Source organism: Methanoregula sp. PtaB.Bin085 (assembly GCF_002067035.1).
Classification (GTDB): domain Archaea; phylum Halobacteriota; class Methanomicrobia; order Methanomicrobiales; family Methanospirillaceae; genus Methanoregula.
Window position 1 is genome coordinate 111,537 of sequence record NZ_MVQB01000027.1, and the last position, 57,671, is coordinate 169,207.

Annotated in this window: 44 protein-coding genes and 1 tRNA gene (2 of these 45 cut by a window edge); 20 read left to right on the forward strand and 25 right to left on the reverse strand. The window is 58.5% G+C overall.

Features of this window, described 5'->3' with window-relative positions; all coding sequences use genetic code 11:
• A protein-coding gene (locus tag A4E33_RS05700) for a response regulator (protein ID WP_292346725.1) crosses the window boundary here: on the forward strand, window positions 1–81 show its end. It extends 1,707 nt beyond the left edge of the window; the window shows 81 of its 1,788 coding nt (coding positions 1,708–1,788); its start codon lies off the left edge, out of view; its stop codon occupies window positions 79–81.
• A 234-nt stretch (window positions 82–315) separates the two neighbouring features.
• Complete coding sequence (locus A4E33_RS05705) at window positions 316–861, forward strand: hypothetical protein (RefSeq protein WP_292346726.1); 546 nt, start codon at window positions 316–318, stop codon at window positions 859–861.
• Window positions 862–941: 80 nt separating this feature from the next.
• Here A4E33_RS05705 and A4E33_RS05710 read toward each other — a convergent pair whose 3' ends face one another.
• Window positions 942–2,378, reverse strand: a complete 1,437-nt coding sequence (locus A4E33_RS05710) for an aldehyde dehydrogenase family protein (RefSeq protein ID WP_292346727.1) — start codon at window positions 2,376–2,378, stop codon at window positions 942–944.
• A gap of 146 nt (window positions 2,379–2,524) precedes the next feature.
• A complete protein-coding gene (locus A4E33_RS05715) occupies window positions 2,525–3,097 on the reverse strand; it encodes a hypothetical protein (protein ID WP_292346728.1) in 573 nt (190 codons plus the stop codon).
• A gap of 245 nt (window positions 3,098–3,342) precedes the next feature.
• Here A4E33_RS05715 and ileS point away from each other — a divergent pair, with 245 nt between their 5' ends.
• The gene (gene ileS, locus A4E33_RS05720) at window positions 3,343–6,525 is read left to right on the forward strand and encodes an isoleucine--tRNA ligase (protein WP_292346729.1); all 3,183 of its coding nucleotides are present in this window, start codon (window positions 3,343–3,345) and stop codon (window positions 6,523–6,525) included.
• Between the two features lie 958 nt (window positions 6,526–7,483).
• Here ileS and A4E33_RS05725 read toward each other — a convergent pair.
• The 3 genes from A4E33_RS05725 to A4E33_RS05735 all read right to left on the reverse strand — a co-directional run bounded on the left by A4E33_RS05725 (window position 7,484) and on the right by A4E33_RS05735 (window position 9,155).
• On the reverse strand, window positions 7,484–7,969 hold the full coding sequence (locus tag A4E33_RS05725) for a hypothetical protein (protein ID WP_292346730.1): 486 nt from the start codon (window positions 7,967–7,969) through the stop codon (window positions 7,484–7,486).
• Window positions 7,970–8,087: 118 nt separating this feature from the next.
• Window positions 8,088–8,819, reverse strand: coding sequence for a tRNA(His) guanylyltransferase Thg1 family protein (locus tag A4E33_RS05730; protein ID WP_292346731.1), 732 nt, complete (start codon window positions 8,817–8,819; stop codon window positions 8,088–8,090).
• Window positions 8,820–8,885: 66 nt separating this feature from the next.
• On the reverse strand, window positions 8,886–9,155 hold the full coding sequence (locus A4E33_RS05735; protein ID WP_292346732.1) for a PRC-barrel domain-containing protein: 270 nt from the start codon (window positions 9,153–9,155) through the stop codon (window positions 8,886–8,888).
• 52 nt (window positions 9,156–9,207) lie between these two features.
• Here A4E33_RS05735 and A4E33_RS05740 point away from each other — a divergent pair, with 52 nt between their 5' ends.
• Window positions 9,208–10,341: a CBS domain-containing protein gene (locus A4E33_RS05740; RefSeq protein ID WP_292346733.1), complete on the forward strand. Its 1,134-nt coding sequence runs from the start codon at window positions 9,208–9,210 to the stop codon at window positions 10,339–10,341.
• Window positions 10,342–10,401: 60 nt separating this feature from the next.
• Here the strand turns inward: A4E33_RS05740 and A4E33_RS05745 are convergent, their stop codons facing one another.
• The 5 genes from A4E33_RS05745 to A4E33_RS05765 all read right to left on the reverse strand — a co-directional run bounded on the left by A4E33_RS05745 (window position 10,402) and on the right by A4E33_RS05765 (window position 17,730).
• Entirely contained in the window at window positions 10,402–11,484 is a 1,083-nt protein-coding gene (locus tag A4E33_RS05745) for a zinc ribbon domain-containing protein (RefSeq protein ID WP_292346734.1), read from the reverse strand.
• Window positions 11,485–11,496: 12 nt separating this feature from the next.
• Window positions 11,497–13,515, reverse strand: coding sequence for a hypothetical protein (locus tag A4E33_RS05750; protein ID WP_292346735.1), 2,019 nt, complete (start codon window positions 13,513–13,515; stop codon window positions 11,497–11,499).
• Between the two features lie 436 nt (window positions 13,516–13,951).
• Window positions 13,952–15,595, reverse strand: coding sequence for a radical SAM protein (locus A4E33_RS05755; RefSeq protein WP_292346736.1), 1,644 nt, complete (start codon window positions 15,593–15,595; stop codon window positions 13,952–13,954).
• Window positions 15,592–16,212 (reverse strand): 6-hydroxymethylpterin diphosphokinase MptE-like protein, encoded by a 621-nt coding sequence (locus A4E33_RS05760; RefSeq protein ID WP_292346737.1) that lies wholly within the window; start codon window positions 16,210–16,212, stop codon window positions 15,592–15,594. Before A4E33_RS05760 ends, A4E33_RS05755 begins: the two co-directional genes overlap by 4 nt.
• 48 nt (window positions 16,213–16,260) lie before the next feature.
• Window positions 16,261–17,730 (reverse strand): DHH family phosphoesterase, encoded by a 1,470-nt coding sequence (locus A4E33_RS05765; RefSeq protein ID WP_292346738.1) that lies wholly within the window; start codon window positions 17,728–17,730, stop codon window positions 16,261–16,263.
• A 167-nt stretch (window positions 17,731–17,897) separates the two neighbouring features.
• Between A4E33_RS05765 and A4E33_RS05770 the strand changes: the two genes are divergently transcribed.
• The 5 genes from A4E33_RS05770 to A4E33_RS05790 all read left to right on the forward strand — a co-directional run bounded on the left by A4E33_RS05770 (window position 17,898) and on the right by A4E33_RS05790 (window position 35,981).
• Window positions 17,898–17,971, forward strand: a tRNA-Lys gene (locus A4E33_RS05770).
• A gap of 209 nt (window positions 17,972–18,180) precedes the next feature.
• Window positions 18,181–21,060, forward strand: coding sequence for a PAS domain S-box protein (locus A4E33_RS05775; RefSeq protein WP_292346739.1), 2,880 nt, complete (start codon window positions 18,181–18,183; stop codon window positions 21,058–21,060).
• 181 nt (window positions 21,061–21,241) lie between these two features.
• A complete protein-coding gene (locus A4E33_RS05780) occupies window positions 21,242–30,817 on the forward strand; it encodes a PAS domain S-box protein (RefSeq protein WP_292346740.1) in 9,576 nt (3,191 codons plus the stop codon).
• A 108-nt stretch (window positions 30,818–30,925) separates the two neighbouring features.
• Window positions 30,926–31,498 carry a rubrerythrin gene (gene rbr / locus A4E33_RS05785; protein ID WP_292346741.1) on the forward strand — a complete coding sequence of 191 codons (573 nt, stop codon included), beginning with the start codon at window positions 30,926–30,928 and terminating at the stop codon, window positions 31,496–31,498.
• Between the two features lie 247 nt (window positions 31,499–31,745).
• Entirely contained in the window at window positions 31,746–35,981 is a 4,236-nt protein-coding gene (locus A4E33_RS05790) for a PAS domain S-box protein (RefSeq protein WP_292346742.1), read from the forward strand.
• Window positions 35,982–36,051: 70 nt separating this feature from the next.
• On the opposite strand, the gene A4E33_RS05795 is transcribed toward A4E33_RS05790, so the two are convergent.
• The 6 genes from A4E33_RS05795 to A4E33_RS05820 form a co-directional block, all read right to left on the reverse strand.
• The gene (locus A4E33_RS05795) at window positions 36,052–36,717 is read right to left on the reverse strand and encodes a flavodoxin family protein (protein WP_292346743.1); all 666 of its coding nucleotides are present in this window, start codon (window positions 36,715–36,717) and stop codon (window positions 36,052–36,054) included.
• A 106-nt stretch (window positions 36,718–36,823) separates the two neighbouring features.
• The gene (locus A4E33_RS05800; protein WP_292346744.1) at window positions 36,824–37,105 is read right to left on the reverse strand and encodes a hypothetical protein; all 282 of its coding nucleotides are present in this window, start codon (window positions 37,103–37,105) and stop codon (window positions 36,824–36,826) included.
• Between the two features lie 392 nt (window positions 37,106–37,497).
• Window positions 37,498–38,283, reverse strand: coding sequence for a hypothetical protein (locus tag A4E33_RS05805; RefSeq protein ID WP_292346745.1), 786 nt, complete (start codon window positions 38,281–38,283; stop codon window positions 37,498–37,500).
• Between the two features lie 100 nt (window positions 38,284–38,383).
• The gene (locus tag A4E33_RS05810) at window positions 38,384–38,734 is read right to left on the reverse strand and encodes a hypothetical protein (protein WP_292346746.1); all 351 of its coding nucleotides are present in this window, start codon (window positions 38,732–38,734) and stop codon (window positions 38,384–38,386) included.
• A 53-nt stretch (window positions 38,735–38,787) separates the two neighbouring features.
• Window positions 38,788–39,543 carry a C39 family peptidase gene (locus A4E33_RS05815; RefSeq protein ID WP_292346747.1) on the reverse strand — a complete coding sequence of 252 codons (756 nt, stop codon included), beginning with the start codon at window positions 39,541–39,543 and terminating at the stop codon, window positions 38,788–38,790.
• 79 nt (window positions 39,544–39,622) lie between these two features.
• Window positions 39,623–39,952, reverse strand: coding sequence for an AN1-type zinc finger domain-containing protein (locus A4E33_RS05820; protein ID WP_292346748.1), 330 nt, complete (start codon window positions 39,950–39,952; stop codon window positions 39,623–39,625).
• A gap of 86 nt (window positions 39,953–40,038) precedes the next feature.
• On the opposite strand from A4E33_RS05820, the gene A4E33_RS05825 reads away from it, so the two are divergent.
• From A4E33_RS05825 to A4E33_RS05835, 3 genes are all read left to right on the forward strand, one after another.
• The gene (locus A4E33_RS05825; protein WP_292346749.1) at window positions 40,039–40,419 is read left to right on the forward strand and encodes a type II toxin-antitoxin system PemK/MazF family toxin; all 381 of its coding nucleotides are present in this window, start codon (window positions 40,039–40,041) and stop codon (window positions 40,417–40,419) included.
• Window positions 40,420–40,499: 80 nt separating this feature from the next.
• Window positions 40,500–42,032 carry a beta-ribofuranosylaminobenzene 5'-phosphate synthase gene (locus A4E33_RS05830; RefSeq protein ID WP_292346750.1) on the forward strand — a complete coding sequence of 511 codons (1,533 nt, stop codon included), beginning with the start codon at window positions 40,500–40,502 and terminating at the stop codon, window positions 42,030–42,032.
• A 211-nt stretch (window positions 42,033–42,243) separates the two neighbouring features.
• Entirely contained in the window at window positions 42,244–42,864 is a 621-nt protein-coding gene (locus tag A4E33_RS05835) for a metal-dependent hydrolase (protein ID WP_292346751.1), read from the forward strand.
• Between the two features lie 249 nt (window positions 42,865–43,113).
• Here the strand turns inward: A4E33_RS05835 and A4E33_RS05840 are convergent, their stop codons facing one another.
• Window positions 43,114–43,605 (reverse strand): GNAT family N-acetyltransferase, encoded by a 492-nt coding sequence (locus A4E33_RS05840; RefSeq protein WP_292346752.1) that lies wholly within the window; start codon window positions 43,603–43,605, stop codon window positions 43,114–43,116.
• A gap of 180 nt (window positions 43,606–43,785) precedes the next feature.
• Window positions 43,786–44,676: an ABC transporter ATP-binding protein gene (locus A4E33_RS05845; RefSeq protein ID WP_292346753.1), complete on the reverse strand. Its 891-nt coding sequence runs from the start codon at window positions 44,674–44,676 to the stop codon at window positions 43,786–43,788.
• A 176-nt stretch (window positions 44,677–44,852) separates the two neighbouring features.
• Between A4E33_RS05845 and A4E33_RS05850 the strand changes: the two genes are divergently transcribed.
• Together A4E33_RS05850 and A4E33_RS05855 are read left to right on the forward strand one after the other, a co-directional pair.
• Window positions 44,853–46,658 carry an ABC transporter permease gene (locus tag A4E33_RS05850; protein ID WP_292346754.1) on the forward strand — a complete coding sequence of 602 codons (1,806 nt, stop codon included), beginning with the start codon at window positions 44,853–44,855 and terminating at the stop codon, window positions 46,656–46,658.
• Window positions 46,655–47,734, forward strand: a complete 1,080-nt coding sequence (locus A4E33_RS05855) for an ABC transporter permease (protein ID WP_292346755.1) — start codon at window positions 46,655–46,657, stop codon at window positions 47,732–47,734. Before A4E33_RS05850 ends, A4E33_RS05855 begins: the two co-directional genes overlap by 4 nt.
• 15 nt (window positions 47,735–47,749) lie before the next feature.
• Here the strand turns inward: A4E33_RS05855 and A4E33_RS05860 are convergent, their stop codons facing one another.
• Window positions 47,750–48,244, reverse strand: coding sequence for a hypothetical protein (locus A4E33_RS05860; protein WP_292346756.1), 495 nt, complete (start codon window positions 48,242–48,244; stop codon window positions 47,750–47,752).
• A 178-nt stretch (window positions 48,245–48,422) separates the two neighbouring features.
• Between A4E33_RS05860 and A4E33_RS05865 the strand changes: the two genes are divergently transcribed.
• Window positions 48,423–49,040: an RDD family protein gene (locus A4E33_RS05865; RefSeq protein WP_292346757.1), complete on the forward strand. Its 618-nt coding sequence runs from the start codon at window positions 48,423–48,425 to the stop codon at window positions 49,038–49,040.
• A 62-nt stretch (window positions 49,041–49,102) separates the two neighbouring features.
• A complete protein-coding gene (locus A4E33_RS05870) occupies window positions 49,103–50,551 on the forward strand; it encodes a glycosyltransferase family 39 protein (protein WP_292346758.1) in 1,449 nt (482 codons plus the stop codon).
• Window positions 50,552–50,682: 131 nt separating this feature from the next.
• Here the strand turns inward: A4E33_RS05870 and A4E33_RS05875 are convergent, their stop codons facing one another.
• From A4E33_RS05875 to A4E33_RS05890, 4 genes are all read right to left on the reverse strand, one after another.
• On the reverse strand, window positions 50,683–50,949 hold the full coding sequence (locus tag A4E33_RS05875) for a SemiSWEET family sugar transporter (protein ID WP_292346759.1): 267 nt from the start codon (window positions 50,947–50,949) through the stop codon (window positions 50,683–50,685).
• Window positions 50,950–51,015: 66 nt separating this feature from the next.
• The gene (locus tag A4E33_RS05880) at window positions 51,016–51,432 is read right to left on the reverse strand and encodes a DUF4440 domain-containing protein (RefSeq protein ID WP_292346760.1); all 417 of its coding nucleotides are present in this window, start codon (window positions 51,430–51,432) and stop codon (window positions 51,016–51,018) included.
• Window positions 51,433–51,492: 60 nt separating this feature from the next.
• A complete protein-coding gene (locus A4E33_RS05885; RefSeq protein ID WP_292346761.1) occupies window positions 51,493–51,909 on the reverse strand; it encodes a nuclear transport factor 2 family protein in 417 nt (138 codons plus the stop codon).
• A gap of 75 nt (window positions 51,910–51,984) precedes the next feature.
• Entirely contained in the window at window positions 51,985–52,416 is a 432-nt protein-coding gene (locus A4E33_RS05890) for a pyridoxamine 5'-phosphate oxidase family protein (protein WP_292346762.1), read from the reverse strand.
• A 560-nt stretch (window positions 52,417–52,976) separates the two neighbouring features.
• Between A4E33_RS05890 and A4E33_RS05895 the strand changes: the two genes are divergently transcribed.
• Complete coding sequence (locus A4E33_RS05895) at window positions 52,977–53,483, forward strand: hypothetical protein (protein ID WP_292346763.1); 507 nt, start codon at window positions 52,977–52,979, stop codon at window positions 53,481–53,483.
• A 57-nt stretch (window positions 53,484–53,540) separates the two neighbouring features.
• Here A4E33_RS05895 and A4E33_RS05900 read toward each other — a convergent pair whose 3' ends face one another.
• Window positions 53,541–54,137 carry an NAD(P)H-dependent oxidoreductase gene (locus A4E33_RS05900; protein WP_292346764.1) on the reverse strand — a complete coding sequence of 199 codons (597 nt, stop codon included), beginning with the start codon at window positions 54,135–54,137 and terminating at the stop codon, window positions 53,541–53,543.
• Window positions 54,134–54,952 (reverse strand): methyltransferase domain-containing protein, encoded by an 819-nt coding sequence (locus A4E33_RS05905; protein ID WP_292346765.1) that lies wholly within the window; start codon window positions 54,950–54,952, stop codon window positions 54,134–54,136. The genes A4E33_RS05900 and A4E33_RS05905 overlap by 4 nt, the downstream gene beginning before the upstream one ends.
• A gap of 212 nt (window positions 54,953–55,164) precedes the next feature.
• Between A4E33_RS05905 and A4E33_RS05910 the strand changes: the two genes are divergently transcribed.
• The 3 genes in view from A4E33_RS05910 to A4E33_RS05920 are tightly spaced (at most 1 nt apart) and all read left to right on the forward strand, a layout consistent with a single transcriptional unit that may run on beyond the window.
• Window positions 55,165–56,400 carry a COG1361 S-layer family protein gene (locus tag A4E33_RS05910; protein ID WP_292346766.1) on the forward strand — a complete coding sequence of 412 codons (1,236 nt, stop codon included), beginning with the start codon at window positions 55,165–55,167 and terminating at the stop codon, window positions 56,398–56,400.
• Window positions 56,393–57,607, forward strand: coding sequence for an FtsX-like permease family protein (locus A4E33_RS05915; protein ID WP_292346767.1), 1,215 nt, complete (start codon window positions 56,393–56,395; stop codon window positions 57,605–57,607). Before A4E33_RS05910 ends, A4E33_RS05915 begins: the two co-directional genes overlap by 8 nt.
• A 1-nt stretch (window position 57,608) precedes the next feature.
• Window positions 57,609–57,671, forward strand: the 5' portion of a protein-coding gene (locus tag A4E33_RS05920; protein ID WP_292346768.1) for an ABC transporter ATP-binding protein. 624 nt of this gene lie beyond the right edge of the window; the window shows 63 of its 687 coding nt (coding positions 1–63); the start codon lies at window positions 57,609–57,611; its stop codon lies off the right edge, out of view.

A 57,671-nucleotide genomic window follows, 5' to 3' on the forward strand; every position in this document is an offset into this window, starting at 1 on the left:
TACATCGACCACAAGAAGTCCTTCACCCACATCGAGCAGCTGATGCAGTCCTTCTGCCCGGAGAAGATCCTGGTGGAGTGAACTCCCCGGACAATTCTGTTTTTTCCATCATCCCTTGTATCCCATTTATCCATTCTTTTTCCGTTGAAATCGGGGGCATGTGACGGTCATCCGGATGGAGATCAGACCGCTGCAAAGCATCGCTGCATTGCATCTCTTTATTACGAAATAAAAAGATGATTTATTATTTTATTCATATTCCTTAAAACCAGAAATTCTCCTAAATATCCCGGAGATGTATGGTGTGATGTTCTCATGGAAATAAGGGGAAATCTGAATCGCAGGTATCTGGTATTGATATTCCTGGGCCTGCTCTTTCTTCCGGCTGTCCCGGTCACTGCTGATGATGGAATTCATATTCCTTATATCGGGTTCTGGATGGATCCGAATTCCTGTGAAATCGGACATTTAACTGACTGTAAGATAACTTTCGGAGTATACTATGGTTATTTGGGGATAGAGGGAAGGGATTGGGATATTATCATGACCTGGAATCCCCTGCAGATGAAGATGATTCAGCCCATGCACAACTGCCTGTATAAGGATTCCGGAGACGGTTACGACCTGTGCGGAGGGGCAGATTACGACGGGAGCCGAACAATGACACTTCAGGTAAACAATCCAACCCTTCCGAGAGGAACATTACTCACAACGCATATCTCTGCACAGGGTTCCGAACGTTTTGAAAAAGATGTAAGTGCCGTAGTTGTTCCTGAATTTCCCACTACGCTCATACCGGTAACGCTCATCATCGGATTCCTCGTAACGGTGATGCATGTCAGGAAAACCGGAAAACCATAACTCATTTTTATCCTGGTCCGCCACACCATCCAGATTCCCTACGGGAAAGATCGACCCCTGTCCCGGTTTGTTCGATCTTCTTACTCCATCTCCCCCGCCTTGTTGATGACCATCAGCCGCATCTCGCTCATCTCCCGGATGGCGTACCGCGGACCCTCCCGGCCGAGCCCCGAGCCTTTTGCCCCGCCGTAGGGCATCGCATCGGAGCGGAAGGTCGGGATGTCGTTGACCTGCACGCCGCCGACCTCCATGCCGGCAAACGCCTGCATGGCGCGGTTGATGTTCTGCGTGAAGATGCCGGCCTGCAGGCCGTACTCGCCGGTATCCGCAATGCGGAGCGCTTCGTCGAACGTATCGTACGGTGTAAGGGAGATGACCGGCGCGAAGACCTCCTCGCTGTTCACCCGCATCCCGGGAGTAGTATCGGTGAGAATCGTGGGGGCGAACAGCGTATCCTCGAGAATCCCGCCGAGCAGAACCCTGGCTCCCTGCTGTTTTGCCTCCTGTACCTTGCGGTAAGCCTCCTCTGCCTTCTGCCGGTCGATCATCGGACCGACATCCGTTGCCGGATCGCGGGGATCGCCGACCCGGAGTGCCTGTACCGCGTGAACGATCTTCGCAAGCGCCTCGTCGTATACCGGCCGGTGAATGAGAACGCGCTGGACTGAGATGCAGACCTGCCCGGCATTGATGAACCCGCCGGTCGCTATCCGCTGCGCCGCGTAGTCAAGGTTTGCATCGCTGTGAACGATAACGGCAGCGTTCCCGCCAAGCTCGAGACCCACCCGCTTCCGTCCCGCGATCTCCCGCAGGTGCCAGCCCACAGAGCAGCTGCCGGTGAACGAAAGGTAGGCGATACGGGGATCGCGGGCAAGCTGCTCAGCCCGGGCGCCCGTGCAGGGCACCACGCTGATCGCATCCGGGGGGAGTCCGGCTTCGAGCACTATGTCCCCGAGGACGAGTGCAGAGACAGGTGTCGCGGACGCGGGCTTGAGGATGACGGAGTTCCCCGCGGCGATCGCCGGAGCCAGCTTGTGGCAGGCAAGGTTGAGCGGGAAGTTGAACGGGACGATGCCGGCAACCGGTCCGAGCGGGAAATATCGGATGAAACCTGTCCTCCCTTCCGTGTCCGGGGACAGGTCGAGTGGTATGATCTCCCCGTTGATGCGTTTTGCCTCTTCGGCCGAAAGGCGCACGGTCGTCTCTGCACGGGCGACCTCGCTTATCGCAAACTTCCGGGTCTTGCCGCCCTCCATGACGAGGATGTTGGCAAGTTCCTCCGCCCGTGCATGGATCCCGTCCGCGATCTTCTGCAGGATTGCTGCCCGTGCATGCGACGGCAGCTGCCGTGTTTCTTCAAAACCCCTGTACGCGGCACCGGCCGCCTTTCTGAGCTCCCCGGGTCCCGCAAGGCAGACCTCTGTATACACCTCGCCCGTGTACGGGAACCGTACTTTCTGAGTCTCCTTTGTCTGTTTCTTCACACCACCGATCAGCAGGGGACAGGGTTCAGTCATGGATCTCACGCTAGCACCGGGTCTTGACGCACCTCGGCACCCTGTGCCGGGTGCCGGATGCTTTTTCCCAGTACATCTCCCGGCGGGATCCATAATAACATACTGCCCGGAGCATGGCACGAAAAAAGAGGATTGGGAGGAGTCAATCAGAGTTTTATGAGTTTGACCGGCACCTGGTACACGGTGTCCGTGGAACCGGTCTCTCCGCGGTCATCAGCGCAGAGATAGTACTTGCCCTGGTCCTTGATCTTAAACTCTTTTTGGGTCTGTTTCGTGATATCGGAGAGCCTCAGGACCGTCACGACCCCGTCGTACACCCAGGTTTTCTGGACCATGTCCCAGTGCCGCTCGACTTCGCGGATCCGGAACTCGTTGTTCTTGTCGACAAGGACCACGGTCGGATTGATGGTGCCCGAACCGGCGCTTGACACCTCGAGCCTGAACTGCTGGTCGGGATAGAGGTAGTCCACGCCCATCCGTTCCTGGATATCGATGCAGACCAGCTCGTTGCGGTGGACGTTGATGGTCGTGTCGAGCGCTGCTGAGGATGAGCGGACAGCAGCGGCTGTCGGTGCCGCCTGCTGGACGGTCGCCTGCTGGGCCTGAGTCTGCGGGGCCTGCGTTGCTGCAGCCGGCTGCTGCGGTGTCGTGCACCCGGCCGCAACAGCCAGGAGGAATACAAGCACTGCCATGAGCACAAAATACCCGTGAATCTTCATGATGTTCAATCTATAAGATTCCCATATATTGGTTACGATCGCGATCGCTGCGCCTGCCCCCTCTCCGCCCTCTTCCTGCCCGGTTCCTGCCCGGATTCCAGCAATCCAGGTCCGGCAGCATGCGACACCTGCCCGCTGACCGGCAGTGCCGGGTGGACCAGGGCCAGAGAGAGAAAAACTACTTTGTGTCATGAGGCCAACATTGCTTCACGCACACCAGCTGCGTTCAGAGAGAGAGGGGTTTTGTGAAGGAAGTTGACGCGAACTTCGATCTGAAGGCGATCGAGCGCGAGGTTCAGGCCTGGTGGCACGCCCGCGACACGTACAAAACAGTGAAACAGCATCGCAGCAGGGGAAAGCCGTTCTTTTTCGTTGACGGCCCCCCGTACACCACCGGGCATATCCACCTCGGGACCGCGTGGAACAAGATTCTCAAGGACAGCATCCTGCGGTACCACCGGATGAACGGCCGGCACGTGATCGACCGGGCGGGCTACGATATGCACGGGCTCCCGATCGAGGTGAAGGTCGAGCAGGAACTCGGGTTTGCCTCGAAAAAGGACATCGAGAAGTACGGGATGCAGGAGTTCATCGAGAAGTGCCGCACGTTCGCGACCACCAACAAGAAACTGATGGACGACCAGTTCGGGAAACTCGGCGTCTGGCTGGACTTCCCCGATGCGTACCAGACCGTGAAGCCGGAGTATATCGAGGCCGCGTGGTGGACGCTTGCGAAGGCCGAGGAGAAGGGTATGCTCGAGCGCGGGCATCGCGTGGTGAACTGGTGCCCCCGGTGCGAGACCGCGATCGCGGATGCAGAAGTTGAATACTGGGACGAGAGCGACCCCTCGATCTTCGTCAAGTTCCCCCTCACGAACCACCCCGGCGAGTTCCTCGTCATCTGGACGACCACCCCGTGGACCCTGCCGGCAAACGTTGCCGTTGCCGTTGCAAAGGATTTCGAGTACGCAAAGGTCCGGGCAAAGAAGGACGGGGCCGAGGATATCCTCTGGATCGCCGAGCCGCTCGTCAAGACCGTGCTCAAGAAGGCCCGGTACAAGGACTTCTCGGTCCTTGAGACGAAGAAAGGCGCCGACCTTGTCGGCTGGACCTATGACTCCCCGCTGAAGAAGCAGGTGCCGCTCCAGCGCGACATCGCCCACCGTGTCGTGACCGCCGATTTCGTTGCGCTCGAGAACACCGGTATGGTCCACATCGCGCCCGGCCACGGCTGGGATGATTACGTGCTCGGGACAAAGGAAGGGCTCGCAATCGTCTGCCCGGTCGATGGGGCCGGGAAATTCCGGGACGAGGCCGGGGAATTCGCCGGCCAGTACGTCCGGGACGCGAACGACAACGTCCTCGCTGCGCTCGGTTCCCACCTGCTCGCGCAGGAGAAGGTCACCCACCGCTATGGCCACTGCTGGCGCTGCAAGACCCCGATCATCTTCCGCGCCACCTCGCAGTGGTTCCTCAAGGCCTCGGAGATGCGGGACCTGATGCTCTCGGAAGTTGCCAAGGTCACGTGGTACCCCGAGTGGGCCGGCAGCGCCCGGTTCTACGACTGGATCAAGGAAGCCCGCGACTGGTGCATCTCACGCCAGCGCTACTGGGGCATCCCGATCCCGGTCTGGGTCTGCCAGAAGTGCGACACGTACAGGGTCGTCGGCACGATCCAGCAGCTCGAGGAGCTGAGCAAAAAGCCGCTCGCCGATCCCCACCGCCCGTACGTGGATGAGGTCACGATCCCGTGCGCATGCGGCGGCACCATGAAGCGGGTCGAGGATATCTTCGATGTCTGGTTCGACTCGGCCGTTGCCTCGTGGGCAACGCTCGGGTACCCGGGGAGAACCGCAGAGTTCGACGCCCTCTGGCCGGCCGACTTCATCACCGAGGGGCAGGACCAGACCCGGGGCTGGTTCTACTCGCAGCTCGGCGCAAGCACCATCGCGTTCGGGAAGGCCCCCTACAGGAGCGTATGTATGCACGGCTTCGCGCTCGATGCCGAGGGCAAGAAGATGTCCAAGAGTCTCGGGAACGTTGTCAATCCCTCGGACGTGATCGAGAAAGTCGGGGTCGACGTCCTCCGGCTGTACGTTCTCTCGTCCTCCGCACCGTGGGACGACCTGAAGTTCAACTGGGAAGGCGTCGGGACGATCAACCGTGCCGTGAACATCCTCTGGAACGTGTACCGTTTCCCGCTCCCGTACATGATCCTCGACAAGTTCGAGCCGCAGTCGAAGGACGGGGTCTGGGACGACAGTTACGTCCGGGCGAACCTTGCCCGGATGCCGGACGAGGACCGGTTCATCATCTCCCGAATCAACTCGGTCGCGATGGTCGTGGACGATGCGATGAAGGGATGCCAGCTCCACCGGGCAACCCGTGAACTGGTGAACTTCATCCTCGAGGACCTCTCGCGCTGGTACGTCCAGCTCGTCCGCCCGCGGATGTGGCTCGAGGGCGAGAGCGAGCAGAAGATCTTCGCGTACGAGACGATCTATTACGTGATGCGCCGGCTCACCGGCCTGCTCGCACCGTACTGCCCGCACCTGACCGAGGAGATCTACCGCAACCTCCGGTGCGGGAAGGACCCGGCCAGCATCCATATGCTGGACTGGAACGCCGGCGACTCAGCGCTCGTGAACGCGGAACTCGAGGGCGCAGTCGCCCTGGTCCGCTCGTTCGACGAGGCCGTGCAGAACGCCCGCCAGACCGGCAGGCGCAAGCTCCGCTGGCCGGTTGCGGAGGTCACCGTTGTCACCAATTCCGATGCCGTGAACAACGCAATAGGCCGGCTCAATGCGGTCTGCATGGACCGTGCCAATGCCCGGAAGGTCTCGGTTGTCATGGGCCGGTGGGACCGGGTTGGCTGGCATGCCGAGCCGGTAATGAAGGCGCTCGGCAAGGGCTTCCAGAAGAACTCGTTCAAGGTCAAGGGCCTGATTGAGGCTGCGGACGGGAACGCGATCAAGGCGGCAGTCGATGCCGGCAAAACATACACGCTCGGCAGTGGCAAGGAGACGTTTGAGATCACAGCCGAGCACGTCACCTTCACCGAGAAACTCCCAGCCGATATCTTCTCGGCGCCGATGACCGACGCAACAGTCTACGTGGACGTGGCACTCACGCCCGAACTCGAAGCCGAGGGCTATGCCCGCGAAGTAATCCGGCGGATCCAGGATATGAGGAAGCAACTCGATCTCGCGGTCGAGGACAACATCAATGTCGAGGCGTCCATTGGTGATAAGAAAGTGCTTGCCCTTCTCATGGACAATGCTGTGATCGCGATGATTTCCGATGAAGTCCGGGCGAAATTCTTCGGGTTCTCGAAGGATGGCTCGGCCCCCGATGCTTCGAAGTTCGCGTCCGTCAAGGAGTGGGATGTCGAGGGCGTTGCGATGACGATCGGGATTGGGAAGGCGTGAGAATTTTTTTAAAAGATCCTCACAAGACAATTCTCTTTTTTTAAAAAAATATCGCCCCCCTTGCGCCAGCCCTGCCCCCGTTGGGGGCGGGGGCGCTTGCGATAGTGTTGTATTACCTGTCCGGTTGATGAATCCAAATTATTTTCCCGGTGAGTGAAAACGTCATCGCCCCGGGGCAACCCGGCGAGGGTTCGCACCCGGGCACGTTCGGGTTCTGGTAAAAAACCGGTAATTGAGACCGCCGCGGGGCGCCCTTCGGGGCGGCGGCAGGCATCGTAAAGGGGGTATGGGGGCATCAGCCCCCATCATCGACTATGCGAACCCCCATTTTTTTCTTTCCCCACGTCCAAATACACCACCCCTCCCGTTTCCGGCCCTTGTAACGTTGCTAAATATGACCTCCCCCATTCCTGCCGGAGATCACCTCATTATTCCGGCCCGGGTTCCGCATTTTTGGGAATTATTACCTCCCGGATCCGGGGGTTGAGGGAAAATCGGTACAACCGGGCCCGTAACGGGCTCCGATGTACCAGAATTCTCATGGGGATTTTTCAGATAGTGATATTGACCCCCTCCGACGGTAGTAATGCCAGGTTCCCGGGAGGGGTGCCAGCTCCTGAGGAAGTGACAATCCCCATATCAATTGCGAACCGGGATCCGATTTCAAAATCTCGATCGCGATCGTATTCGTGATGAAAAATTTTCCGGAAAAATCAGCGATCGATTTTCATTTCAGATTCGATCAGCGATTTCCGGATCAAAATCGGATCCTGATTTTCATTTCAAAACCGGATCCTGAATTTTTTTTTCAAATCGCGATCCGATTATTATTTGTAAATTGCGATCATGATCGCGATCAAAAACGTTTCCGGAAAAATCGATCAGCGATTTTTTATAACAAATCCTGGTCTTCCGATTAAAAAAATGGATCATCCGTTTTGTGGAGGGTTGTTTGGTTCTATTTCGGGATGTTGTTTGGGAGGCAGGAACCTCCCTTATTTATGATTGATACGATGCATTTGTCATAGCCTGCCACATAAATATTTTCAATATCACGCCCTTCGTGAACAATTCTCGTAGTGGGTATATATCTTTGAATACACGCTGCAGTCTGTAATCCGGCAGGAGTCGGGTGGACAGACTCGGTGTCATTTACAAAGAGAATCTGCCTGCCCGTGGAATCAAAAATCCTGGTAAATCCCGAAGAACGGTACACCACTCCACCAAGAGGAACAATGCCGGGCTTTTCCTCTTGAGACTCAAAGGGAGTAGTATAGTCAATCTCATAGATTTCAGTAATTTCCTGCGAATCGTTAAAGAGTAATGTTGGTCGTGTGCAGTTTGGATCCGGGAGTTGTTCCGCCGTTCCTGTACATCCGGTGAAAAATAAAAAAACCAGAACAAAAACGCAGCCACCAAAATAAAAATCGAAAACGGATTTCATCAATTCTCTCGATTCCGGTGTTTTTTTTTAATATATATAAATACACAACAATTATCTTTGGGTACAGAGCTTCCCGAGCGTTTCCCTCGCGGTACATATCGTAATTAATAATGGGAGTTCACGCCCCGCCCAGCACCTTCGCGAGAAACGCCTTCCCTTCCGGAGAAGTAAACAGCGGCAAATCCGACTCCGCGACAACAGCGCTCCGCTCCGCGATCACGGTCTCCTTCGTGATCGGGTTGAACCCTTCCTTCTCCGTGAGTTTCTTGTAAACCAAAGTTCCCCGGCGCTGCCACGAGGGGGTCTCCGCGAGGTTGAACCCCCGCACGTGCATCATCTCGTGCAGGTCCTTTGACTGCAGGCCTTTCAGCTTCTCCGCGGCTTTCCGGGGGTCCATTCCCTCCTCGATGAGGGCCTGCTGGCAGTAGGCGTTGATGTGGTTGCGCCACGCCTCCGACTGCCGGTTCGCGAGGTACTCGACAGCCCAGGCCGGGGTTGCGGGGATCACCCGTGCATCGAACGAGATGAGAGTCGTGCCGCCAAGGGCGAGCGTGAAGGAGCTTGCGGCGTACGACGCGGCAACCGAATCGATCTTCTCCACCCGGCCGCTGAACGGGAGCTTCGTGAAGTACAGGCTGATCTCGTCTGAGAACGTGTAGGCAAGGTCGGGGTTGAGGCCGCTCTCGGCAACGAGCGCTGTGCAGGTGGTCACCATGCCCTTGTGGAAGAACTCGTCGAACGGCTTCTCGAGGCCGAGACAGTCGGCGAGGCGGTGGAATGCACGTCCGTCAAGCCGTACAAAAACAGGGGGAATGGTTGTGATATTTGCGAAGATCTCACGGTTTTCCATACGAATACCATGCGGGAGCACAGGAAAAAAACCGGGTGGCTCCCGCCAGTCCTTTCAGCCCGTACCTCACTCTTCCGGTATGCTGCTGCCGCCGGTAAAGGCGCCCGGGAGGTGGCGGATCAGGACGATATCGTCAATCGCGCTGATGATACGGTAGGGGATCTTGAGGCCCTTGTAGTTCTTGAGCTCGAAGAGCTGATCATTGCATTTCCCGACAATGATCGACTCGATCTTCTTCGCGTCCACGTCAATGAGAACATCCTCGACCTCGCCAATGAACATTCCCTTTTCCGTATAGATCTGAAGCCCGAACAAATCCGTAATCTGGGTTTCCATTGTTATCAGAGGAAAGTATATACTTTAGAGTTAAAAAGATAATCCCTTGTTTATGGACGGGTCTTTTCGGATAGGGAGCATTTTTGGCATCCCGATTTACATCCACTACACCTTCATCCTCGTCATCCCGCTCTTTGCGTGGATCATCGGCAGCCAGATTGCGATGACGATAGAGATGCTCCAGGAGATCTACCTCGTTACGATCGATCCTTCGCTGATCACGACCGGCTACATGCCCTACCTCATCGGCGCTGTAGCCTCGTTCGGGCTCTTCTTCGGTGTGCTCGTCCACGAGCTCGCCCACTCGGTGGTTGCCCGGAGGAAAGGGATCGCCATCAACAGTATCACCCTGATGATCTTCGGCGGGGTTGCGAGCATGGAGGAGGGCGTCCCGGACCCGAAGGTCGAGCTCCCGATGGCGCTCGTCGGCCCGGTAACGAGTTTCGTCTTCGGGCTCGTATGCGGCGGACTGGTCTACGTTGTTGCGTCCTCCGTCGCAGACCCGGGCCGGGCCGGTGTCCTGATGTTCCTCTTCGGGTACCTTGGGGTCCTCAACATCATCCTCTGCTTCTTCAACCTGATCCCGGCGTTCCCCATGGATGGCGGACGGGTGCTCCGGGCATGGCTCGCGACCCGGATGCCGCTCCACCAGGCTACCCGGATCGCTGCGGACATCGGCAAGGGATTCGCTATTATCTTCGGGATCGTTGGTCTCTTTGCCTTCTCCCCGTTCCTGATCCTGATTGCTCTCTTCATCTATATCGGGGCGAACATGGAGTCAACGGCCGTCAAGTACACCCACCTGCTCCAGGACGTTACGGTCGGCCAGATGATGTCGAGCCCGGTCACTGCGGTAGCGCCGTCGATGCCGGTCCCGCAGATGATCGACCTCATGTACACCAGCAAGCACCTCGGCTTTCCCGTGGTCGAGCGGGACCGGCTGGTTGGCATGATCACGCTCATCGACGTCAACCGGACCTCCCCCATCGACCGTGACGCCATGCAGGTGCGGGACATCATGACCCGCGATCCCATTGTCCTGCCGCCCACAGCACCGGTCATCGAGGCCCTGAAGATCATGTCGGCTCACGATATCGAGCGGATCCCGATCGTACAGGACGACCGGATTGTCGGGATCGTGACACGGATGGATATCCTGAAGGTGACCGAGCTCCGGCAGATCTGAATGCAAAAACAGCGATGTCCGATTTTCTGTTCCGGAAAAATGGTATTTCAGGCCGGATAATCAGCTGATCTTTGCCCCGCACTGGCTGCAGAACTTCAGGCCCGGCTTGAGGGACGCCCCGCACTGGGGGCAGAAGTGCCGTTCCTTCTTTCCGGCGGCTGCCCCGGCCGCCCCGGAAAATGTGTCCATGCCGGCGTGGAGCGAGGGATCGGTCAGGAACGCCTTCACGTACTCGTGGATCTCGGCGGAAGCAACGGACCGGAGCTCGACCTCGTCCGCATTGTACTCGATGGAAAGGAGGTCGTGGATACCGCTGATGATGCAGGAGAATCCGGCGGCATTGGTCTTTCCGGACGGCTGGGCTTTCCCGGCAGTCAGGGTCAGGTACATCGACGGCAGCAGGTGGCCGCGGGCAAGGAGGAGACTTTCATCGGAGAGCGAAGCCGTTTTTCCCGACAGCGTGACGAGATTCTTTGCGGCAAGCGACCCGAAGAGCGGGGCGACGCCTGTCTCATCGGCAATCCTGACACCGGTGAAGAGATCGGCGAATGCGCTGGAGAGCCACTGGAAGTTGCCCGGGGGAGTCTTCAGCATCCCCGCGATATCCTTTGCCGATATCGCAAGCCGGTCTGCGGCCTTTCCGTCGGCGAATTTCCGGAGCATTTCCTTGCGCTGGAGGTCGACTGCCGCTGCGAAGACCAGTGTCTCGGCCCGGGTCAGCTGTGCCGTAAAGGGACTGGTCCGGTAGACTGAGAAACCTATGGTCTGGCGCACGAGTTCCATCATGGCGTCATTCGGAGCGGGGAACGTGATAATCTGCATACCGCTGTCATTGGTAAGACCGGTAATCTTCCCGCCCGGCCCGAAATACGCGATATACTCGATGACCTTCGAGGAGGTTGTCAGGTAGATGCGGGTGAACGCTTCTGCCTGCGCGAGCATTGTAACTGCCTCCTTCTTGTCGGCAGCAAGGGTGCCCTTTTCATCGCAGATCCCGAGGGCTGCAAGCTGGGCCGTGGCCGCCGCAGTATCCATCTCCTTCCCGTACCTGAACGGGGAGACCGGGCTCAGTGTCGTTCCTGATACCTTTCCCAGTGCTGCCAGAAGTTCCGGTTTTATCGTAAACTGTACCTTGTCTGTCATTCCTGTCTCCACCTACTTCGATATCCCGAAGAATTTCTTGAACGGGTCCCAGAGGCTCGCGCTCTGGACCTGCCCCTGCACCGCGTTCTTCGCCGCGTTCTTCACTGCCTGACCGGTCTGGTTGTGCGTAATGGCATTCCGGAGGTCCTGGACGATATCGCCCGTATCGACCGGTTTCTTCAGCCGGTCCCTGATCGCCGAAAGGCTCATGTCCCCGAGGTCTTCGGCCGGGGACTCAAACTTCCCGAACCCGGGGATCTTCCCGCCAAACTTATCGGTGACCTTGCCGGCGAACACGTCAAGGGCCTTGTCGGTTGCCGCCTCGACAACTCCCTGCTTGAGCCCTGCGGTCAGCCCTTTGCCATCGGCATAACTCTGGCTCATGTTCTTGGTGATCGTCTTGGTTGCTGCGTAGATGTTCTTGATCCTGCCGCCGGCCCCGGGAGAGAGGGTTGATCCGACATCGATGGCGATGTCCGCAGTCTTCTCCACCGTCTCGAGGACGGTCACTGCAGTATCGAGCTTGTTTGCATAGCTGGACCACTCCTCGGCCTCGGCCTGAGAAGCCGCCATTTCCTTAAGGATCTGTTCCTTCCGCGCCTGCTGCTCCGGCGTCAGGATGCGTTTGCCGGTGTTGGGATCAATGCCGGGAGGCACCGGGGGTTTTACAGCCGTGGTGGCGGCAGCGGCCCCGGCGCCGGCGGCTGCTGTCGCACCAGCGGCAGCGGCTGCAATGGTCCTCTCGTTTCGTATGTCATCGACGGCTTCCTTGACATTCTGGATATCGTCCGGGTTGACCGGGAGGCTGTCGGGACCCTGTGCCAGCGTTCCTGCCGGTTCGTCACTACCGGGCGGGAGGCCGTCAGCACCTCCCGGGGTTGTCGTTTGCGCGGGCGGGGTCCCCGTGGTGGACGGAGTTGTCTGCCCGGCCGGCTGCCCTCCCGTCCCGGCCTGGTCCGCTCCTGACGGTGTCTGCGTTGAAGGCGTCTGCCCGGTCTGCCCGGCCGGCTGCCCCCCGGTACCGGCCTGGTCGGCCGGGTTCCCGGGAGTGGACGGGGTGGTTGGCTGCGCGGGCTGGGCTGGTGGCGCGGGTGTCTGGGTCCCGCCGCCGGAGAGGGTCTGGACCACGGTCGGGCCGTTGACGGATGTGGACAGGATCGTGGAGAAGCCGCCGGAGATTACTTCAGCATATCCGCCGGTCCGCAGGCAGTCCTGGGCGTTGAGGACATCCCGGGTGCAGTCATCGGCACGGACAGGCAGGCAGAGGAAATAACAGATGGCGGCTGCGATGATGATGAGAATCCCGTGGGTGGCAGGCACCGGGCGCTGGCCGGAGCCCGGCTGCCCGCCCGTTCCCGCCACGCTGATGACCGGGTTCCGGGTGATGATGTAGGCGCCGAACGTCCCGACGATCATGTTCGTCTGGATCAGGGAATACTGGGTGATATGGAAGATATTGTACAGGATGAAGGCGGTCAGGAACGGGAACGCCATGCCGATCCCGACAAGCAGGAGCTTGTTGACGTCTTTGCGGTACGGCTGGAACCCGAGAAGCGCCACATCGAGGTCTTCCCGGAACCAGATCATGAAGACCGGGATGGCAATCATGAGCACTGGTGTTAAGAAATCAAACCCTTCACGGATCCCCGAGTAGAGCAGCCAGAGGATCGCCGAGGCGATGCCGCCAAGGATAGAGAGCAGGTCCCACCACTTCTGCGGGCGTTTTGCCAGCGGAACCTCCTTTGACATCTTCTTGAACTCTTCGACCGTCATCAGCCGGGACTGGAACTCGACGAAGCTCTTTGGCGTTCCCGTCTGGAAGCCCGGCGCTGGCGGGGATGCGGGCACCCATGCCGAGCCGTTCCACGCAAGCCAGCCCTGGCCCGCGGGATCCGGCTGCCACCACCGGCCCTGGCTATCCGTGACCCTGAGAGCGTTCACGGCGGCAGCATATGCCTCGCCCGTGATCTGGCCGGCTGCGTACTGCGACCTGAGCCGTTCCCGTTCTTTCTCAGCCGTTGTGAAGTCCATGCGTTCTGCTATCCCCCGTTATCCAACGACCTGACCGGCCCGTACCGTGCAGGATTATGAACTATTCACGTAATGATTGTATTTGAGCCTGATCCTCATGAGCCGAAACCGGTATTCTCCTGCCGCATGCCGGCCGGGATCCCGGGCCAGTATGAAAAATAAATTCGACCCCCCCTTTGTCCCGGAACCGGAACTGAACTATCCTTCTGTCGTAAAAATGGCTGTTTTCACAGAAAAATCCGGAGGCCCTGGTGGGGGGGTCGGATTTATTTAATTTGATTCCCGGAGCAGCTGGCCTTCCGGAATAACTGAAACTGAACGATGTGAATCTTTGCGATACCCCGGATCCGGCCGGTCCGGGAAAAATACATCCAACCCCCTCCCACTGTTGTGCGATCAAGGAAAAATCCGGGAACTTCGGTAACCTGCACCGGAATTAAAATGCAAGGAGTGGATCGATTGTGGACGACCCCGCCACCTTCCGGTACGCCTCCATATCCCCAAACGGCCTCTTTGCAACAACCGCCGCCACCTTCTTCTTCCCCACGCCCGGCAGCCAGCGGAGTGCGGTTGCCGGCAGCTCGTTGATCCGGACCGGCACCGGAAGTGCGGTTACCGACCGCATCCCCCAGTCAACAACCACCGCATCGGTCACGGTTCGCACGGGAAGCCGGAGCGGGATGCCGGCAAGGATCGGGTACGACCCCATCTGCCGGCCGAACGAGAGGTCGCCGGACTCCTCGATGATTACATCCTTCAGCACGGTCCCGACAGGGAAGACACGCTGCAGCATCGGGAGGTCGATCCTGCTGCGGACGTACTCCTTGAACTGCTTAAAGCGCCGGTCGTGCTTTCCGAGCGTGTTGTCCGTGTAGGCCTGCGTTCCCGGAAACGGCATCACCTGCCGGATGTTCACGCGGCGGACGGAAAGCCCCGATTTCAGGACCCGGTCGAGGAACTGCTCGTTCAGCTCGTACGTCCGTTCTGTCTCGCCGGCAAGCCCGCAGACGAAGTTGAGACCCGGCAGGAGCTCGGGCACGTTGTCACGCCGCATCCCGCCCTCCTCGTTCACGATCTGCACCGCACGGAACACCTCGTCCGCACCTGCCTTGAGGTTGTTTGCCGTGACAACGGCCGGGTCCGCGGTCTCCATTCCGAACGCCGCTACGTCGCCGGGCGTGTGGTGCCGGATGATCGCCCGCAGCGCCTCGCGGGCTTTCTCCTCGTGGCGGGCGATGGTGGCCGGATTTGTGTTGTCAATATGAAGCGTCTTCAGGTCCGGGGCAGCGGTGCGGATAGCGGCAAAGAGCGCGTCGATCTTCTCCGGTTCCGGCGCCGGATACTCGCCGCTCCCTGCCCCGTAGGCAAGGATGTCCGGCTGCCGGCCCACGCGGAAGTGCCGGGCGCCGTGGGTATGGAGTGCGGCAACCTCATCCGCGATCGCGGGAATGCTGCGGTACCGCGGCATGCCATAGAACGGCTCCGTGCAGAACGAGCAGCCGCCGGCCGCCCCGTGGGAGCAGCCCCGGGCGGTCTCGAGCTCGCACATCACGTACGGAAAGGACGGGTGCTGGTTAATGATACTGCTTCCCGTAATGCTCCATGGGTCCGTGCGGGCATAATCCAGCAGACCCGACGGTCCGTTCCCCATAAGGTAATTGTCGAGGGAAACAGCCGGTTCTCCCTCCAGCAGGGCATCGAACCCGCTGATAACCTGCCGGATGGCCTTCTCACCCCCTTCCCCCGCGTACCCGAACCCGATCGGGCCGCCGATCAGTTTCTTCGGGCCATGGACCATGTGCCCGACCTGCTGGATTTCCGTGAGCGTGGCGGGCGTACCGCCGAGGTACTTCCCCGGCACCGTGACCCCCGCGATCATCACCAGCAGGCCCGCGTTGTTCAGGTCAGCGGTCTGCAGCGGGTCCTTCCGGAGCTGGTCGATGGTCAGGTACCGGACCGTGTATCCGTTCGCAAGGAGGGCACCGGCAACGGTCCGTATGTAGGGGGAGATGTACGGCGGCACGCCAAGGCAGGCCGGCTCGTCCACGTACCCGTCGAGGATGAACGCCGTGCCGCTCATGCCGTGATCCCGATCAGGGCCAGGAGTTTCCTCGCCCAGAAAAGTTTCCCGCGCTTCATCGGGTCCACATTCTTGTCGTCGAGATTGAATCCCGCAAGCGTGATGGAGGACGCCCCGAGTTCGTCCGCGGCGAAGGCTGCCCGGTCCCCGTCCGTGAACCCCCCGAAGTTGTAGACCCGCGGGAGGGGTGTGGCCTGCGTGGTTCCCACGACGTTTCCTTTGAACCGGGGGACCCAGTGCTTCAGGAGCGGCATGTTGTCCCCGTGGGCGTGGATGACGATGATGGTCCCTTCGTTGTTCAGCTCGATGAACCGGTCGGTTGCCCCGTCAAGGTCCGTGAAGATCGCGTCCGGGCAGATGCCGTTTTTGTCAAGCACCTCGGCAGCAGCATCGGCGGCAAAGACAACACCGGTTATCTTCCCGATCTCGTCTTTGAGGCACGGGGCGTTCCCGCAGACCGTTACCGGGTTGCCGTCGACCAGCGAGGCGAGGGAGAGGAGGTTATCGCGGTCGAGCAGGGTGGAGAGGAGGCGGCCAGCTTCCTCGTCGGCTGCCCGGTCGAACCCGAAGTACTCGACGATCTCGGAATAGTACGGTTCCCAGTCAGCGAATTTCATGCAGGTCCCTCTGTGCATGAAGATAGCTTTGGGCCGCGGAACTGCCGGTTACGGACTGCCATTCTTCTTCCCTTCGTTCTCGAGCCCGACAAGATCGCGGAACTTCCTGAGCACCGGCTCGATGACGATCTCCAGCAGCCGGGCCTTGTCCTCCACCTTCCCGAAGTAGTGGAGCGGGAGGGTGGCTGCCGCCATGTTCGGGTGGCCGCCGGCATCCCCCATCTCCCCGAACGCTTCCGAAAGGGCGTTGCCGATGTGGAGCCGGACATCGCGGTTCCGGGCCGAGATCACGATGGCGGTGTCGGTGATACCGTACACGAGCGCCGTGTTCACGCCCTCGAGCGTGATGAGGATGTCGGCTGCCTGCGGCAGGGCATCGCGGTTCATCACGTACCCCACGTTCGCAAACAGGTACCCGCTCTGGATCCGCCGCTTCGTGATGGCAGTACCGATCACGTCCAGCGTCTCCTGCGACATCGACGGGGACATGATCTTGTCCAGGAGGCCGGCATCGGTCAGCGGGAGCAGGAACCCCGCATAGCCGAGATCCTGCGGCGTAACGTTGCGACGGAACTCCCGCGTGTCCGTCCGGATCCCGTAGAGGAGGGCAGTCGCTACCCGTTTATCCACCGGCACATCGAGCTCCTGCAGGTACTGGGTCAGGATGCTCGCTGTCGAACCTGCTCCCGGGCGGATATCGGAAAAACTCCCTCCGGCCGCCGGGTGTTTTCCGTCCCGGTGGTGGTCGATGACAATGTCGATCCGTGTCTGCGGCGGGACATCGTTGTTCGAGCCGGGGCCCGGGCAGTCAACCATCGCCAGGTGGCTGCACTGTGAGAGAGCCTCGGGCGTGAGGTGTTCCATCTTGATGTCCAGCAGGTTCACGAACGTCCGGTTCTCCTGGTGGCCGATAGTCCCATCGTAAAAGATCCGGGTGGCAAGCGTTTTCGGGTTCGCGGCCCGTGCGATCTCCGCAAGCGCCACGGCCGACGCAATCGCGTCCGGGTCGGGGTTGTTATGGGTGATGATCCCCAGCGTTCCCTCCCATCCGGCAAGCAGCGAGAAGAGGCGCTGGGAGATCCGGCTCGCGTGCTGCTTCTTCACCTGCAGGACAGCCTGCCGTGCCACCACTTCCTGAGGGTAGATGACGGAATCGGCGCCGGCCGCGGTCAGTTTCTGGCCGTTTACCGGATCGACGGATCGTGCCACCACCTGCACTGATGGGAGGCGCTTTTTGATCGTAAGGACTGCCGCAAGGTTCGCGTCTCCATCGCCGGTCATGACGAACGCGATGTCGAACTGCGGGAGGCCGGCAAGCATGTCGGATGAGGTGATGTCGCGCTGGTACGCCTCGAACTTCTGGTCGCGGAGGTGGCGGACGCGGGTCTCGTCCCGGTCGGCAACGATCACGCGCTCGTGCTCCCTGGCAAGCTCGAGGATGATGTTGTACCCGTTCGTCCCGCACCCGAAAATCGCATATTTTACCGGTCCCGGTCCGATCGGGGCTTCCTGCGCCATGTACTGATGATGTTGCCTTCCGGATAATTAAGGAATTCCTCCCGGTACTGCACGGGAACTGCCCTCGCGTTTTTCGGATACGGACCCGGGAACCCGGGGGATTTTCGTAGTGTTTTTCCGCAACCTTTATTCGGCATCATCGACCACACTATAAGGCCTAACACAGCGGGTCTGTAGCTTAGTTCGGCATAGCGGCGGACTCTTAATCCGCAGGTCAAGGGTTCAAATCCCTTCAGGCCCGTTTACAGCGATTCGTTTCCTTTTCTGATGTTGCGAATTATCCTGTCGCTCCTGTTGTGCCGGCTTTTCCCCTGCCTGGTTCATGGGACTGGGACCATACCGGTGGCGGATGATCATCAGGTTCTCTGATGTCCCGTCCCGGTACTTTATAAATTCCGCATGCAAACACGGTTTTCAGGACAACACTCCCCGTAACCCGGACGGTCAGCCATGAAAGTGTCTCTGGTTTCCCTGCTGCGTTCAAATCCCTCTGCAGTACCATTCCTGGTTGCACTGACCCTCGCCATCTCCTTTGCAGCCAACTTCTGGGGGCTCCTTTACGGGATATCGATCGTGATCCCGCACCTCTTCTATGTTCCGATCATCATTGCGGCATTCTTCTATCCGCGGCGCGGTACCGTCTTCGCCCTTGTGGTATCCGCCGCCTATTTCCTGATGGTGATCCTCGTCCGGCCCGGGGCGACAGCTGATATTGTGTCGGCAGCGGCACGCTGTGTCATCTTCGTTTTCATCGCCCTCATCATCTCCTTTCTCTCCGAACGGGTCGCAGCAAGGGAACAGGCGCTGGTCCGGGCACAACAGGAATGGGAGAACACCTTCAACGGGGTTCCCGACCTGATAGCCATCATAGGAACAGACCACCGGATCCTCCGCGTCAACAAGGCCATGGCAGACAGCCTCGGGATGAACCCCGGGGAGGCTGCCGGCAGGTTGTGCTATGAGACGGTCCATGCCTCAGGAACGATTCCCGGTAACTGCCCCCACGCGCTGCTCCTCAAAGACGGAAAAGAGCATGCAGCGGAGATCCATGAAGAAAAACTCGGCGGGGACTTCCTTGTCACCGTCTCGCCCCTGCATGACGAGAACGGGAACCTTATCGGCAGTATCCATGTCGCACGGGATATCACGGAGCGCAAGCAGGTGGAGATCGAACTCCTCCTGCATTCCGAGATCCTGCAGAACATGGCAGAAGGGGTGGCGCTCATCCGCGCTTCCGACGGCAGGATCGTTTTTACCAACACGCGGTTCAGCCAGCTCTTCGGCTACCCCGAAGGGGAACTGATCGGGCAGCCGGTATCGGTGCTCAATGCTCCCGACGGGAGAACTCCGGAAGCGATTGCAGAGGAGATCGAAGAAAAACTTGACAAGTACAGTATCTGGGCCGGGGAGATCAGGAACCGGAAGAAAGACGGGGAGCTGTTCTATTGCCATGCCATCGTCTCGACATACATTCACCCGGTCTATGGAAAGGTCTGGATCACGGTGCACGAAGATATCACGGAGCAGAAGAGGATACAGGCGGCCCTTGCCGGGACCGAGCAGCGCTACCGGCAGCTGTACGAAGGGATGCGCGATGCCTTCGCCAGTGTCGATCTTGACGGCAGGATCACCAACTTCAACACGGCATTCGAGAGGCTGATCGGGTATACCCATGACGAGATTTTCAGGCTCTCCTACCAGGACCTGACACCGGAACGGTGGCAGGCTGCCGAAGCAGAGATCCTCCGGACGCAGGTGATGACAAGGGGATATTCGGATATTTACGAAAAAGAGTACCGGCGCAGGGACGGGACTATCGTTCCCGTGGAGCTCCGGACGGCCCTCATCACGGGAGACGATAAAAGCCCGCAGGGAATGTGGGCGATCATCCGGGACATCACCCCGAGAAAAGAGGCCGAGCGGGCGCTCCAGGAGAGCGAAGAGAAGTACCGCACCATTATCAACGAAATCCAGGATATCTTTTACCGGACCGATACGGAAGGCAGGATCACGATGCTTTCCCCGTCAGCGGCAAAACTTGCGGGATACGATTCGCTGGACCAGCTTATCGGGAAGCCGGTCTCCATGGTGTATGCAAATCCTGCTGACCGGGAAAAGCTGATTGCAGCCCTGCAGGAGAGCGGCGCGGTCTATGCGTTCCCGCTGGATCTCAGGGTCAGCGACGGCTCGATCCGGCACGTCACCGTGAGCAGTCATTTCTTCCGTGACGCCAAGGGAACAATCCTTGGCGTCGAAGGAGTGATCCATGACATCACGCCCCTGCGGCAGGCCGAGGACGCCCTGCGCGAGAGCGAGGAGCGGTACCGGACCATCATCGAGACGATCGAGGACGTCTATTTCCGTTTCGACGGGGAGAGCCGGCTTGTCATGGTCAGCCCTTCAGCCGGCCCGATGTTCGGGTATGATTCCGCAAAAGAGATGATCGGGCTGCATGCCGCAGATATCTGGAGCGATCCGGCTGCACGGATACAGATGATCGAAACCATGCGAAAACAGGGCGGTTTTGTCCGGGACTGGGAGGCGGAGCTGAAGAAAAAGGACGGGTCCGTTTTCTGGGCATCGATCAGCGGCCACATGCACCATGACAGGGACGGCAGGTATCTCGGGAAGGAAGGGATCATCAGGGACATTACGGAACGGAAGAAGATGGAGGATGCCCTGAAAACCGCCCTCACCAAGCTGAACATGCTCTCCTCCATCACCCGCCACGATATCCTGAACCAGATCATGGGCCTGCGCACGTTCCTTGAACTGTCCCGCGAGGATCTCAAAGGAACGAAATTCGAAGATTATCTCCAGAAGGGCGACCTGGCTGCCGGGGCTATCCAGCGGCAGATCGAGTTCACGAAATTCTACCAGGATATCGGGGTGAATGCCCCGAAATGGCAGAACGCGGCAGAGGTCATCCGCGAGGCGGCCGGCCAGCTCAGCATTCCCGCGTCCATCGGCCTGAAGATAGAGGTCGGCGACGTGGAGGTCTTTGCCGATCCCCTGATCGTGAAAGTATTCTTCAACCTCATGGAGAATTCCCTCCGGCACGGGGAGCGGGTGACGCAGATGTCCTTTACATCTCGGGCGTCGGCAGAAGGGCTTGTCATCACGTACCGGGACAACGGCACCGGGATCTCCGCAGAGGACAAGAAGATGCTCTTCCGGAAAGGGTTCGGCAAGCATACCGGCCTAGGCCTCTTCCTCTCCCGGGAGATCCTCGCGATCACCGGCATTACCATCACCGAGAACGGTGAGCCGGGAAAGGGCGTTCAGTTCGAGATGACGGTCCCGCACGGGGCGTTCCGGTCCATCCCGTGAGCCGGACCCGGAATTTCCGGGGACGCGGCCGGATCCGGTAATTTTGACAATATATTAACCCGGATATTGATAAAAACAACATTTCGCCGTTCTTTTATGAGTTCGTGTGCGCAAGGTTGATTTATTTCCAAATCAATTGCCACTCATCAGCAGGCGCAGCTGGCCTGCACCAGGGTCCGTTATGTACTCTCTCCTCTACGTTGACGATGAACAGGGACTGCTGGACCTTGGCCAGCTTTTTCTGGAAAGTGACGGGGAGTTCAGGGTCACCACAGCCATCTCCGGAAATGAGGGGCTGCGGTTTCTTGCCGGACAGGAATTCGATGCCGTGGTCTCCGATTACCAGATGCCGGAGATGAACGGCATCGAGCTGCTGAAGAAGGTCCGGAAATCGTACGGGAATATCCCGTTCATCCTTTTCACCGGCAGGGGCAGGGAAGAGGTGGTCATCGAGGCCATCAACAACGGCGTTGACTTCTACCTGCAGAAAGGGGGGGATCCCAAAGCCCAGTTCGCCGAGCTTGCCCACAAGGTACGGCAGGCCGTAACGCGGAGGCGGGCGGAGGCTGCCCTCTCGGAGTCAGAGAAGCGGCTGTCGGATATCATCAACTTCCTCCCGGATGCGACCTTTGCCATCGATACCGCCGGTGTTGTCATTGCCTGGAACCGGGCAATGGAACGCATGACGGGTGTCAGGTCGGAGGACGTGCTCGGGAAAGGAGATTACGAATACGCGCTGCCGTTCTATCACGAGCGCCGGCCCCTGCTCATCGACCTTGTCCTCAATGACAGCCCCGAAATTGCGAAGAAATACCCGTTCGTGAAACGCGAGGGGAAGACACTCATCTCCGAGATTACGATCCCGCACTTCAATGACGGGAAGGGCGCGGCACTCTGGTTCACCGCATCTCCCCTCTATGACCGGAAGGGAACCGTTGCAGGAGCTATCGAGTCGATCCGTGAGATCACCGAGAGGAAGCGGGCAGAGACCGCGCTCAACGAGAGCGAGCGGCGGTTCCGCGAACTGGCCGACCTGCTCCCACAGGGAATCTACGAGGCGGATAACGACGGACTGATAACCTATGCCAACCGGCTGGCACTGGAGATGTTCGGGTATACGGCAGAGGAAATCGAAACGGGAGTCTACGCCCTGAACGTCATTGCACCCGTGGACCGGGAACGCGCTGCTGCGGTTTTTTCCCGGTTGACCGCAACAGGAGACCACGGAGGGGCGGGTCTGGAGTATCTCGCGGTGCGAAAAGACGGCACCCTGTTTCCGGTCTCCATCTTTTCCTCGCCTGTATATCGTGATGGCAGGATTGCCGGCTTACGGGGTGTTATCGAGGATATCACCGAACGGAAAAAGGCAGAGGAGAGGCTGATCTCTGCAAACAGGGAGTATACCAGCCTGCTCGACCAGATCCAGGATATTTATTACTTCAGCAACATGGAGGGGCGGCTCGTCAGGGCAAGCCGTTCGCTGGCGACACTCCTCGGATACGATGACATCGCCGAATGTATCGGGCGCAGCATCGCGGATGACTTCTACCTGAACCCGTCCGACCGGAAACCGCTCCTTGACGAGATCCGGCGGAACGGCAGGGTGACCGGCTATGAAATCCGGTTAAGGAAAAAAGACGGGACGCCGGTATTTGTCGAGGTCAGCAGCCACCTTGCCTATGATCATGAAGGAAAGGTAACCGGTGTTGAAGGAACGTTCCATGACATCACGGCCCGGAAAAAAGCGGAGGAGGAGCTCCGGGCTGCCTACGAGCAGCTGACTGCAAACGAGGAGGAACTGAAAGAGCAGTACAACGAGCTGGCCGCGAGCGGGCAGCGGATCCGCGAGAGCGAACAGAAGTACCGGACCGTCTTTGAGACTACCGGGACCGCCATGCTGATGATTGAGGACGATACAACCATCAGCCTTGTCAACAGCGAATTCTGCCGCCTGAGCGGTTACACGCAGGAAGAGATCGAGAATAAGAAGAAATGGACGGAGTTCGTTGTTCCGGAAGATCGCGAGCGGATGCTTGCCCGGCACCGCGGGAGACGGACAGATACAGCCGTTGCCCTGAAACAGTACGAGTTCCGGTTTGTCAGCCGTTCCGGAGAAATCCGGCACATCCTCCTCTCCATCGACATCATCCCCGGCACGAAAAAGAGTGTTGCCTCCCTTCTCGATATCACGGAGAGGAAGAAGGCTGCCGATGAACTCCAGGCCGCGAACGAACAGCTCGCTGCAACGGGCGAGGAACTCCGGGCGCAGTACGAGGAACTTGCCCTGAGCGAGAAACGGGTCCGGCTCAGCGAGGCGCGTCTTAAGTACATGCTCGGGTTCTATGAGTTTGCACAGAAGAGCGAGAAGGAACTTATCGCGTATGCCATCGAGGGGGCGGGGATCGTCACCGGAAGCCCGCTCGGGTACCTGGCCTTCCTGAACGATGATGAGACCGAGCTTTCCATGTATGCATGGTCAAAGAACGCCATGGCCGAATGTTCGATGGTGACAAAACCGATCGTCTACCAGGTCGAGAAGACCGGGCTCTGGGGCGAGGCCGTGCGGCAGCGGCGCCCCGTCATCACGAACGATTATGCTGCCCCGAACCCGGCCAAGAAAGGATATCCCGAAGGGCACCCGCATATCGTCCGGCACATGAATGTCCCGGTCATCGACAACGATCACATCGTGCTCGTGGCAGGAGTCGCGAACAAGGAGAGCGGGTATACAGAGACTGATGTGAACGAACTGCTCCTTCTTGTGCAGGGGCTCTGGGAGAATCTCAAGCGGAGGCGTGCCGAGGAGATAAAACAGGAGAGCGAAGCGAAGTTCCGGAACGTCATTGAGAATGCACCGGTCGGCATGCACTTTTACTCGCTCGAAGCGGACGGGTCGCTTATGTTCCGGGGTGCCAATCCCGGTGCTGACCGGATCCTTGGTGTCGACCATACCCGGTTCATCGGAAAAACCATCGAGACGGCGTTTCCCAGTCTTGTCACAACAGAGATCCCGGCACATTACCGCAGGATTGCCGCTGAGGGCGGAACCTGGCAGACGGACCAGATCACCTACGACGGCCAGCAGATCCGCGGGGCCTTCGCGGTGACCGCTTTCCAGACCAGGCCCGGTGAAATGATTGCCACGTTCGTGGATATCACCGCCCGCAAAAAGACCGAGATGGCGCTCCGGGAAGCATACGAGCAGCTCACCGCAAGCGAGGAGGAACTCCGAGAGCAGTACGACTCCCTTGCCTCTGCGGAAGCAGAGATCAGCGCCCGCCGCAGGCAGCTCGAGGAGATCGCCTCCAACGTGCCGGGGGTTGTCTTCCAGTTCTTTGCCCGCCCGGACGGCAGCAGGGGATTGTACTATGCCGGCAGCCATGCACGGGAGATCTTCGGTCTCGAACCGGATTTGGATAACTTCTTCTCCGCCTTCACTGACGGTGTCCACCCGGATGACCGGGAGCGTTTCCTTGCCTCGATTGATGAAGCGGTCGGGCAGAGGGCTGACTGGCACTTCGAAGGGCGCTTTATCAGGGCATCGGGGGAGATCATCTGGTTTGAGGGGAGATCCACGCCGGTTTCCCGCGGGGACGAGCTCGTATTTTCCGGCGTCCTTTCGGATATCACGGGCAGAAAGAAGATGGAAGCGGCAATCCTTGAGAGCGAGGAGCGCTACCGTTCCCTTGTTGAACTCTCACCGGTTGCCGTGGTTGTCCACAGCAGGGATAAGATCCTCTTTGCCAACCCGGAGGCTCTCCGTCTTGTCGGGGCAACAACACAGGAGGAGGTTGTGGGCAGGGACATTTTACCCTTCATCCACCCTGACGACCGCGCTATGGCGAGGGAAGATTTCCGCCTGCTGTATGAAGAGGGCCGGACAGTACCGCTCAAGGAAGAGCGTCTCCTCCGGCTCAATGGGGAACCCTTCAATGTCGAGGTGACCGCCTCACCGATCCAGTTCCAGGGGGGATCGGCAGTCCTTGTGGTGTTCCGGGATATCACCCGCCGCAGGCAGGCCGAGGCTGCGCTTGCCGAGAGCGAGCGGAAGTACCGGACGGTCTTCGAGACGGCAGAAGAGGGTATCTGGATTGTCGATGCCGGATTCAGGACCGTCTCTGCCAACCGGAAAATGCAGGAGTTGTTTGGTTATACCGAAGAGGAGATGAGGGGGCGCCCGGTCTGGGATTTCGTTCCTTCGGATGAGGCAGAGTCGGTGAAACTGGAGCTCTCCCGGAGGCCGCAGGGGATTCCCGGCCGTTACGAGCGCGGGTGGGTCAGGAAAGACAGTTCGATCATCTGGTGCCTGACCTCCGCAACACCGCTCTTTTCCCCGTCGGGAGAGTTCCTCGGATCGTTCGGGATGTTCACCGATATTACCGAACGCAGGCGGGCGGAAGATGCCCTCCGTGCAAGCGAGAAGAAATACCGCCTGCTCGTCGAGAATATTCCCTTCGGCATCACGCTGATCGATGCAGATCACCGGATCGTTATGTCGAATACCGCCCAGGGGCAGATGTTCCAGACGGATGAAAGATTATGGCCGGGGCGGTACTGCTACCGGGAGTTCGAGAAGCGCGATACCGTCTGCGCGCATTGTCCCGGAACGAAGGCCATGGCCACAGGTGTCTGTGAGGTGGTGGAAACCGAAGGAGTACGGGATGACGGAACAAGGTTCCATGCCCGCATCCATGCAATCCCCCTGCCGGATGATGAGGGAAAGGCAACGAGATTTATCGAAGTCGTCGAGGATATCACCGAACGGAAGAAAGCTGAAGATGCCCTCCGGCAGGATGAGGAGAAATACCGTACCCTTATCGAGACTACCGGAACCGGTTACGTCATCATCGACCAGGACGGACACGTGCTTGATGCAAATCCCGAGTACGTGCGCCTGACCGGCCATTCGCGCCTTGAAGAGATCACCGGCAGGAACGTGATCGAATGGACAGCGGAACATGAAAAGGAGAGAAATGCAGAAGCGGTCCGGCAGTGCCTGCGCGACGGGTTCATCCGGAATTTCGAGATCGATTATGCGGGCAGGGACGGCACAATCATCCCGATCGAGATCAATGCAACGGTTCTCCGTTCAGAAGGGTCTGTCCACATCCTGACTCTATGCCGGGACATCAGTGACCGGCAGAAAATCCAGGACGCCCTGAAAACAAGTGCCGAAGATTACCAGACCCTCCTGCAGACAGCCATGGACGGGTTCTGTATCATCGGCATGGACGGGGCGATCATCGATGTCAACGAGGCTTTCTGCAGATCGCTCGGATACTCCCGCGATGAGGCACTTGCCCTTTCACTCCGTGACGTGGAAGCCAGGGAGACTGATGAAGATACCTCCCGCCATATGGGGACTATCCTCAGAAAAGGATATGACCGGTTCGAAACACAGTGGCGGCGGAAGGATGGCAGGATTGTCGATACCGAGGTCAGTGTTCTTTACACCGGCACGCACGGGGGTCGTTTTATCACGTTCAGCCGAGACATCACGGAACGCAGGAATGCGGAACATGCGCTGCGTGAGAGCGAAGCCAGGTTCCGGGCAGTCATCGACCAGTCCTTCCAGCTGATCGGCCTGATGACCCCTGACGGTACCCTGATCCATGTAAACCGGGCCGCACTTGCACTCATCGGGGCCTCCGAACCCGATGTTGTCAACCGGCCGTTCTGGGAGACTCCGTGGTGGGCGCATTCAGAAGAACTCCGGGAAAAACTCAAAGATGCCATCAGGCGGGCTGCATCCGGCGAGACCGTGCGGTTCGAGGCAACCCACCCGGCAGCAGACGGGCACCTTGCGTACATTGATTTCTCGGTAAAACCGGTCGTGGACCCGGATGGCAGGATCCGCTACCTGATTCCCGAAGGCCGGGATATCACGGAGATAAAGCAGACGGAACGTGCACTGCAGGCAAGCGAAGAGCAGCACCGGATCCTTGCCGGGCTCCTTGATCTGATACCCGCGTCGGTCACCGTCCATGATGCGGAGGGCAGGTTCCTGTATGCGAACCAGAAAACCTTTGAATATCACGGATATACGAAGGACGAATTCTACCGGATCAACCTCCATGATCTGGATGTGCCGGAGAGCGAGAGACTGATCAATGACCGTATCCGCGAGCTGCGTGAACGGGGATCGGCATCGTTCGAGACACAGCATTTCCGGAAAGACCGGTCCCAAATCCCTCTCCTCATCAATGCCATGATGACAACCTGGGGTGGAGAACCGGTTATCCTCAGCATTGCAACAGACATCACTGAGCACAGGAATATCCGGAATGCCCTGCAGCAGAGCGAGGAGAAATACCGCACGCTGGTCGAGTCATCGTTTGACGGCATCGCCATCCACCAGGACGGCGCCGTCGTCTATGTCAACCGCACGGGAGCAATGCTTCTCGGTTCCGAGGACCCGGAGGTTTTTATCGGAAAACCTGCCATCAGCATCATCGCCCCGGCATTCAGAGAAACGATCGCGAAGCGGATACAGGAATCTGCCGAAAAACCCCTCGGTCTTCTCCGCGAACAGTTCCTGAAGCTCGACGGGACACCCATCGATGTCGACGTCATGACATCCCCCACGACATGGAACGGGCGACCGGCTTCGTATGTCACCTTCCGTGACATCACTGCACAAGTGAAAGCCGAGGAAAGTCTTCGCGAGAGCGAGGAGAAATTCCGTACGCTGGTGGAAGTCAACCGCGATATTATCTATTCGCTGGGCACCGACGGAACGATCCTGTATATCAGCCCCCAGACGGAGACGCAACTCGGGTACCGGCCCGATGAGATGATCGGGCAGAACTTTGCCAATTACATCCATCCTGACGATCTCGGGACACTTCTGAGCCACATACGGGAGCATGCCGGAACCGGCACGGACATCCAGGCAGACCGGTTCCGTGTACGCAGGAACGATGGCGCATACCGTTGGTACGAGGACAAGTCAATATATATATCGGATCACCGCGGCAGCCGGATTGTCGCGGGGACGATCCGGGACATCACCGATGAAAAGGCTGCACAGGATGCGCTGCGCGAGAGCGAGGAGAAGTTCCGGACACTGGTCGAGACCACCAGCGATTTCATCTGGGAGGTTGATACCACAGGAAAATACACGTATGTCAGCCCCCAGGTCAGCCGGATTCTCGGGTACGAACCCGGTGAACTTATCGGGAAGACTCCCTTTGAACTCATGCCTCCCGACGAGGCTGAACGGATCTCTGCCGAGTTCAATCTGCTTGTCCGGAGCGGTCTCCCGATAGCGGGGCTGGTGAACAGGGCCCTGAGAAAAGATGGTTCGGTTGTCATCCTTGAGACAAGCGGTACAGTCCGGACAGCCGATGACGGCCGTTTCCAGGGATACCGCGGGATCGACCGGGATATCACGGAGCGGACGAAGACCGAGGAGGCCCTGCGCGAGAAGACCGAGGAGCTCAACCGGTTCTTCTCGGCGAGCCTCGACCTGTTCTGTATCGCGGATACCGACGGGCATTTCCGCCGCCTGAACCCGGAATGGGAGAAGACGCTGGGGTACACCCTTGGCGAACTGGAAGGCCACCGGTTCCTCGACTTCGTCCACCCGGATGACCTTCCTACCACCCTGTCAGCAGTAGCGGATCTCAGAGGACAGAAGAATGTCCTCAATTTTACGAACCGGTTCCGTCATAAGGACGGGACCTACCGGTGGATCGAGTGGCGATCCCTGCCGATGGGCAGCCTGATCTTCGCAGCAGCCCGGGATATCACCGCCCGCCATGACGCTGCCGAACGGACCGCCCGCATCAGCGCGCTCAAGCAGGATTTGCTCCGGACCGCACCCCCTGAGGAAAAACTGAAAAGAATCACGGATGCATTCGTTGATATTTTCGGTGCCGACTTTGCACGGATCTGGATCTCGGGGCCCGGGGATCTGTGCAGCCGGGGATGCATCCATGCGGACGTGACAAAAGGGCCTCATATCTGCAGGGACCGCACGAAATGCCTTCACCTCATCGTGAGCTCCGGGAGGTACACCCATACTGACGGGGATCATCGCAGGGTGCCGTTCGGGGCGTACAAGATCGGGAGGATTGCCACGGGGCAGGAATCACAGTTCATCACCAACGATGTCACCCGCGATCCCCGTGTCCATAATCATCCCTGGGCAGCTTCCCTCGGGCTTGTTTCCTTTGCCGGTTTCCGGCTGGTCTCAGCGGATGGAAAGCCGATCGGCGTCCTTGCCTTCTTCAGCAGGTTGCCGGTACTGCCGGAGATAATGGATGATCTCGCCGATATGGCCACTACAGCATCGCAGGTTATCCAGACCGGCATGGCCGAACAGGCACTCCGGGAGAGCGAGAGCCGCCTCAGTTCAATCCTGCATGGTTCACCGGTCCTCCAGTTCGTCATCGACCGTGGCCACCGGGTCATTTCATGGAACCGTGCGCTCGAAGAGTACAGCGGCATCCGGGCAGATGACATTATCGGAACGGACATGCAGTGGCGTGCGTTCTATGCGGAAAAACGCCCGGTTCTTGCAGACCTGCTGGTCGACCAGGATATCGAAAAAATCGATACATGGTATGCGGGGAAGTTCGCAAAGTCACGATATGTTGAGGGTGCCTATACCGCAACTGATTTCTTCCCGCACATGGGTACTTCCGGTAAATGGCTCTCGTTCACTGCTGCCCCGGTACGGGACGAGATGGGGACAATCATCGGCGCAGTGGAAACTCTCGAGGATATCACCGAGCGCATCAATGCCGAGAACGCGCTCCGCCAGAGCGAGGAATGGGCCCGCACGATCCTGGATACCGCCCAGACCGGCATCATTATCGTTGATGCGGATACTCACCGCATCCTCGAAGCCAACAAAAAGGCACTTGACCTCCTCGCTCTTCCCGCTGAATCGGTGACCGGTTCGGTCTGTCACCGGTTCATCTGCCCTGCTGATGAGGGAAAATGCCCGGTTACTGACTGTAAACAAACGGTGGATACATCGGAACGGATCCTGATAACGGCGGACGGAACGAGATTGCCGGTCCTGAAGACTGTCGTGCAGGTAACCATGGGTAACAGGGACGTTCTTGTCGAATCGTTCGTCGATATCTCCGAGCATAAGCGGTCGGAGTCCGCTATCCGGGAGGCCAACCGGAAGCTCAACCTGCTCTCCAGCATCACCCGGCACGATGTCGCCAACCAGCTCACGGTCGTGCACGGCTATACGCAGCTGGCGGCAATGAAAGAACCTGACCCGGTTGTGAAGGATTTCCTTGCCAAGATCGAGGCTGCGGTGGTGACGATCCAGCGCCAGATCGAGTTCACGAAGCAGTACCAGGAACTGGGGGTTCACGCACCGGCATGGTTCAATCTCGGCGACGTGATACGCAAAGCACGGCCCGGGAACGTCCGGCTCCGGTGCTCCTGCGATACCTATGAAGTATTTGCCGACCCGATGATCGGCCGGGTCTTTTACAATCTGTTCGACAACGCGATGAAGTATGGTGAGCATGTCACTCTGATCACAGCCGGGTGTAAACAGCAGGGGGATGAACTGCTTGTCACGTTTGCCGACAACGGAGTCGGGATCCCGCTTGACGAGAAAAGGAAGATCTTCGAGAAAGGATACGGGAAGAACACGGGGTTCGGCCTCTTCCTTGCCCGGGAGATCCTGGCAATCACCGGCATCACGATCCACGAATCCGGGAAGGAAGGCAAGGGGGCCCGGTTCGAGATCGTTGTGCCAAAGGGGGCGTTCAGGAAGAGATCCTGAACCGCCGCACGCGTGAAGTTCCCTGATCCCCCCGGGGTATCTGCCATATCCCGATCGCTGGGTATATACCCAGCGGCAGGAAAGGATCTCTGCAGAGGTTATTGTTCCATGAAATTTTCAGGAAGCAAGACCGAAAAGAACCTGCTCGCGGCGTTTGCCGGCGAGTCGCAGGCACGGAACCGTTACAGTTTCTTTGCCAGCATTGCACGGAAGGAAGGGTACGAGCAGATCGCCGCGGTATTCGAGGACACGGCGCAGAACGAGCGGGAGCATGCCAAGCTCTTTTTTTCGCAGCTGAAGGGCGGCGACGTTGAGATCACTGCCGCTTACCCGGCAGGTGTTATCGGGACGACAAAAGAAAACCTCAAAGCTGCGTACGAAGGGGAGAAGATGGAATGGGGCACGCTGTACCCTGCCTTTGCAAAGACCGCGGAGAAGGAGGGGTTCCTCGAGATCGGGCGTCTCTTCTCCCGCATCGGGAAAGTCGAGGCCAGCCACGAGGCGAGGTATAAGAAACTCTACCAGAACCTGGTGAAGGGGACCGTCTTCAGGTCTGCAAACGAGACAAAATGGCACTGCCGGAACTGTGGCTATGTTCACGAAGGGAAAGCTGCCCCGGCAAAATGCCCGGTCTGCGACCACCCGCAGGCATACTTCGAGCTGAACGCAGAAAACTATTAACCCTTTTTTACTGTTTTGGGGAGATGGTTCCACACGGTGACAAAACCCGGCAGGCTTTCCGATCCGGAGATCCTTGTCTGTCAGTCCGATCGATATTCATCGAGGTCGGGTAAGGAAACGTGCGGTCATGTCTTCCGCTGCCATCAGGCTCCTGGAATATCTTCAGTATTCATCATAACATTCAATACCATTGTTGCCGATTCTGACATACTGAATATCCCGGCCCGGAATGTACCGGTTTCTTCGGATGTTTTCCATACTCTATGTTGACGATGAGCCCGGCCTGCTCGAAATTGGTAAACTGTTCCTCGAGCAAAGCGGGCAGTTTACCGTAGAAACGCTCACCTCTGCAACGGAGGCCCTCGAGATCCTCCGGAAAAAACGGTACGATGCCATCATCTCCGATTACCAGATGCCCGTTATGGACGGCATCGGCTTTTTAAAAAACGTCAGGGCTTCGGACAAGAATGTTCCGTTCATCATCTTCACCGGCCGCGGCCGCGAGGAGATTGTCATCCAGGCATTCAATGAAGGGGCGGATTTCTACCTCCAGAAAGGGGGAGAGCCGCTTTCGCAGTTTGCCGAGCTCGGGCACAAGATAACGAAGGCTATCCTCCAGAGGAGGGCCGAGGCAAGTATCCGGGACCATGAACGCCGCGAGGCAGACATCATCAACTTTCTTCCCGACGCAACCTTTGCCATCGATACCCGGGGAGTCCTTATCGCATGGAACCGGGCCATGGAGAAGATGACCGGTGTCAGTGCGGACAGTGTGCTCGGGAAGGGAAATTATGAATACGCGCTCCCGTTCTACCACGAGCGCCGGCCCCTGCTGATCAATCTTGTCCTTGACGATGACCCGGCCATTGCGGAAAAGTATCCCTTTGTAAAAAGGGAAGGAAAGACGCTCTTCTCAGAGATCACGATCCCGCACTTCAACGAGGGCAGGGGAGCGGCGCTCTGGTTCACGGCATCTCCCCTGTACGACAAGGACGGTGCGATTGTCGGGGCCATCGAATCGATCCGCGAGATCTCGGACTGGAAACGGGCAGAGCAGGCACTGAACGAGAGCGAACGGAGGTTCCGCGATCTTGCGGACATGCTGCCGCTTGCCATCTACGAGACAGACGAAAAAGCAAACCTGACCTATGCAAACAGGATGGCTTTCGAGCTCTTCGGGTATACCCCGGAGATCCTCAGAACGGGGATGAACGTGATGGCCATGCTCGCACCGGAAGACCGCGATCGGGCACGGGCGCGGCTCGGCCGGATGATCAGCGACGGAAAAGTCCGGGAAGACAATATCGAATACCGTGCGCTCCGGAGGGACGGCAGCACGTTTCCCGTCTCCATCTACTCGTCTCCTGTCCTCCGGGACGGGAAAACTGCCGGTGTGCGGGGCATCATCATCGATATCACGGAGCGCAGGACCGCGACAGACAATCTCCATGCCAGCGAGGAGAAGTACCGCACGGTCTTCGAAACAACAGGTACTGCGACGGTCCTTATCGAAGACGACGGTACAATCAGCCTCGCAAATTCCGAATTCGCGCGGCTGAGCGGATACCCGAAGGGCGAGATCGAGAACCGGAAGAAATGGACAGAGTTTGTCGTAGAAGAAGATCTTGAACGGATGCTTGCCCAGCACCGGCTGAGACGGATAGACCGGAAACACGCCCTTACGCATTACGAGTTCCGCTTCAGGTCGCGATCCGGTGAGATCCGGGACATCTACCTGACCATCGATGTCATTCCCGGCACGACGAAAAGTGTTGCATCGCTCCTGGACATCACGGAGCGGAAAAATGCTGAACGCAGCCTCGTTGCAGCAGACCAGGAGTACAAAAACCTGCTCGACCAGATCCAGGATGTCTATTACCGGAGCGACGCCGAAGGACGGCTGGTGAAGGTAAGCCGGTCCTGGGCAACCCTGCTCGGGTACGACGATGTCGGGGAATGTATCGGGAGGCGCATTGCGGAAGACTTCTATTTCACCCCCGGGGACCGCAAAGCATTCCTCGATGAGATCTACCGGAACGGGAAGGTCACCAGTTATGAAGTCATGCTCAAAAAGAAGGACGGAACCCCGGTCCTGGTAGCAACCAGCAGCCATCTGTATCGCGATGCTGCCGGGAACGTTGCCGGTGTTGAAGGTACGTTCAGGGACATCACCAAACAGAAGCAGCAGGAGAACATCCTCCGTATCCAGCGTGATCTTGGCATGCGGCTCCAGGAGCTCAGGGACAGGGATGAGCTCCTGGATGCATGCCTTGACGCGGCAATACGGATCTCGGAGATGGACGCGGGCGGTATCTATCTTGTTGACGAGGCAACCGGTTCCGTGGACCTTGCCCTCTCAAAAAATCTCGGGAAAGACTTTGTTGAATCCGTGTCCCGTTACGCACCAGGTTCAGCGAATGCTCAGATCGTTTTTTCCGGAAAGCCCCTGTACACAACGAACGCGCCGGAGGGTGTTCCTCATTCGGAAGTTCAGGATCAAGAGGGGCTCCGGGCCCTTGCTGTTGTCCCTGTCTTCTCCCGGGGCCGGATTGTCGGGTACCTGAATACCGCATCGCATACGCGTGACGATATCCCGCATGAATCGCGGATCGCCCTCGAGATGATCGCCACCCAGATCGGTTCAGCCATCGGCCGTGCAAAGGCCGATGAAGCCCTGATCGCCAGCGAACAGCGGTACCGGAACATTGTTGAGGACCAGACAGAATTCATCTGTCGTTTCCGGCCGGACGGGACGCATGTCTTTGTCAACGATGCGTACTGCAGGTACTTCGGCCTTTCGCGGGAGGAGATCATCGGGCACCGCTTCCGGCCGGATATCCCGCCGGCAGACCGGCCTGCCGTCCGGCAGTTTTTTATGTCCCTGACACCCGAACACCCGGTCGATATCATCGTTCACCGGATCGCGATGCCGGATGGCAGTATCCGCTGGCAGCGCTGGAGCGACCGGGCCATATTCGATGATACCGGAAAACCGGTTGAGTACCAGTCGGTGGGCCGGGATATCACCGAGACAAAAGAGGCCGAGGCGGCTATGCTCGAGAGCGAGGCCCGGTACCGGAGCCTTTCGGAAGCATCGCAGGACCTGATCTTCGTTATCGACCGGAACGATCGTATCGTGTACGTAAACGGGAGTGCTGCAAACATGTTCGGCTGTACCGTGGATAAGATCCTTGGCAGAGAACGAAACACCCTGTTCCCGCCGGATGTTTCTGCCGGACAAAAGAAAGCAATCGACCGCGTCCTTGCAACCGGCAAAGGATTCCGCAGCATGGGGAAACTGAGCTTCAGGGGGCAGGAACGATGGTTCGACCATTCGCTGATGCCGATCTGTGATGCGTCGGGAGTGCCATTTCAGGTCGTTGGCATATCCCGCGATATCACGGAACTGAAAAATATCGAGGAAGCACTCCGCCAGAAGAGCGAGGATCTCGATTCCCGAAACCGGCTCATCAGCACGCTTCTCGATACGGTCCCGATCGGGATCTTCATGGTCGAGGCCCCGACGGGCAAACCGATCATTGCCAATTGCGAGGCCACACGGCTCCTCGGGCGCGGGATCCTGCCGGATGCAACTGAGCAGAACCTTGCCGAAGTGTACGAGGCTTACCGGGAGGGGACGTCGCAACGCTACCCGATGCATGAGATGCCGATCGTCCGCGGCATGTATGGCGAAAACCGCCATATCGACGATATGATTGTAGTCCGTCCCGATGGTACGACCGTCCAGCTGGAGGTATTCGGAACACCGCTCACCGACACCCGGGGCCAGGTCACGGCAAGTCTTGTCAGTTTCCTTGATATCACGGACCGGAAACGGGCAGAAAAGGTCATCCGGGAGGCCAACCGGAAGATCAACCTCCTGACCAGCATTACGCGGCACGACGTGGCAAACCAGATCACGGTCCTGCGGGGATATGCAAGGATAGCAATGATGAAAAAGCCCTCCCCCGAGATCACCGAAATCCTGCAGAAGATCGACGAGGCCATCTCTGCGATCGCGCACCAGATCGCGTTCACGAAGGCGTACCAGGAGCTTGGCGTGCAGGCCCCGGGCTGGCAGAGCATCCGCGACATCATTGCGAGGCAGAAATCCGACGGCATATCCCTCACGTGCACCTGCGATGCCGAGATCTATGCAGATCCCATGCTCGAGCGGGTCTTCTTCAACCTCATCGACAACGCGGCCCGGCACGGCGGAAATGTGACAGCGATCACCGTCAGCTGCCGGCCTGCTTCCGACACCCTTACCATCATTGTCTCCGACAACGGGGTCGGAGTCCCCTCCGACCAGAAGGAGAGAATCTTTGACAAGGGATTCGGGAAGCACACGGGATACGGTCTCTTCCTTGCCCGCGAGATCCTCGCGATCACCGGTATCACCATTCACGAAACCGGTACACCGGGAAGGGGTGCGGTCTTCGAGATTACCGTTCCGAAGGGTACCTACCGGCTGAAAGCATGATCCGTCAGGGTATCCAGGTGACGATTCCTGAGAGAGAGGGTAGTACAGACACTGGTTCCCGCCCTGTTCATCATATCCAGCCCAGCCGGACCCACCGTTTGTAATCGTCGGTCCGGAGGTCCTGGTTTTCTGCAACAATTTCCCGGAAAAAATCGCGGTTTCCCCGGATCTCCTCTTCCTGCTGAGGGTCAGAAAAACCGTGCGTGATCGCGTCGGCAAGCTTCCGGCCGAGCGCACGGGCCCGGGGTTCCTCTGCATCAACAGCCGCCGCCTCCCCTCCCGTGGCAACGCTGATCCCGCCCACGGAAACAACGGCAAGATAATTGAGTACGTGATTCTGGTACGCCACCACCTCATCGCCGCCGGACATGTGCGTTGTCGCAACCGAACAGCCGTATTTGCCGGCAAGCAGCTGGTAGTGGATCGCGTCTGCGAGCCGATCGAAAAAGACCTTCATCTGGCCGGAGACATTGTCGATGTACACGGGTGATGCAAACACGATTCCGTCAGCAGTCTTCATGCGATCGACAAGTCCCGCAACATCGTCGTCGTTGATACAGATGCCGTTCAGCGAACAGGCATCGCAGGCAGTGCAGGGAACCACCCGGAGATCGCAGAGATCGATGATCTCGGTCTCAGCCCCGGCTTCCGCTGCCCCGTCAAGGACATACTGAACGAGCCTTCGCGTGGTGCTCTGCACTGTCCGGGGGCTCCCGTGGATTGCAAGAATTTTCATGGCATCTGTCGCTCCTGCTCAGAACATGGGTCGGCGGAGGATATTATGATGCGCGGAAAGAGGGGGCCTCATGAGAGAGAAAGGGGCTGGCAGCGCAAAAAACCGATTATCTGCCTGCCATAACTTCAAGCTTGTCGCCGATGAATGAGCCGATGATGAAGATGACGAGGAAAAGGAAGATCTCGATGAAGATCCCGGGTATCCCCAGGATGCTGAAGTCAAAACTGATCCCCCCGGGATAGAGATAGTCCGCTGCCAGAACGAAGATAATCCCGAGGCCCAGGCCGACCACGACCCCGTTTTTCAGGAGCAGGTAGTAGTCTTCCTTTCCCTTGTGCAGAAAGCCAAAAACAATGCCCAGTACCAGGTTCAGAAGTTCAAGGATCATGGCAGTTCTTCCGGTTACGGCAGTATTGCCTCGGTTCTGCAAAAAGGTTTATGGAAAAAACTTCCCGCATTCGCAAGTGAAGATAGTGCCGGAAATGATATTCATCCCGTCAGAACAACCGGCAGGGCTTCTGCCGGTTTCATCAGAGGGGTCTGCGATTACAGGTGTCTTCGCATCAGAATCGGATAGCACTGTCCGGATGAACGCAGGTTCACAGAACCCCAAGGGCCGGCCCTGATCAGGTCGCGCTCTGCACGACCGGATCGTAACGGGAGGGTTTTTTCTGTAAGGTTTAGCGCAGTTTTCGGGATCGGTAAAGCGTATGATTGGTTTGTTTTCTCTGGGGACAACGTCTGCGGGGTAATCCATAACCAGAAAAAAGGGCCGTCACATCAGCACCAGCTCCTGGAACGTGCGTAGTCATCGCACGGGCAATGACCGCTGACATATTGTCCACGCGGTGCCCCCGGCGTACATGTTGGAACGGCCGTCACCGAGGTCGTTGTGGTCGTTACAGTAGCTGACGTTATGGTTGTCGTTGCTGTTGTCGAGGAGGTAGGGGTTGTTGATGTCGTTGATGCTGTTGATGTGGTAATGGTTGTCGACGCTGTTGACGTCGTCGTGGGAGAGGTTGTTGCCGTTGTTGTTGCTCTTGTAGTTGCCGTCGGCGTTGGCGTTACAGTCGCTGTCAAGGACCCTGTCCCTGCCACGACATCCTCCTTTGCAATCAGCACACCCGATTTTGTATCGATGAACCTGACCGTGATCTTTCCCGGAGGCAGGGAAGAGAAGGATGCACCGGAGAGATTGGGAGTAACCATGAACCCGGATCCCGTGTAATAGAGAACGATCCAGTCACCCGGCCTGAATGCCGTGAGTGCTGGGGCAGGAACCGCTTTGAATGACCCGGCCTGCGTATCGACCTGCAGCTCGGCCGTATATTCGCCCGATGGTGCAGCGTTGAAATATACCGGGTCCCCGGCGCGGTGAAAGATCGCGATGACCGGCTTATCCGATGCATTCACGATATTGAACTGGGGTACGAGATATGCCGACTTTGGGGTGAGGGGAATGACACCGGTTACCAGCATCACGGTGATGACCGCAAGCACGATGCCAAGAGCAATAATCAACGTTTCATCCACCACTTCACTGGCCCCGCTTTCATTCCCCTTCATCCGAACACCCTGATGATGCTTCCGCGGTAGTCAGATAAAAAGGTTGAGGGTCGTCCCGACCCGCGGTCAGTCCCTGCGGGAAGCGCAGTCCGGGCCGGTATTACGGCAGCGTGACAAAGAGCTGTCGCCAGACCTTCTTCCCGAGCACCCGGGTCCGGTGGCCCTGCCCGGTCAGGTCTTCGGCCAGCAGGACATCGCCTTTTTTAAAGGTCCGCTTCTCCCCGCTCCCTGCCTCGATCTCGGCTTCACCATCGATAACCACCACATATTCCCGGCAGACAACGGTATGCCACGGGTAAACGTATCCCGGCGGGTTTTCCCGGAAGAATACGGCCTTGGCCGGTTCGGGAATGGTGAAGAAACCGAATGCCTCGCGGGGCTCGAACGGTATCTCGATGTCCTCGAAATGGGAGCGGTCGTCCGATCCGGTGAAGAGCCGGGTAATCTTCATGCGTTTCTCCTGATCCGATCATCCGCTCCGGAAAGGAAAAACAGTTGCATTGCTCAGCCCGGCAGGCCCGGGCTTTCCGGCGCTGCCACAACCCACACCCGGTCCCTCATGCCCTCCGGGAAGTAGTGCGCATCGAACCACATCGCATCGAACCTCCCGTAGTTGAAGGAGGTGATGCCATCCACACGGTCGTCGTGGCAGTCCACGGAATCAGCAAAGATGATCACATCGTCCCAGACCGTTTCCGTCCCCCGGGTATCATAACCGGTCACAACAACCCAGTGGCCGCCCCAGTCCATCCATTCCACCATGGTGGGAATGCCGTTTTTCAGATTTTTGAGGAGCATCGCACGGGTACCACCTGTGCCCCACGTGGCATTCATGCCCTGCCTTTTAAGCCACGCTGCAATCTGTTCCGGGTTGAGGCCGGTCTTTTCCGAAACACCGGGATATATTTCACGGGCGATCCGGATCTCATCGGCATCTGTATTGTTCACCGGCATGTCGTAATACGACATCACGGTCATTGCTGCCACAGCCCCGCAGGAGTAGTTCGTGACCTGCTGCCGGAGGCTTTTCAGCGGGATGACGGTGAGATTGTCATCGGATTTCAGGCTGGAAACATTGATGCCGGTATAATACCGGGGCGGGGGGAGAGGCGGAGGATCGAGTGCGTACTTCACGCTGCCAGCCTCAGTGCCGGAACTGACGGTTGTAACAAATGCCGGGCTTGTGAAAAGGATGGCCGCGGCAAGGACAATGAGTATACCGAATATCGCAACGATGATGAAGAGGTAGAGCGCTCGCATGGACAGCCGCCTTTATCTGCATGTTGGTTTTTTCGGGTATTCAAGTACTGCCGCATATCCGGAGAAAGAAGATGAAAAATCACATCCGGTACCCGCTCAGGGCAAGCCAGGCAAGCCCCAGCAGGATGATGACAGCAGCTGCGATCATGATCTTCAGGTACGGGAAGCCTTCCTCCGTCCGTTTCTCCGCCCGTTTCCGGGTCACGGGGGCAGTCCCGCCGGTTGGCGTAATCCCGCCACCTTTACTATAGCTCATCCCGGCTGCAGGCCGGGGTTTGGCATTCCAGCGTGCGAGGCCCGCACACTCGTGGTTGGGGGGGAGCCGGCAGCCGGCGCAGTATTTCCCCCCGCAGTACTGGCAGGTGAACGGGAGCAGAACCTCGCTTTTGCACTTGTCACAGTGTGCCATCGTACGTGCTTTGACCGGGCTGCAGATAATAATACAGTGCCGGACAACCATACATATTATCCCGAATCATACCTGATCTGTACATCGTGGAACAGTACAGCAGGGGTGATGTCCTCCTCGCATCGGTTGCGCTTGACGACCGGGCACCTCCCAAGGTCCGGCCGGTCGTGGTAATCGGGACAGATGTGCCGGGTCGGATCCTCATCTGCCCGGTCAGCAGCAGGCCTCCCTTCGATGCGCCCTGCCTGCCGCTGGCCCTTGACGACTTTGCAGCCGGAGGTCTGGAAATGTTCGGCGAGAGCTATGTCATGACGTCACGGGTTCTCACCATCAGGAATGCGGCCGTGGCAGGAAAGAAAGGCCGGCTTTCTCCTGAATCGCTCGCTGAGATTTCTGCACATGTGCCGGTTGTTTCCCCGGCAGGTTCGCAGCCGGGGCAGAAAAGGCCCGGCCGGCAGACCCGCTGATCGTCTTCCTTTCCCTCCTTCCGGAGCATGGTGATCCCTGCATCAGCAGCCTTATCGTCCGGCACGATAACGATGACTGGATGGATATCGCACGGGCGATTGCCGAAATGGAGATGCAGGTCGGCCGGATCTCTCCGGTCCAGAAGTTCCTGCTCGGCACCGACGGATCGGTGACGCAGATCCTGGAATCGATTACCGGGAAAAAGGTGATTATCCGGACACTGGTCCAGAATGTCATCCCCGCCGATACAGAGGCGGCAGGTATCCTGAATGTTTCCGTGGGCGATCCCGTCAACTACCGGGTGGTGGAGATCCGCACAGAAGAGAACAACGAGGTACTCATCTACGCGATCTCGCATACCCCCGTCAACCGGTTGTCTCCTGAGTTCCGGGACGACCTGATGAAGGCCGATATCCCCATCGGCAGGATCATCAGCAGGCACCATATCGAAGCCCGGCGGGAGATCCTGTCAGCCCGCGTCACGCCGGCCTCGGAAGAGATGGGCCGGATTTTCGGGATCTGCAAAAACGAGCCGCTTCTTTCCCGGCAGTACCAGATCATCCATGCAGAAAAACCGCTCATGTTCATCGAGGAACAGTTCCCGTACAACCGTTTCCTCGATTCGCGGCGGGTCATCGTCCGGACGCCCTCCCGCATCCATGTCACGCTCATCGACCTGCACGGCGGATCCGGGCGGGTGGACGGAGGGATCGGCATCACGCTCGACGAGCCCGGCGTCCTCCTCGAGGCAGAACTCGCACCCGCGCTCTCTGTCAGCGGGGGAGACCCGGCTGTCCAGGACCGGGTCCGCGGGATCGTTATGGATGTGCTGCGGAAGCTCGGCGCAGGCGGGAACGTAGCGATCACGATCCGGAGCTTCTACCCCTCGCACGTCGGTCTCGGGAGCGGTTCGCAGCTTGCCCTTGCCGTTGCCCGGGCAATTGCCGAACTCCACGGCCGGCACCTGCCGGTGAAAGAGCTTGCAAAGATCGTGGGCCGTGGCGGGACGAGCGGTATCGGGACGGCCGCGTTCGAGTATGGCGGGTTCATCGTGGACGGCGGCCACCGGTTCGGGGCTGGCGGGGAGAAGACCGATTTCCGCCCGTCCGCCGCATCGCGGGGCGTCAGCCCGCCACCCGTGATCGCCCGGCACGATTTCCCCGCGGACTGGCGCATCCTGCTTGCAATCCCCAACGTGCCGGCAGGAGCAAGCGGTGGCAGGGAAGTGGATATCTTCCGTGATAACTGCCCGGTCCCGCTCGACGAGGTCCGCCAGTTGTCCCACGAAATCCTGATGAGGATGCTCCCCGGGATCGCTTCACGGGATCTCGACCTGTTCGGTTCGTCGATCAATGCCGTCCAGGCCCTCGGGTTCAAGAGGGTGGAGATCGCCCACCAGCCCCCGCAGGTGACCGGCCTTCCTGATATCCTGCGGAACGCCGGGGCTGCCGGTGCCGGCCTCTCCTCGTTCGGCCCGGCAGTGTATGCAGTCGGGGACACCGGCATGACGGCGATTGAACAGGCGGCACAATCGTTCATGAATGAGCACAGCGGGGGCACGACACTCATCACCACTGCGCGGAACAGCGGGGCGGTTGTGAGGGTGGCGTGACCGTTCCGGTTTTTTCTCCGGGAAATGCAATCCCTCCCCCTTGCTGATACTCTCAGGCTCAGAATTCCTGCCACGGGCATACCGACAAAACCGGCGTAACGGAAGCAGCACACTCGCGGGTTTGAAAATATCCGTCGCCCGATTCCCTGCAGGAAAAACATCTTCTGGATCAAATACACAGATCACACATCAGCAGCCGGACGTTCTCCCGATGATGTTCTTTGCCCACATGGTCATCGGCCTTATCGCTGGATTCATTCTCTATGAAGTATACCATGACCAGAACGTTATCATCTTCTGCGCCATAGGAAGCGTACTCCCTGATATCGTGGACAAACCGCTGGGCTTGATCGTACTGAAGTCTGTTCTGGATGCCAGCCGGATCTATTTTCACAGCCTCGTTATCCTGTTCCTCTTCCTGCTGACCGGTCTCTTTGTCTGGAGGTATTACCATTCGAACTCCTTTTTATGCGTTGCACTCGGGATTTTCCTTCACCAGATCCTCGATTTCATGTGGAACAGCCCGGACCGCTGGTTCTACCCCTTTCTCGGTCCCTACCAGGTTGAAGAACATGATAATTACTTTTTCAGGGTGCTGGTATCAGAGCTGAGCTCGCCAACCGAATGGGTTTTCCTGCTTGCCATTCTCGTAATACTTCTCGGTGCGGGGATCAGCTGGTATCAGAAACGTCCGGTGATTGTGCCCGACCCCTTGCGCGAGCGGCAGCAACACAGGCTCTATTCAGGGTTACTGGGCGTGGCAATCTTCGTACTTTTCCTGTCGCTTGCAATCATCTTCCTGTGGCAGCCCTATCAGACAGTCCTGATCTGAACGGGGGTCCCCTTGCACCACGGGTGCCCGGGATACCTCTGGAGATCCTGTCCCGATATATTTCGTACGAGGGTATTCGATAGCGGTGCGATATGGGATCTGGTGGTTCTCACCATGAGGGGCATGAGAGCATGAAAAATGCCTCCGGGCATTCCCGATACCACTCCAGCTTGGAGCCGGGCAGCAGGGAATTTTTCCCTGTCGATCGGACTTAAAAAAAATCCTGCAACAGGGGGAAAAAATGCCGGTTCACTCTACAGCCCGCTGCATCCAGACCACATCGAACGGCTCCCCGAATTTTTCCCCCACGCTGGTCAGGTGCCCGGCATCAGTAAACCCGTGCCGCGTGTGGAAGCGGACACTTGCATCGTTCTTTGACGACATGTTGGCAACCAGCATCGTCAGCCCCTTCTCGCGGGCATCCGCCATGAGCCGATCCAGCAGCCGGCTGCCAAGCCCTTTCCCCACGCACTCCGGTGCCAGGAAGTACGTGAGCATGCCGGTCTTACGGAACACGGGGAACGGGAGGAACGGCTTCAGGAGGCCGAACCCCGCGATGTTCCCGTCATGCTCCGCGACAATGGCAGAGACAGCGCCCTCCCGGAGCGGGCCGAAGAACTGCGGTGGCAGCGGACCTTCGGGATAGGCTGCGAAGCTGGTGGCAGCGTAATGGTTGAATATCCGCATGACCGCATCGCGGTCGCTCTCCTGCATCTCCCTGATTCTCAAATCATCTGCCATGGTTGTATGCACCCCGAGATCCCCGACCGATTACCGTGGTGGGTAAGGGTCCGGTTCCTGTTATTCAGTAGGATGCGGAATAAAAAAAGTGCTCTGCAGAAATCCATTATCGATTTTAATACCAATTCACGGCAATGCTCCATACCCGGCATCTTCGGAATTCTGAGAAAGGGACCGCCCTTACTTCCCGATCTTGACGAGCATCTCCTCGAGCGACGGGTACCGGCTCTCGATCTTCTCGACTTTTCCCCCCGCCTCCGTGATAATGCCGGTGCACTCATTGAGTTCCTTCATATCCTCCGCTTCGCAGACAAAGAACCCCTCCTCCTGCCGGTAGGTCCGGGAGTGTCCCAGGAGTTTTTCGGGGTCGGCAATGGAGAAGAAGATCGTGTAGGTGAGCGACCCGAACTGGTCGCGGAGCTCCTTCATGGTGCCGAAGGCCACCATCTTCCCCCGTTTCAGGATCATCACCTTGTCGCAGATCGCCTCGACCTGGTACAGGTTGTGGGCCGAGAGCACGATCGTTTTCCCGTCAGACCGGAGACGGCGGAGATAGTCCGCGATGAACCGCGAGGTCATGGGATCGAGCCCGCTCGTGGCCTCGTCGTACACGAGGAACTTCGGGTCGTGAATCAGGGATCGTGCGATTGCGGTCTTCCGTTTCATGCCCTTCGAAAACTCCCCGATCTTCTTGCCGTTCGGCTCCAGCGAGAGCGCCGCGAAGAGCTGGGTCGAGCGGACCCGGATCTCCTGCGGCGAGAGCCCGTAGATCTCGCCGAAGAACGCAAGGTAGTTCTCCGGCGTCATCGTCTCGTAGAGCCGGGACTCCTCGGGCAAATAGCCGAGGTTCTCCTTGAGGGCCATCGGGTCTTTGATGACATCGATATCGTTGATGAAAAGTTCCCCCGACGTCGGGGCAATCAGGCCGGAGATAATTTTCAGGAGCGTGGTCTTCCCGGCACCGTTGTGCCCGATGATCCCGAAGATCTCGCCGTCCTCGAACGAGAAACTGACACCGTCGAGTGCCATGAAGCCGTCAAAGTCCTTTACCAGGTTGCGGGCCGTGATCATGAATGATGCCTGTGTTTCCGGATATTATTTGGTGGTGCTGATATAGGTTGGGATGGTGTCAGCACCGGGTACTTTTTGAAGCAGTGCGGAACTATTCTGTATACCCATATCCGGGACTGTGCCATGGGATTAATAGATAAAGGCTGGCAACGGTGGATTAAGTACCGGGGGACACCATGGGCGATCTGAAAGATATTGCTACCATCGCGCGATGGGAAGTGAAGAAGTCGTTCTCCGTGATGGGAAGAAACGTCCTGCCGCTCGCCATCGTCCTCTTCGTCCTGCTCGTCCTCGTCACCGGCTTCACCACCCAGAGCGGGCTGCACCTGCAGGACGGCATGTACGAGGTCGGGGTGAACGATCCCGCCCTTGCAGGGCTCATTGCCGGCGACCCCCGGTTCAGCGTGTACCAGATCTCCGCAGCCAGCCCGGACTGGCGGGGCAATTCCTTCGACCTCATCGTCATCAACGGCGAGGTCTTTTACCGGGGCACCGAGAAAAGCAAATCCGCCCTCAAGACGCTGGAGCGCAATTACGGGAAGTACGTGAACAGCGTGTATAACGCCGAGGAGGATCTCTTCGCCGCGTACCCGCTCTGGATCGATGTCCAGCCCCAGAAGAGCGAACTCGATTTCCTTGCAACCCAGAGCGGGCAGTCGATCACTGCAGCCCCGGGCAGGCAGGCTCCCGTCCCGGAAGGCCCGGTTGCCGAGATCCCGACGCCATCGCCAACCCTCGCGTTCACCCGGGACGAGCTCCGGCAGGAACTGACGAAGACGAGCTCCGCAAACCCGCAGATCTCGCGGTACACGGAGATCCTGACGACAGACAACGCGATGGGCAATTTCAAGACCCCGTCCCAGATGTCGCCCCCCCTGCCGTTCGATTCCATCATCCTGATCTTCGTCTTCATCTTCCCGCTCTACTTCACCTCCCAGTTCTTCATGATGAGCATCATGAACGAGCGGATCGAGCGCAAGGGCGAGATCCTCCTCTCCATGCCGGTAAAAACCGGCTCCATCATCCTTGGCAAGATGCTCCCGTACTTCCTCGGGATGCTTGCCATCTGCACGGGGCTCACGGTCTGGATCGGCGCCCCGTTCATCATCCTCCTCCCGCTTGTCCCGGTCATCTTCTTCTTCCTTGCCAACGCGCTCATCATCGGCATGCTCTCGCGGAGCTTCAAGGAGCTCTCCTTCATATCCATCTTCTTCTCGACGGTCGCAACTTCGTATCTCTTCTTCCCGAGCATCTTTGCCAATGTCCACGTCATCAGTTTCATCTCGCCCCTGACGCTGATTGTCCTCTCCCTGCAGGGAACCGCGTGGACGGCGACTGACTATCTCTATTCCACCTCGCTCTTCTGGCTCACGAGCGCTGTGATATTCTTTGTCGCGGCACGGAACTTCAAAGAGGAGCGCCTCTTCTCGGAGAAGAACCTCGTGACCCGGATGCGGGAGTTCCTCTCCGAGGTCCTGTCGCGGAAACGCCCGTTCCTCTCGCTCTTCCTCCTGACCGGGTTCTCGATACCGTTCATCTTCATGGTGCAGATGATGTGCCTCGTGCTCTTCTTCAACCTGCCCATGCCCTACTCGCTCGTGCTCCTCCTCCTCTTTGCGGCACTCATCGAGGAGATCGCCAAAGGGATCGGGATCTACACGATCTATGCCCGCGACGCTGCGTTCTTCACATGGAAGAACGTCGTGTATGCCTGCGCTGCGACCGCTATCGGGTTCCTCGTCGGGGAGAAACTCCTGCTGTTCGTCACCCTCGCCCAGATCACGGAATCGGTCTTCGGCAGCATCCTCTTCCTCTCCCTCGGGGTCCTCTGGATGCCGCTCCTCCTGCATTTCGCCGGGGTGCTCATCGTGACTGCGTGCCTGAAGCTGGGCGGCCGGGGCTGGTTTGCACCGGGGCTCGCGCTCGCCATGGTCGTGCACTGCCTGTATAACCTCTACTTCATCCTGGGGTGGCTCTCATGAAGGCGCGGCACCTCTCCATTATTGCAAGGAAGGAGTTCCGTGGTCTGTTCAGCGAGCGGACGATTCTGCTTGCCATCCTGCTCCAGCTCTTCATCGCCCTCTTCTCCTCGTTCCTGATGGTCGGGCTCACCTCGATGTACGACCCGTCATCGCTCTCGAAGTATTCCCGGTTCCGGTATAACGTGGCCTATGCCGGCAATGACTCGCCGGTGCTTGACTACCTCACGACGAGCCGGGACTTCCGGGTGTACCCGATGAACCTCTCGGATGGTGTTGCGGCGTTAAAAGAGCGCAAGCTCTCCGCCGTGATCTGGGTCCCGGACACCCCGCCGGATGCACAGGAACCGGTCAAGATCACCCTGTATACCCTGCAGAATGATCTCCAGAGCGCCATCGTCGACGTTAAGCTCAAGGACATCTTCCTGAAGTACGAGACCGGCCTGCGGGAGATCCGGGCGGGACGGCTGCATGACGAACCGGTCCCGCTTGCCATCCCGAAGGCTCAAGGCGGCGGGGACTTCTACGAGTTCGTGTACGGGCTCCTGATCCCGCTCCTCGTCTTCATGCCGGCGATCATCGCCTCGGCGCTCGTCATCGACCTGCTGACCGAGGAATACCAGCACGAGACCCTCGAGACCCTCATCTCGACGCCGGTCACCTTCACCGAGATAGTCTGGGGCAAGGTGCTGGCCTGCGAGCTGATGGTGCCGGTCCAGGCTTGTGCATGGATCCTCCTCCTCATGATCAACGGCATCGCGATCGAGAATGCCGTTCTCATTCTGGTCCAGGTGTCGGTCACATCATTCATCCTGGTCCTGCTCGGCACCCTCACGGCGCTCCATTACCGAGAACGGACTGCTGCCCAGTTCATCTTCTCGACCGCACTGGTCATTGTCATGCTGCTGGGGCTTGCCCTGCCGGACAACCCGTTCAACCTCCTGACCCGGCTGGCGATCGGGACTGCAGGGATGGAGCAGTGGTTCGTGCTCGGGGGAACCAGCCTCATCATCCTCATCCTCGGGTGTGCGACACACCTGTACGCGGACCGGATAGGGAAATCCCGTCACAGCGGGTAAAAAAGGGGGTGGTTTTTACAGGTATGACAGCACCAGCGATTCTTCCCGGATCTTGTAGGTCTTGCCGGCGCTGGTGATGTAGACCTGTACAAAGTCGGTCCCCCGTGTGCCATCGATTACAAGTTCATCGCCCCGTCGGGGTTTCCGGTCGCCGTTGTTCATGTACTGCTGAACGACCTGTCCGTTGCTGAGGGTGGCCTTCATCATGATGTTCTGGACAAAAATCTCACCCTTCCCGCCGTTGTAGAGGAGGTGGATCGACGAATCAGGGCGCTGCTTGGACAGGACCAGTGCCACGTCCTGCTCGGGGGGCAGGGTCTCGACAGGAACCGGCGTGGGGATCACGGTGGCCTCTGAGGTCGGGGGCGCTGGCGGGGGCGTGGAGACCGTTGTCGGTGCCCGGGTAGTCCCGGTCCCGGTCGGGCTTGTGCATCCTGAAAAGAGCGCACACAGTACGAGGAGGGAGCATGCGAGTGCAACAGCGGTTTTCTGCATGTAAATTGCTTTCATCTGTGGGTATTTCTGATTTGTGCTCGAATATAGCGGGGAAAAGAATACAATTCCCGTTTCTTCTGGTTTATTTCCCCCGGCCTCAGTTCCGGGCACAATAACCGGGTAAAACCGCGGGAACGAACAGTTAAATTAAAAAGGGCTCCCGGATTAACTTTACGTATCAGGAGCCTAAGGAATGTTCTGTCCTAAATGCGGAAAAGAGACTGATGCCTCCGGAAAATTCTGCCAGTGGTGCGGTGCCGATATCGGCTCTGTCCCGCTGCCGGCAGCCCCCTCCCCCATCACTCCCGAAGAGGAGGAGGGCCCGGATATCGGGGTCTACGCGGGCCTTGGCAGGAGGTTTGTCGCATTCATTGTCGATTTCATCATCATTGTACTCTTTGACCTGGTGGCGATGACCATGCTCGGCCTCACCCGGGGCGTGCAGAACTCGTACTTCTATTTCGTCCAGAAGATCCCCGTGGAAACCCTCACCACCGAAGGGACCATGGGCGCCCTGCTCGGATCCATCATCGCCGCGTACGGCATGCTGCTGATCGTGATCCCGTGGCTCTACTTCGCCGGCTTCGAATCATCCCGGAGCCAGGCCACTCCAGGAAAGCTGCTGATGCATATCGTTGTCACCGACATGATCGGCAACAAGCCGACCTTCGCCCGCGTCACGCTCCGGCATTTCGCCAAGTTCGTCTCCGCCATCCCCGTCTTCCTCGGTTTCCTTGCGATCGGCCTCACGCAGAGACGCCAGGGGCTCCACGATCTCATCGCAGGCTGCCTTGTACTCCTCCAGGACTGAAAACATCGCATCTTTTTTCCATAATAGCGGATATCACGTAATTCCGGGCGGAAGGCACAGGAATGGTTCAGCGTGACAAGGGTCAGAGAAAGAGAGCCGGCAAAGGCACTGCCGGTCCTTCGCAGGCAGAATCCATCACCGGTGTTCTTCTTCGCTATGAGACACTACTCCTGTTTGTATTCCTGTTCTTCGCGTACAACACCGTTTCCATCGTCACCGTCAGCGGCGATACGGTGCCGGCCCAGCTTCTTCCTGCAGCCATCCTGTACGATCACAGCATCTTCTTCGACGGCCCGTTCATCACGAGTGTCTTCCAGGGTCTGATACAGACGCCTGATATCGCATACGCTTTCCCCGAAGTGAATGGCCGGATCGTCTCCTTCTTTCCCATTGTCACACCGGTTCTCGTTACTCCCCTCTATGCATGCTCCTTCCTTCTCTCATCGCTCCTCCATGCTCCTGTAACGCCGGAACTAATCGCAGCGATTGCAAAAACCTCTGCAGCGTGCATCGCTGCTCTTTCCGGCGTCCTTCTTTACCTTTCGGCAAAAGAGCTCTTCTCGCAGAGGACTGCACTGGCAACGACCCTGGTGTATGCCTTTGCCACGAGCACCTGGTCGGTCAGCAGCCAGGCGCTCTGGCAGCATGGTATGGTCGAGCTCCTGCTCATTTCCCTCATATATGGTAGTATCCTCAACGACCGGCAGCCATCATACCTGACCGTTGCTATCATGGGGATCATATCCGGCCTGTTTGTCTTCAACCGGCCACCCGATGCCGTCCTCCTCATCCCGGTTTTTGTCTACATTGCAAAGGAGTGCCGGAACCAGATCGGTTATTACGCTGCCGGCTGCCTTGCGGGCGGCGCCCCGTTCTTCCTCTACAATATGCTGATTTTCGGCAATATCTTCGGCGGGTATATCAAAAACGCGGCAATCTTTTCGTTTGGCCCCGACGCGGTTGTCGGATTCGTCAGCCTTCTTGTTGCACCGAACCTTGGGCTCCTGGTCTTCTCCCCCGTCCTGCTCTTTTCCGTGTACGGGTATTTGAGACTGAGTACCCTGACACGACCGAAGATCCGCAACCTGCTTGCCTGGTTCGGGCCGGTCATCCTGCTCCAGATCCTTGTGTACAGCTTTTTCAGCCTGTGGATGTCATCGACTGCATTTTCCTACGGGCAGCGTTTCCTGACCGGGTTCATTCCCGTCCTTGCTTTATACATCGGAGTTGTAATCAGCGAATTCCTTGAAGGCGACCGTACTGACATAACTGCCCGTTGTGGAAAAGCATGCTTTATCATACTCGTCGCTGTCTCGTTGATCATCCAGGCCATCGGGGTATTTTATTATCCGTTCAACCCGGTTAAAACCATGGACCGCCCGATGATCTGGGATACCGATCACATGATCATTGTGGAAAGTTACACCATCGGGGTCAGGACTATCAGTCAGGTCGTCATGTGGAACGTTCCGCCGCTTCCGCCGGTGTTCATTCTCCCTATGCATCATTAACCGACAGATCAACCCGCTTTTTCTGCACCCATGATGCCGTTCCGGCCTGCAGGGCGGGATAATGACTGCAGCCCGCCGGTTCATGTGCCGCAGGGAGCAATATCCGCAGTATCCTCCCGTTGCACGCGCGGTTAACGGAACGGGTCGCGGTTCCTGACCTTCAGGCCGAGCAGGATGAGGATCAGGACAAACGTGATGACATTTGCCAGGATGATCGGCATCGAGCCGGTCCAGATACCATAGGAGGTCCAGAGCAGGATCCCGAGGGCAAAGAGGAGGAGCATGGCGAGCGAGAGATCGCGTGTCTCCCCCAGCTTCCATGCACGGAGAACCTGCGGGACGAACGATATGGTTGTAAGGGCCCCTGCGATATAGCCGACAAGAACAATGGTGTCCATGAGGTCACTTTCAGGTATTTATCCTGCAATGATTTGAATCCGGCAGCCGTCCTTTCCCTGTACCGGTCAGCCGGTCGCTCCCTGCGGTGGTTCCGGTGAGAACTGGTCGGCGGCAACCAGCCATTTCCGGCCTTCCTTCACCAGGAAGTACATGTCCCGGCCCTGCATGGTCTGCTTCACCGGCCCCATGCCAAAGGTGATCGTGAAAAAATTCGTTACAACGGCACATTTCCCGCCGGCATAGATCTGGACCTTGTGCCCGGTCTCCTTCCATTCGTGGACAACGGTTGCCTGCGCGAACTCCCGCCACCCGGCGACATATGCCTCCCTTCCTTCAAGCCGCCCGGGGGTTGTCGGCACAATGGCCACGGCCTCCGGGTGGATGTACTGCCGGAATTCTTCCTCGTGCCACCCTTCGGTCCAGCACCGGTTCATCGCATGAAGCATATCGATGATTTCCCTGCGTATCTTCTCAGAATCCATATTTATCCTCCTGTTGTATCTGACATTCCGTAAATTCACCTGCTGCGGGCGGCAGAGTATTCATATTGATACAACATCCTCAGGTTCTGCCGAGAACTGCTGGGCGGCAACCAGCCATTTCCGACCCTCCCGGACGAGGAAGAACATGTCGCGGCCCAGCATGGTCTGTTCCCGGCCGTCCATGACAAAGGTGACCGAAAAGAGGTACGTAACAACTGATGCTTTCCCGCCGGAAAAGATGCTGACCCGGTGAGCGGTCTCCTGGCGCCGGATGACGACCGCCGTGCTGCAAAAATCCCGCCATTCAGCAACATATGCTTCTTTTCCCTCAATCCTGCCGGGCGAATCCGGGAAGACTGCAACGATATCCGGGTGGATATACCGGCGGAATTCTTCTTCATGCCAGCCGTCCGTATAACTCCGGTTTACAGCGTTTATGGTTTTCAGAATATCCCTTGTAATGGTATTCAGGTCCATGAAAACACTCCATCTCCCCCTGAGAGCCGGGCAGATAAAAGGCGCGGGTATGCAGGGTGCGAAAGTAAAAAAAGTTCAGAATTTCACGCGGGGCGCCTCGCTCTCCCGCATGTTGTCTGCCATGGTCCAGAAATATGCCTCGCCATGGGCAATACGGAAGATGGCAAGTTTCCCTCCCTCCGGTGCTGCGGCAAGCAGCCCCTTCACCCACGGGCGGTCGCGGAAGAGCCGTTCCCCGAGCGCCGAGTCGTTCAGGAACTCGGCCTTGCCTGTAACCCGCATCATGGTCCCCGCACCCTCGCCGGGCTTGTAGAAGCAGAGCTCCACCTTCGGGTTCTTCTTCAGCTGGCCGTAGATCCTCTTCGGGGTTCCCGTGTGATAATAGAATCCCGTTGCATCACAGAACCACATCGCGAATGCCCGGACCCGGGGCTGGTCTCCCTCTGCTGTCGCAATATATGTAACCGGGTTCTCGGTTGCAAACTTCGTGCATTCGGAAAAATCCATTCGATCGCCTCAGGAGACTATGGATGGGCGGGGGCGAAAAAGGTTCGGGAGATCGGATGGCAGCGGGCGGGCACCACTGTTCCGGAGGTTCTGTGACGGGAACAGGTGTGTCCGGCCGGAACCCCCGATCCGGCATTCCCATTTATCCCCAATGACCCCCCGGGCATTCCGGGCACCATTGCCTGTCACAGACATACACAATTTCGTCGTGTACGTTCCATTATGCCATACAATACCGGGAGGCTGCTTATGGGGGTCAGTGGGGATAAAAATCCCTGACCGGCCCGGCCGCGGGCCTTTCAGCCGGGTCATCTGCGGCAAAACAGCAACAGAATTCCGACGGAATATTCCCTCCGGATCCCGGGAATCCCTTTTGACCTAGCCGGCAGGATCCTGTAAAATTTATCCCCACTGACCCCCCTGCACGACCACCAAGGATTTCTCCCTTGCGCCATTTCTATAGATAATACAATCCGGCGGCCGTCCACGCAACGCCGATCCGGCGGAACCATTTTCCTGCCGGCGATGCGTGCGGGACGGCGGCATGCAGGAGGAAGACCATGAGACAATTCACGCCAAAGGCCGGGACAAAGAGCGCCACCTGCACCCTGGACCGGCCGTTTCCAGATATCGGGTCATTCAATGCTGTTGTGCAGGATCTCATCGTGAGAAACCCGCTCGGCTGCACATCGTACCGGACGCCGGGGAAGCACCATCCGCCGGTTGTGAAGGTCCGCGAGCGCTACACCGCGAAGTTCGTGTACGAGGACGGGGACAGGAAGCAGATCGGCAGTTCGTCCGAGGTGTACAACTCGGTCGAAGGGTACGAGGACGGGATCCACGCGGTCATGGCGAACGTGGCGAATATCGCTGCTCACCGCGGGAGGGCCCGGCACGTCCCGGAAGCCGACCGCTACACCGTGATCCTGAAGTGTCACGACGAGAGTGGGGAGCTGTTCTTCCTGAGCCTGGCGCGGGACCGGATCACGGTAGCATCCTATACCGACGATGCGATCCGGAAGAATGTTGCACGGTGGACGGATCGAATGCTGGCAGCGACCGGATGATTGCCCGTCCACGGGAGACTGCCCCGCTGTCCCGGTCTTTCAGCCCGATCGTATGGTTCAGGTCCGTGGGAACAGTTCCCGGCTCATCTCCCGCACCTCGTCAAGCCACGCTCTCCGCTGTTCCTCCGTGCTCGTGACGATAACGCCGAACATCCGGCGCCGGAAGACCGGTACGCTGCAGAACGAGAAGATGCAGTCCTTCCAGAGACGTTCGAGGGGGTCCCCGAAAGCCTCCTGCTCGCGGGCCGCAGGGGTATTGGAGGTATTGAAGACAAGCGCCGCCTTTGCCATCAGCAGCCCCTCGGGGATACCCTCTCCCGAATCCGTTTCCGCGAAACGGTATGCAACACCCGGCCGGAGAACCCGGTCGATCCAGCCTTTGAGGATCGCCGGTGGCATCCCCCACCAGTCCGGGTGAACGATCACGATCCCGTCCGCACGGGCGATCTCGTGACAGTGCAGGGCGATGTGCGGCGGGAGAGGGGCATCGCGGGCGATCTCGGAGAACGGGAGCACCGGATCGAACCGTTCCTGATACAGGTCGTGGAATGCAACGCGATGCCCTGCACTGCGGAGCGCTGCAGCTGCAGCATCGGCAATCGCGTGGTTGAAGGAGCCGGGACGGGGATGGGCAAGGATCACGGATATCTTCATGGTTCCCCGTGTTTCCGCCCGGTCGCCTTGAAGAATGTGTAGCAGAAGACGCCGTCGTCTCCCGCAGTCCGGTACAGGGCGGCGATCCCCTGGTCCCATGCTTCTTTTGTCATCAGCCCGGCCTCAACGGCTTCCTTCCCTACTCCTTCGACCATGGCGGTGAACGTCAGTTCCGTGAACCCTTTCACGAGTGCCGGGCGGGAGGAGTCGACATAGACCATCCGCGGTGAGACACTGACATCGCAAAATCCCGCGGCGGTCATGAGCGGGTAGAGCTGCCGGCCGATGAGCGCGTTGCCGCCGCCGCGGCGCTGGAGTTCCACAAGGCATTCAATGGCCCGGCGGGCATCATCGTTGTCCGGGTGGAAGTACGCAGACCCGTGGTCCCCCTCGATCACGGTAATCGTCCCGCCGTCTTTCAGGAGGGGACGGAGGTGCGCCAGAGCACGTTCGGGCTCGGCGAGATGTTCCAGGACGAAGCAGACAAAGATATGATCGAAGCTTGCCCTGCCGAACGGGAGGCTGAAGATATCTGCCTGACGGAAGGTCACGTTGGTACAACCCTGATTCCTGACGTTCTCCTCCGCCTTTTTGAGGGAGTCGGGGGAGATATCGATTGAGGTGATCTGTGCCTGCGGGCTGTTCTTTGCGAGGATGACGGTCTGGGCGCCGATGCCGCATCCGGCCTCGAGCACGCGGGAGCCGGCCGGGTAGCGGGTGTCGTGGTGGAGGAGATCCGTCAGCGTCTGGGCCTGGTCGGCGAGCCGCTCCGATTCGCGGGCGGAATAACCGTGGACGTACCTGTTCGTTGCCATAGGATCTTCAGTGCTCCCGTATGCCGGACAGGGATCGGGCCCTCCCGGCAGGTTGCTGTACAAAGTTGGCAATCAATGCACAAAAATGTACTGTGTACAGAGTGTTCCCCAATCCGTATAAGATACCTGCCGGTTCCCCGAACCATCAGGCAGATCGGTGAGCAGTATCACAAATTGTATAAAGAGCGGAGAAAGAGAGTGGTTGAATAACCATGAGCTGGAATGCGAAATGGGGGATTCCTGCGATCGTCGCGATCATGCTGCTTTGTATACTGCCGGCGGTCGCTGAGCCGACCGTCACCGTCAGCGATTACACGGTTACACCGCAGGTGCTCATGCCGGGGGACCTGGGAACCGTAACGGTGACGCTCAGGAATACCGCATCGAGCGCCTCCTACACGGAACGGACCGGGGCGATGTCCGACGAGAATGCCGCAACGGTGACTGTCACCGACATCAATGTCTATATCGAGAAGGCGACACTCGAGGGCAACGGTATCGTGGTCGTTGGCGAGAGTTACCAGCGTATCGGCGATCTCGGCCCGGGCCAGACTATCCCGATCACGTTCCTGATCCGCGCCCCGGCAACGAGCGGGATGTACTTCCCCGAGGTCTGGATCGATACGCGGGGAGGCAGGAGCACCCGCTATCCCGTGCCGGTCAACGTGAACACCCCCATCGCGGTTGCCCGGCTTGCCGTGATCGGGACGGCGATAACAACGCCTGCGGCAGTGAAACCCGGCGACCAGGCACAGGTCCGGCTCGATCTCTTCAACAGCGGGGCGAGCGCGGCCGACCAGGTCATCGTGCGGATCGGCAATGCCAGCACCTCGGTCAGGCCGCGTGATTCGGAACTGTTCCACGTGCGCAGCATCCCGGCCGGGCAGCATGAACCGATCGATATCACCTTCATTACCGACCGGAAAGCCGATCCCGGCATCGCCACGATCCCGGTGACCGTCACCTACTATGTAACCGATGGTTCGGAACGCACGGAGCATGCAACCATCAACCTGCTGCTGCGGGGGGATGTCGAAGTGGGCATTGCTTCGATCGAAACAAGCCCGGAACGGATCGTTGCCGGCCAGCCGTTCAACCTGATCATCCGCATCGAGAACACGGGAACGGGGGACGCCAAATCCGTAACCGCGACAGTCGACCTCCCGCTCTCCGGCAGCCGCGAAGCCTTCCTTGGCAAGATCAAGCCGGGCAACGACGCCCCGGCCCTCTTCCGTCTGGGAGGCGCTCCGCCGGGAGAGCATGCATACAACGTCACCATCCGGTATACCGACGACTGGGGAAACCACGAGGTCACGCACCCGCTCTCGCTCTCCGTAGTGCCCGCTGATTACAGCGGCATCGTCGTGGCGGTCGTTATCCTGCTGCTCCTCGCCGCCGGGGCATGGTGGGTGTTCATCAGGAAGAAACCGGTCAGGAACCATGAATGAAACGGTCATCCGGCTGAAGCTCTCCTTTTTTTTAGGCCTGCGGTCCCTTAGGCGCGGCAGTATCGGCAGCCTTGTCATGACGGTCGTCATCATCGGAATGGTCTTCACCAACATGATCTTTTTACCCTCCGTCATCACCGGGGCGATCAACCTCTTCGTGGAACAGACCATCGAGTACCAGTCAGGTGATGTCCTCATCCAGCCCAAGGAGGATGTGGAGGTCATCTCTGACCTCGAGGATCTCCTTGCCCGGGTGAACCGGGCACCGGGCGTCCTCCGGGCAGCGCCCCACAACAACATTGGCGGGGTGATGAAGTTCAAGGGCAGCCGCCTTGCCGGGAGTGTCATCGCTATCCGCCCGCGCGACGAGGTTCTGGTGACCGGCGTATCCGGAAAGATACGGGACGGAGAGTACCTTGGTGAGGGCGACACCGGGGTCATCATCATCGGTAACTACGTGGCAGGTCACAAGGACAAATCCGAAGACCTGATGCCCTCCCTCGGAGGGGTCAGGGCCGGGGATTCCATTGACGTCGAATTCACCAACGGCGTGGTCCGGACCTACCGCGTGAAAGGCGTCTTTGAGACAAAATCATATATGGCGGACCAGTCGGTCTTCATTACGTGGGAGGAGCTCGAGAGCATCCGGGGGCAGAAGGTCGACGAAGCCACGGAAGTCCTGGTCCGGACCGTCCCGGGAGAGGACGCGGAGGAGGTCAAGCTGAGCCTGACCGGCATGGGCATCCAGGAACAGATCAAGACGTGGCACGATTTGCTGGGGAAGGCGTTTGCGCAGGTGGTCCAGAGCTACGGGGTTATCAACAGCATCTCGACGATCGTCAGCATCGTGATCGCTATCGTGGTCATCTTCATCGTCATCATGATCAAGACCCTCAACAACCGGCGCCAGATCGGGATCCTGAAAGCGATCGGGATCCACCGGACGACCATCACGTACAGTTATGTCTTCCAGGTAATCCTCCTCGCTATCATGGGGATCTTCTTCGGCATGCTCATCCTGTTCGCCATGGATCGCTACTTTGCCGTGTACCCGATACGGTTTCCCGACGGGGATATCCGGCCCGCGTTCACCCTCGCGGATATCGTGACGAACGCCATCCTCCTGTTCGTCTCTTCTGCCATTGCCGGTTTCATCCCGGCATGGCTGATCGCCCGCGAGGAGATCCTCACCGCGATGAGGGGGTAGCATGATCCGGACAACGAACCTGACCAAAACCTACTATCCCGGCGTCGTCGAAGTTCCGGCGCTC

What these genes read in the sequence shown, in the direction of transcription:
- A4E33_RS05845 (WP_292346753.1), bottom strand. Translation starts at nt 44,676, where the DNA reads ATGATCACGGCCCGCAACCTGGTAAAGGACTTTGACGGCTTCATGGCA.
- A4E33_RS05795 (WP_292346743.1), bottom strand. Translation starts at nt 36,717, where the DNA reads ATGAAAATTCTTGCAATCCACGGGAGCCCCCGGACAGTGCAGAGCACC.
- A4E33_RS05800 (WP_292346744.1), bottom strand. Translation starts at nt 37,105, where the DNA reads ATGATCCTTGAACTTCTGAACCTGGTACTGGGCATTGTTTTTGGCTTT.
- A4E33_RS05755 (WP_292346736.1), bottom strand. Translation starts at nt 15,595, where the DNA reads ATGAGCGGCACGGCGTTCATCCTCGACGGGTACGTGGACGAGCCGGCC.
- A4E33_RS05760 (WP_292346737.1), bottom strand. Translation starts at nt 16,212, where the DNA reads ATGAAATTCGCTGACTGGGAACCGTACTATTCCGAGATCGTCGAGTAC.
- A4E33_RS05710 (WP_292346727.1), bottom strand. Translation starts at nt 2,378, where the DNA reads ATGACTGAACCCTGTCCCCTGCTGATCGGTGGTGTGAAGAAACAGACA.
- A4E33_RS05730 (WP_292346731.1), bottom strand. Translation starts at nt 8,819, where the DNA reads ATGGAAAACCGTGAGATCTTCGCAAATATCACAACCATTCCCCCTGTT.
- A4E33_RS05740 (WP_292346733.1), top strand. Translation starts at nt 9,208, where the DNA reads ATGGACGGGTCTTTTCGGATAGGGAGCATTTTTGGCATCCCGATTTAC.
- A4E33_RS05890 (WP_292346762.1), bottom strand. Translation starts at nt 52,416, where the DNA reads ATGGATTTTTCCGAATGCACGAAGTTTGCAACCGAGAACCCGGTTACA.
- A4E33_RS05835 (WP_292346751.1), top strand. Translation starts at nt 42,244, where the DNA reads ATGATGTTCTTTGCCCACATGGTCATCGGCCTTATCGCTGGATTCATT.
- A4E33_RS05765 (WP_292346738.1), bottom strand. Translation starts at nt 17,730, where the DNA reads ATGGCGCAGGAAGCCCCGATCGGACCGGGACCGGTAAAATATGCGATT.
- A4E33_RS05830 (WP_292346750.1), top strand. Translation starts at nt 40,500, where the DNA reads ATGGATATCGCACGGGCGATTGCCGAAATGGAGATGCAGGTCGGCCGG.
- A4E33_RS05910 (WP_292346766.1), top strand. Translation starts at nt 55,165, where the DNA reads ATGAGCTGGAATGCGAAATGGGGGATTCCTGCGATCGTCGCGATCATG.
- A4E33_RS05815 (WP_292346747.1), bottom strand. Translation starts at nt 39,543, where the DNA reads ATGCGAGCGCTCTACCTCTTCATCATCGTTGCGATATTCGGTATACTC.
- A4E33_RS05915 (WP_292346767.1), top strand. Translation starts at nt 56,393, where the DNA reads ATGAATGAAACGGTCATCCGGCTGAAGCTCTCCTTTTTTTTAGGCCTG.
- rbr (WP_292346741.1), top strand. Translation starts at nt 30,926, where the DNA reads ATGAAATTTTCAGGAAGCAAGACCGAAAAGAACCTGCTCGCGGCGTTT.
- A4E33_RS05775 (WP_292346739.1), top strand. Translation starts at nt 18,181, where the DNA reads ATGAAAGTGTCTCTGGTTTCCCTGCTGCGTTCAAATCCCTCTGCAGTA.
- A4E33_RS05880 (WP_292346760.1), bottom strand. Translation starts at nt 51,432, where the DNA reads ATGGATTCTGAGAAGATACGCAGGGAAATCATCGATATGCTTCATGCG.
- A4E33_RS05850 (WP_292346754.1), top strand. Translation starts at nt 44,853, where the DNA reads ATGGGCGATCTGAAAGATATTGCTACCATCGCGCGATGGGAAGTGAAG.
- A4E33_RS05725 (WP_292346730.1), bottom strand. Translation starts at nt 7,969, where the DNA reads ATGAAATCCGTTTTCGATTTTTATTTTGGTGGCTGCGTTTTTGTTCTG.
- A4E33_RS05735 (WP_292346732.1), bottom strand. Translation starts at nt 9,155, where the DNA reads ATGGAAACCCAGATTACGGATTTGTTCGGGCTTCAGATCTATACGGAA.
- A4E33_RS05745 (WP_292346734.1), bottom strand. Translation starts at nt 11,484, where the DNA reads ATGACAGACAAGGTACAGTTTACGATAAAACCGGAACTTCTGGCAGCA.
- A4E33_RS05900 (WP_292346764.1), bottom strand. Translation starts at nt 54,137, where the DNA reads ATGAAGATATCCGTGATCCTTGCCCATCCCCGTCCCGGCTCCTTCAAC.
- A4E33_RS05790 (WP_292346742.1), top strand. Translation starts at nt 31,746, where the DNA reads ATGTTTTCCATACTCTATGTTGACGATGAGCCCGGCCTGCTCGAAATT.
- A4E33_RS05805 (WP_292346745.1), bottom strand. Translation starts at nt 38,283, where the DNA reads ATGAAGGGGAATGAAAGCGGGGCCAGTGAAGTGGTGGATGAAACGTTG.
- A4E33_RS05705 (WP_292346726.1), top strand. Translation starts at nt 316, where the DNA reads ATGGAAATAAGGGGAAATCTGAATCGCAGGTATCTGGTATTGATATTC.
- A4E33_RS05780 (WP_292346740.1), top strand. Translation starts at nt 21,242, where the DNA reads ATGTACTCTCTCCTCTACGTTGACGATGAACAGGGACTGCTGGACCTT.
- A4E33_RS05715 (WP_292346728.1), bottom strand. Translation starts at nt 3,097, where the DNA reads ATGAAGATTCACGGGTATTTTGTGCTCATGGCAGTGCTTGTATTCCTC.
- A4E33_RS05870 (WP_292346758.1), top strand. Translation starts at nt 49,103, where the DNA reads ATGGTTCAGCGTGACAAGGGTCAGAGAAAGAGAGCCGGCAAAGGCACT.
- A4E33_RS05750 (WP_292346735.1), bottom strand. Translation starts at nt 13,515, where the DNA reads ATGGACTTCACAACGGCTGAGAAAGAACGGGAACGGCTCAGGTCGCAG.
- A4E33_RS05875 (WP_292346759.1), bottom strand. Translation starts at nt 50,949, where the DNA reads ATGGACACCATTGTTCTTGTCGGCTATATCGCAGGGGCCCTTACAACC.
- A4E33_RS05840 (WP_292346752.1), bottom strand. Translation starts at nt 43,605, where the DNA reads ATGGCAGATGATTTGAGAATCAGGGAGATGCAGGAGAGCGACCGCGAT.
- A4E33_RS05905 (WP_292346765.1), bottom strand. Translation starts at nt 54,952, where the DNA reads ATGGCAACGAACAGGTACGTCCACGGTTATTCCGCCCGCGAATCGGAG.
- A4E33_RS05860 (WP_292346756.1), bottom strand. Translation starts at nt 48,244, where the DNA reads ATGAAAGCAATTTACATGCAGAAAACCGCTGTTGCACTCGCATGCTCC.
- A4E33_RS05895 (WP_292346763.1), top strand. Translation starts at nt 52,977, where the DNA reads ATGAGACAATTCACGCCAAAGGCCGGGACAAAGAGCGCCACCTGCACC.
- A4E33_RS05810 (WP_292346746.1), bottom strand. Translation starts at nt 38,734, where the DNA reads ATGAAGATTACCCGGCTCTTCACCGGATCGGACGACCGCTCCCATTTC.
- A4E33_RS05820 (WP_292346748.1), bottom strand. Translation starts at nt 39,952, where the DNA reads ATGGCACACTGTGACAAGTGCAAAAGCGAGGTTCTGCTCCCGTTCACC.
- A4E33_RS05885 (WP_292346761.1), bottom strand. Translation starts at nt 51,909, where the DNA reads ATGGACCTGAATACCATTACAAGGGATATTCTGAAAACCATAAACGCT.
- A4E33_RS05855 (WP_292346755.1), top strand. Translation starts at nt 46,655, where the DNA reads ATGAAGGCGCGGCACCTCTCCATTATTGCAAGGAAGGAGTTCCGTGGT.
- A4E33_RS05865 (WP_292346757.1), top strand. Translation starts at nt 48,423, where the DNA reads ATGTTCTGTCCTAAATGCGGAAAAGAGACTGATGCCTCCGGAAAATTC.